Below are 57,671 nucleotides of genomic sequence, written 5' to 3' on the forward strand. Positions count from 1 at the left end.
GCCGCCACGGCAGTATCGGCCCAGCCCAGGCTGTTGGCCATATAGAACACCAGGCCTATCGCCCCCAACATCATGATATTCGACCAATTCACCGCACTGAGATGGAAGGTGTCGGCACGAATAATATGATAACGATAATCTTCGGCATCCGGCTGGTAGGCTTGGCGATAGAGCGCTTTGGCACGATCGCGGTTCAACGCCAGCTCCTTGCAGCCGTCAATCGCAGACTGATAGTGCTCATAAAGGCGTTCTTCGGACTCGCGCACGTGGGTCAGGTGACGATAGACTCGCGCAACCAGGCAGCCACTGCCAAACACCGTCACGGCCACCCAGATGGCGGTCACCGCCAGCATTTGCGGCGACAGCCAGCCCAGATAGGCCGCAGACCCCAGCGTCAAGATCACTCCCTGCACCAGCTCAGGCAGGCGCACAAAAGCCACGGTAATATTGCGAATATCACTGGCCAGGCTCGCCAACAGCGCAGCACTGCCGAGCTGTTCGACGCGCTCAATATGGGTATCCAGGATCCGCTTCACCAGTTGGCCGCGCAGCCGGAACACAAAGTGGTGGCCCAACGTGGTCAGTGCCAACTGCGATCCCAGCGTCACCGCCATCAGCAATGCCAACAGCCCGAGAAATTCCGGCAATACGGTCAGTGGGTTGCCCGCCGCCGTCATCAACCGCAGATTTATAAAGGCGATGATGCCAATACCCAGCGCGGCGCTGGCCAGGGTCAACGCCATTACTGCCAGAAACGGCCAGCGATATTGGCGGTAAACCACCCGTAGCAACTCCATGAAAAACCCTTACCCTGAAATCTTGAGATGGCAGGCATTGTAAGCGGCCAAAAAGTGATATCAATAACAATTCCCATTTTGTCGCCGGCGATTGATTCCTGCCCGAGAGGATTTACACTGGCGAGAACTCCGGGACGAGGGAAACCAAGACTGATGCTGCCCACACATGAATATGCCAACGACCTGATCCTGTTTGCCTTAATTGTTGATTGCGGTTCTTTCAGCAAAGCCGCCGAGACCGCCGGCATCACCAGTTCGGTCGTCAGCAAGCGTATTGGACGCCTGGAGAAATCCCTCGGCGCACGTCTGCTTTACCGCACCACTCGCAGCCTGACGCTGACGGAGAACGGCCAAAGCCTGTATCGCCAGGCCAAAGAGATTAGCGCAAAAATCCAGGATGCTCTGAACGTCGTCAGTGAAAAAAGCGACGAATTGACCGGGGTGATCCGCATGTCGGTGCCGACAATTTCAGGCGAACTGCTGCTGAGCGAGCGCGTGGCGGAATTCTGTGCCCGTCACCCGCACCTGAAGGTGGAGATGCGGCTGGAAAATCGCTTCGCAGACCTGGTCAACGAGGGCATCGATCTGGCTATCCGCACCGGCACCCTGCCGGATTCAAGCCTCATCGCACGCCACATTCTCGACTCCCGTTGGGTGATAGTCTGCTCGCCCGGCTATCTGCAACAGCACGCCGAACCCCGCTCGGCCGATGACCTGCTCCAGCATAACTGCCTGACCTACACCTATCAGGAGAGCGGCACCGACAACTGGCTGATGAAGCCACCGGGCGGCAGTGAAATTTATGAATTACAGGTCAACGGCAATTTGTCCGCCAATAACGCCCGGGCGATCCGCAAGGCGGCAATCGGCGGTTATGGTGTCGCGATGGTGCCGCGCTGTATGGTGTACGAGGATTTACAGGACGGAAAGCTGGTAGAGATTTTGACCGGTCACTGCGGCAAGGTATTAGGCGTTTACGCGGTTTACCCTTATACCCGCAATTTACCGTTAAAAACCCGGTTGCTGATCGAACATATCATCGGGGCCTATCAAAATATCAGCCATTATTTTTGAAGCCGATCACAATATTATTCCCCTCAGCGCCATGGCATTGACGGGGGATTACACCACTTTTGGATATAATCTATGGCGAATTAAGGCCTAATTAATGTGATCCGGCACAGTTTCCGTCCTCAATAAAAAATCAACATATTGATTTTTAAATAAATAATATCAACCCCCCTGCCTACCCATAATCCCATCACCTAATCATCACGCCTGCATTTCTCGATGTTAAATAATTGCCGTATAGCACCGCGCCCCATGTTGTGATTAGAATAAAAATGTTGCGGTAATTAACTATTTAGCTACATCTCCGTGAAAATAAAAATAATAACCCTGAGGCTCTTATGTCCCTTTTTTTCAGCGTTGCGCCCATCGTCCTGCTGATTTGGATGATGACCAAAAGGAATGGCGTTCCCTCTTATCTCGCTCTGCCACTGACGGCCGCCGTCGTCTATGCCGTGCAACTGCTGTGGTTCGGCAGTGCGCCGCTGTTGCTGCATGCCAATATCGTTACTGCACTGGTGGCGGTACTAACCCCTATCACCATCATCGCCGGGGCGATTTTGCTGAACAAACTGATGCAGATCAGCGGCGCAGAAAACGTGGTGCGTCGCTGGCTGGAAAATATCAGCCCCAATCCCGTCGCCCAGTTGATGATCATCGGTTGGGCATTCGCGTTTATGATCGAAGGAGCCAGTGGCTTCGGCACGCCGGCCGCCATCGCCGCCCCCATCCTGGTCGGGCTGGGCTTTAATCCGTTACGTGTCGCCCTGCTGACGCTGGTGATGAACTCGGTGCCCGTCTCCTTTGGTGCCGTGGGCACCCCCACCTGGTTTGGCTTTGCCAATCTGGGCCTGTCGGACACCAGCCTGCTGGAGATCGGGCGGCAGACTGCGCTGATCCACTTTGTCGCCGGGTTTGTGATCCCGCTGCTGGCACTGCGCTTTATCGTTTCCTGGCAGGACATTCGCCGCAATCTGCCTTTTATTTTACTCAGCGTGCTGAGCTGTACCCTCCCTTACCTGCTGCTGGCACAGGTGAATTATGAATTTCCGGCATTGGTCGGCGGCGCTATTGGCCTGACGCTGTCGGTATTGCTGGCGCGCAGCGGGATCGGTCTGGTGCGTGCTGACAAAAGCGAGGCAAGCTGCCAACCGGTACCTTTTATCCAGGTGATCAAAGCCATGACGCCGACCCTGCTGCTGATTGCTATCCTGATAGTGACCCGCATCCACCAATTGGGCATCAAAGCGCTGCTCAACAGCACCGCGCCGCTGTGGCAAGGGAGCCTTGGCTGGCTGGGTGAGCTGCGCGTCAGCGACGCCTTGATTATCGAGCTGCAACAAGTGCTCGGCACATCGGCAGCCGCCAGCTACAAAACGCTGTATGTCCCGGCGCTGATCCCGTTTCTGCTGGTGGTGATGCTGTGCATTCCGCTGTTTCGGCTTAACCGCCATCAGGTCAAACAGATGTTCAGCGAAACCGGTCAACGGATAGCCAAACCCTTTATCGCTCTGTTTGGCGCCCTGGTGATGGTTAACCTGATGATGCAGGGGGAAAACGACGCGCCGGTGATCCTCATCGGCAAAGCGCTTGCGGCACTGACGGGGGAAGGCTGGCTGCTGTTCTCTTCTTTCCTGGGCGCGCTGGGGTCGTTTTTCTCCGGCTCCAATACCGTTTCCAACCTGACGTTCGGCGGCATCCAGCAGTCGATCGCCCTGAGCAGCGGGCTAAACGTCAACCTGACGCTGGCGCTGCAATCCGTCGGGGGCGCCATGGGTAACATGGTGTGCCTGAACAATATTATCGCCGTCTGTTCGATCCTCGGGATCGGCAACGCCGAGGGAAAAATCATCAGAAAGACCGTGCTGCCCATGCTGGCGTACGGAGGGATCGCCGCCGTCATGGCCCAGATCCTGGCTCTCTGACCCAAAGTACGTTATCGAAAGAAGGTAAAAAAACATGATCATCTCCGCCTCAACCGACTATCGGGCCGCCGCGCAAGCCAAGCTTCCGCCCTTTCTGTTCCACTATATTGACGGCGGGGCCTACGCGGAACATACGCTGAAGCGCAATACCGAGGACCTGGCCGATATCGCCCTGCGTCAGCGCGTGCTGCGCAATATGTCGGATCTCAGCCTGGAAACCCGCCTGTTCGACGAAAAGCTGGCAATGCCGGTGATACTCGGCCCGGTTGGGTTGACCGGCATGTATGCCCGCCGGGGCGAGGTGCAGGCAGCCCGGGCCGCAGCGCAGAAGGGCATTCCCTTTACGCTGTCTACGGTTTCGGTTTGCCCGATTGAGGAGGTTGCACCGGCTATCGATCGGCCGATGTGGTTCCAGCTGTACGTCCTGAAAGACCGTGGCTTTATGCGTAACGCGCTAGAACGAGCCAAAGCCGCGGGGGTCAAAACACTGGTGTTCACCGTTGATATGCCGGTACCCGGTGCGCGTTACCGTGACGCCCACTCCGGCATGAGTGGCCCCAATGCTTCCCTGCGCCGCATGCTGCAAGCGTTTACTCACCCGCAATGGGCCTGGGACGTGGGCCTGCTCGGCAAACCGCACGATCTGGGTAATGTTTCAGCCTATCGCGGCAAGCCGACCAGCCTCGAAGACTATATCGGTTGGCTGGGGGCGAATTTCGATCCTTCTATCTCCTGGAAAGATCTGGAGTGGATCCGCGAATTCTGGGAAGGGCCGATGATCATTAAAGGCATTTTGGATCCCGAAGACGCCAAAGATGCGGTGCGATTCGGTGCCGACGGCATCATAGTATCCAACCACGGTGGCCGCCAGTTGGATGGCGTGCTATCGACCGCGCGTGCCCTGCCGGCGATCGCCGAGGCGGTAAAAGGCGAGATTACGCTGCTTGCCGACTCCGGTATCCGCAGCGGGCTGGACGTGGTGCGCATGATTGCCCTGGGGGCCGACAGCGTGCTGCTGGGGCGTGCCTTCGTTTACGCGCTGGCCGCCGCCGGTCAGGCCGGTGTCGCTAACCTGCTGGAGCTGTTGGACAAAGAGATGCGTGTCGCCATGACACTCACCGGTGCCAAAACCATCGCCGAGATCGGTGCCGGCTCCCTGGTTCACGGCCGCGGCTGACCGACTCCCTCCTGGCGGCAGCGGATGCCGCCAGGGGTCAGCGGATGAAAAAACCTTCGGCAAAGGCGCCGCGCAAATAACGGCTGAACTCCGTCACCGCTCGCGACACCTGCGGTGCGTAAGGGCGCACCACATAGAGGCTGTCGGCAAAAGCGCCGATCGGCCTCCAGGCCGGTAACACCTCGATCAACCGGCCGTCCGCCAATGCCTGCTGCGCACTGAAATCCGGCAGCAAGGCAATGCCCAACCCTTCTGCCGCCGCATCACGTATCGACTCGCTGTTGTTGGTGGCAAAAGGACCGCTGACCGGCACGCGGATCTTTTCGGCGTTTCCCTGCGTCCCGTGTTTAGCGACAAAGTTCCAAGCCGGCTGTTCGGTGCCACGCGGATAGTAAAGGCAGTGGTGCCGTTGCAGATCCGCCGGCGACATCGGCATGCCGTGCCGCTTCAGGTACTCTGCCGACGCCACTGCCAAGGTTTCGGTCGGGCACAGCCGCCAGGCCACATGGGTATCGGGTAGGCTGTCACTGTGGCGGATCGCCAAATCAAAACCTTCAGTGGCCAGCGATACCAGCCGGTCAGAAACCTCAAGCTGCACCCTCACCTCCGGATTGTCGCGCAAGAAACCGGTAATGCGCGGCACCAACTGCTGGCGGGCAAAAGCCACCGGCGCCGTGACCCGTACCGAGCCGCGCAACGGCCCGGTCGAATCGCAAATACCGGAGAAACTCTGCTTAATCTGCGCGAAAGGCTGGCGCAACTCTTCGACCAGCCTCAGCCCGGCATCGGTCAGCCTGACGCTGCGGGTGGTACGCTGCACCAGCGGCACCCCAGCCAGCATTTCAATCTCTTTGATTTTTTGGCTCATGGCCGCTTTGCTGACATCCAGCCGCTCCGCCGCCCGGGTATAACTGCCCTGTTCGGCCAACACGGTAAGCCAGTGCAAATGGGTCCACAGGGTTTCTATCTTGGGATTTTTCATCGTCGACTGTTCATTTATATAAACAATGAGTTCAAGTATAGCGCTTCTTCCCACGCCCGTGCCTGGCTAAGATGGGTCCTCAAAGGCGATATCAACACGCGGCCCTGCACTCAGAAATAACCATTAATTAACCCACTGACAGGATTATGAAAATGCCATTACTTATCTTTGAAGTCATCGAAGGCCGCAGCGACGCCGAACTGAAAACGCTGCTCGACGCTGCCCACCGTGCCGTGCTCTGCGCCTTTGAGGTGCCCACGCGCGATCGCTACCAGATTGTTCATGAAAACAAAGCCAAGCATATGGTGATCGAAGATACCGGCCTAAACCTGACCCGCACTCGCGATCTGGTGGTGGTTCGGGTGATTACCAGCCCACGCGCCGAGGAGCAGAAACAACGGTTTTATGCAGAGCTCTGCCGTGAGTTGAAGGAAAACTGCGGCATTGAAGGCAGTGATCTGATGGTATCCATCACCACCAACAGCAAGGGTGACTGGAGTTTCGGCAACGGCGTGGCGCAATACCTGACCGGCGATCTTTAACCCGCCATCCCCCAGGCCGGGCTGCCGTCTGGGGGCAAAACTTTTAGGGCTGCTGTTCTTCGCTGTATTGGTTTTGCCACATCGCAGCATACCGGCCATTGGCGGCCAGCAAGGCGTCATGCCGTCCACGCTCGACAATTTCACCGGCCTCCAGCACGATGATTTCATCGGCATCCACGACCGTCGACAGGCGGTGCGCAATCACCAGCGTGGTATGGTCGCGGCTCACTTCACGCAGATGCGCCTGGATCTCGCGCTCGGTCTGGGTATCCAGTGCACTGGTCGCCTCGTCGAATACCAGGATCGCCGGATTTTTCAGGATGGTGCGAGCAATCGCCACCCGCTGCTTTTCGCCGCCCGACAGCTTGAGCCCACGCTCACCCACCCGGGTTTCATAGCCGTCGGGCAGACTGACGATAAACTCGTGAATATGCGCCAGCCGAGCGGCCCGTTCGATCTCTTCCTGGCTCGAGCCGGTTTTACCGTAGCCGATGTTGTAGCCCAGCGTGTCGTTGAACAACACGGTGTCCTGCGGCACGATGCCGATCGCCGCACGCAGGCTGGCCTGCTTCAGGTTGCGAATATCCTGGCCGTCAATCGAGACGGCACCGCCGCTCACGTCATAAAAACGAAACAGCAACCGGGATAGCGTGGATTTACCGGCCCCAGAAGCGCCAACGACCGCCACCGTATTGCCGGCCGGGATGGTGAAGCTGACGTTTTTCAGGATCGGCCGACGCTCATCATAACCAAAGCTGACCGAGTCAAAACGCACCTCACCCGCCGTCAGTTGCAGTGCCGTCGCATCCGGCCTATCGACAATTTCCTGCTCTTCCTGCAGCAAATCGAACATGTTTTCCATGTCGATCAGCGCCTGCCTGACCTCCGCATAAATGAAGCCAAAGAAATTCAGCGGCTGATAAAGCTGCAGCAAATAAGCATTCACCAACACAAAGTCGCCGACCGTCATTCGCCCCTGCACAATGCCCTGTGCCGCCATCGCCATCATCACGATCAATCCGATGGAAATAATGGCAGTTTGTCCAAGGTTGATGGCGGTAAAACTGAACTGGTTCTTGATGGCGGCATATTCATACAGTCGGCGCGACATATTGAAACGATCGGCCTCAAAATCCTCGTTACCGAAGTATTTGACCGTCTCGTAATTCAACAGGCTGTCGAGCGATTTGCTATTGGTATCAGCGTTGGCTCGGTTGAGTTCACGTCGGAAGCGGGTTCGCCAACTGACGGCCATCACGGTGAACAGAATATAACAGCCGACCGTCACCAAAATCGCCAGGGCAAACCAACCGTTCAACAGGTGCCACATAATCACCGAGACCAGGGTGATTTCGAACAGGATAGGGAAAATGGAGAACAGCAGCCGCGAAAGCACCGTCGCCACCGCCTGAGTACCGCGTTCGATCGATAACGATAGCCCGCCGGTCTGTCGCTCCAGATGAAAGCGCAGACTCAACGCATGCAGTTGTCTGAATACGCGCAGCCCCAGCAGCCGGGTAGCATTCTGGCTAACATGCACGAACATCACGTTGCGCAATTCTTCAAATAACGCGCCCCCGACGCGCGCCACGCCATAGGCCAGGATCAAGCCAATAGGAATGGCCAGCATTTGGGCCGTTTCGCCGCTCAAGGCATCGACCATCGCCTTATACGCCAGCGGCACCAAGGTGATGCTGACTTTGGAGACCACCATAAAAACAAAGGCAATCACCAGGTAATAACGCAGTTTGGGGTTCTCTTTTGGCCACAGGTAAGGCAGCAGAAACTTCAATAAGCGGGAACGGTCCATATCAGGTATCTATTATCTCAGTCAGCAGAGCGGCATTGTTCTTTATATTCTGGCACGTATGCGATGAAAAACCTTCTGTAATCCGCCGGTACTGCTCTTTTTGAACCGGGGCAACGCACCGCAGCAATGCATCATCCTCAAGAGGGTGTGTTCCACTATAATAGTCAGTGGGACAGTACAGGACATTCAAAATAAGGGAGTTACATCATGCTAAATATGAATCATCTTCACTCGTTGAATATCGATGAGCAAAGCTTAAAGAAACAACGTACCCCGCTGTTAATCATCTCTATATTACTGTTGTTGGGCGGTCTTTTTTGCCTGTTCAGCCCCTTATCCTCCGGTGCGGCACTCAGTATGGTGGTAGGTATTTTCCTGCTGCTGAGCGGGTTCGGCCTGATTTTCGGCATGATTGCCAACCGCGTGCAAAATACCTGGCCGATGATCGGCGGTATTCTGCTGGGGATTGCTTACCTTATTATTGGCTATGTGTTTATCACTACCCCGGCGGTAGGCATTTTCGCCATGGCGGTTTATCTCGCCGTATTGTTCGCTCTGGGCGGCATCATTCGACTGATTGCCGGTTACAAGCTGCGTGAAGTCAGCGGCAGTTGGCTGCAGTATGTAATTGGTATTTTGGACCTGATCATTGCCTGGATGCTGTTCAGCGCCGATCCGATGACCTCCGTCGTGTTGGTCACCACCATTGTCGGCATTGAAATGCTGTTCAGCTCATTTGGCCTATTCCAGGTTGCCCGGCAGCTGAAACGCTCGTGATCTCCAGCGGAGCCACCCGGCTCCGCTTTTCCGCTGCTCGGTCGACAATTAGCCAGATACATCGGCGGCCAAGTGCCCTAATATTAGTAAGGTTTCACACAAAGCAGGTTCAGCAACTTCCCCTGACGAAAGATTGAAATGAGATGATAACGCTATGGAATTCAAGGACTATTATACCATTTTAGGGGTTAAACCATCAGATGACATCAAGGCGATAAAAACCGCCTACCGCCGGCTGGCGCGAAAGTATCATCCTGATGTCAGTACGGAAAAAGATGCCGAGGCACAGTTTAAAGAGGTGGCCGAAGCCTACGAGGTGCTGAAAGACGACGAGCGCCGCGCTGAATATGATCAACTGCGCCAGCATCGCAATGACCCGAACTTTGGCCGCCAAAGCCGGCACGCTCATGCCAATGCCAATAATGCCGAAGATTTCTCCGACATTTTTTCCTCCATGTTCGGCGAACATGCCCGCGGGCAGCGCCAGCGCCAAAGCCGTGCAATGCGTGGACAAGATATTGAAATGGAAGTGGCCGTCTTCCTGGAAGAAACGGTGGCTGAGCAAGCCCGTACCATTCGCTATAGCCTGCCGGTGTATAACGCCTTCGGCATGGTGGAGCAGGAAATCCCCAAAACCCTTAATGTGAAGATCCCCGCCGGTGTGGGCGATGGCGAACGTATTCGTCTGAAGGGTCAGGGCGGGCCAGGTATCGACGGCGGCGCAAATGGCGATCTCTACCTCATCATTCGCATTGCCCCGCACCCATTGTTCGACGTCGTGGGCCACGATCTGGAGATTGTGTTGCCGGTTGCCCCCTGGGAAGCGGCACTCGGTGCCAAGGTGCCGGTACCTACTCTGAAAGACAGCATTTTGTTGACCATTCCTGCCGGCAGCCAAACCGGACAACGTCTACGCGTTAAAGGAAAAGGTCTGGTTGGCAAAAAAGAAACCGGCGATTTGTATGCCGTGATCAAGGTTGTGATGCCGCCGAAACCGGACGAAAAAAGTGCTGCGTTGTGGCAACAGCTGGCAGAAACCCAGCCGGGCTTTGATCCGCGCAAAGAGTGGAGTAAGCAAAATGGCTAACGTAAAAGTCACTTTCACCATTACCGAGTTTTGCCTGCATACCGGCGTGACTGAAGATGAGTTGACAGAGATTGTGGGGTTGGGCGTCATAGAGCCGCGCAACCCGACGACGGAAGAGTGGATCTTTGACGATCGTGCACTGATCACCTTCCACCGTGCTCAGCAGTTGCATCATGAACTGGCGCTGGACTGGCCAGGCATTGCCGTCACTCTGACCTTGCTCGAAGAGATTGAGCAGTTACGTAAAGAAAACAGCCAATTGCACCAGCGGCTGGCGCGCTTTGTCACCAAGCCCTGATAGAGTGAAAACAGCCCGCAGCTCCGTTTCCGCTCAGAAACAGAATTTCGCTGTAATAAATCTTCTGGGCGGATCGGGATCGGCGACAATAGGCTTTCAATACTGGTTAATGGATATTTTCTACAAACACTGTCAATAAAGACATGTCATTAAAAACAGTATTGACACTCTTTTATAAACCCGTAGATTGGTAATCAACAGCAGCGTAATGATAGCCGGCTGTTAATAGTAAAAGTGTTAAGTAAGTTGTTATTAACTTATTTTGCGATAAAGGCCACGAAGTGTTTTTTTATGGGCCATCGAGTCTCGCTCGATGACGCTTTAAGGCCACGTCACAAGTACCGACAATCGCAGGGTGTGGACTAAAACGCGATGATGTAAGGCCATGAATTATCTGTTTTTTGTTTGCGATTAAGGTTTAAGCAAGTGCAACGAGATCGCAACGGAAGTGAGGCTACGCATCAAAGAGTATATATCGCGAGGGGAGATGTACGAGTTCGATGCCATACCTTTGATGACTTATTTAGGTAGGCGATGAGTTTAAACCGGTAAATATAGGGGAGGTTTAAGTTAACCCAATATTATCTGTGATTAACCTGTACATTTAATGTGGAACTTTAGCAGTAAAACTATTAAGTTTATTAATGTTAAATCTGAAGTCACTAGTACCATAAAAGCCCTGGCTGCAACGGTCAGGGCTTTTATCATTTATGTCCCTCCTCCCTCTCCTTACCCATCGCAAAAAACAAAATTGGGCGCCGACTCGGCGTCGATGATCTAATCCACTAGGCTCTGTGGTTCCTTCACTCGTTCTCCCGGCAGTTCCAGTAGGATTTTTACCCAAAAAAGCACATTAATTACAATGGTATTGGGGATTGTCTTAAAATACAGGCTGGGATGTTTAGGGATATTGGCTGTCAGGGATTGCAATGAGCAAAAAACAGCGTAAATCAGGTTATCAGGTGGAGTATGGGGAGCAATGGAAACCTGAAAAAACCTCTAAGTGGTTTTGGATCATTTTGATCGCCATTGTCGCTATTTTGGTTGCCATTTCATAAAGGGTAGTAGGAAAAAACCGGGTGCATCTGGTGAAATGTCTCAGCGGTTTACACCGCTGAGCTGAGTCAAACTGCGCGCTGGAACGCATGGAAATTTAACGCTGATTCCTGGAGTTCAGCATATTCCCAAGCTTATCTGATTTATATTGAGAATAATTACGCTGGGTTTCTGGATATTCCAATTGGGACAGAATATCATTATAAACCTGGTAACAAGGTTGTTCCCGGTTGGCGCTGCTGCCATTGAGCACTTCTTCTGGCATAGCACCTTCTTTCACTATACGGTTAAGGAACATTCGAATACCTTCAGAAACGGTCATTCCCATCTCTTTGAATACCGCTTCCGCGCGTTCTTTTAAGTTCGTATCAATCCGCGCCTGAACAATGCTGTCGCGTGTCATAAAACCTCCTGGTGACATTTATCTCATCCTGATAAAGGCATTATTACGCTGGTAGCGGCGGATAAAAATAAGAATTCCGCTCTGCACCTTGGCGCTATTGACGGTTTTGATGAAAGCAATAACCACATTTTATGTAAGGAAAGGATGACAGGAACGTAAAGCGGCGCGGGATGATCTGCCGCCATACCTTCACCACGTCTGAACTAGCGTAAGTCGCTGAGACACTCGTTCAACGATGATATTAATAATTCTATTTTTTTCAATCCGCTATGGATTTCTTCGTCGCTCATTTTCCCCCACTGCCGGCTCTCAAGCGCCAGACAAGCCGCAGCGATCTCTTTTGCGCAGATAGTTTGCGCGGAGCCCTTCAAGCGATGCACAGTTCTGGCCAACGCAATCCGATCCCCTTCCCTTGCCTGAGCCTGCGCGATAACAATTTCCTTTATATTTTCCACATTGGCTTTGTAAAGTAAGTTCTTAATAAAAGAAAGATCGTTACCGGCAACCTGAAACAAGCGATTGATATCCACATGCACAGCAAGTGACGACGGGTAATCACCAGCCCAATTATTTTTTACGCCGTTTTTATGCATTTTTTTACTCAAGCCATTTAATCCAGGTTGTTTTTCACGCAGAATTCATACGTTTCCATCATACTATTAAGTTCCAACTTGGTCATGACTCTCCTTTTATAAGTCCCTACCGTTTTATCACTTATATTCATCTGCAAGCCAATATCAACTAACCTCATGCCCTTTGCCAAATAACGCAGTACCTGTAACTCTTTCGCTGAAAGATTGGCAATAGCATGCTTATCGTTATCTTCAGTCGGTTGCAAAGCGTGCTGTCGTGCTTGTTTTAAGGGAAAATAACCATAACCGGCACTGATTGCCGCCACGGCGCTGTGCAGATCGAATAAGTTATTCGCTTTACTGATAAAGCCATCTGCTCCGGCACTGACACAATTTTTAATATAATAAGGCTCATCCTTTCCCGAAAGCATCAGGATACTGCCGCTGAACTTGCGCTTGCGTAAGCGCTGTACCAGCTCAATTCCGCTGATAGAGTGAATGTCAATATCAACGATAACCAGATCGGGTTTTTGCTTTTCAATTAATGATAACGCCTCCAAACCATCGCCGGTTTCACCCATTATTTTTAGGCCTTCCTTTTCCAACAACACTTTAATGGCAAAACGCGTGACGGGATGGTCATCGACAACCAAAACGCTTTTCATCTGTAAATACCTCTTTATTTTCTTCGATTCGTTACGGCTATGAATTACAAAAAAATAATAATAAAATATTAAATTTCAGATCAACGAAATGCGATTTTCAATGAAAAAAATTACATCGATTATCTTATATTAAACTCCTAAAATCATTCACTATAACAATGAATCATACTATAGCCATGCACTTACCACCATAGGATATATCCACTTACCCTATGTTTTTATTGAATTTTTAAGAATCAACCGACGTTTGCCGCCCATGCTTATTTTATGGCGAAGATCATATCATTATTGCTTAACCCTCCCCCTATCTCCCCTGCAAAATGCCAGTCGACCACAACGCCGACAGTGTAAGGGAAACATTACACAAGAAAACGAAAAAGATGACAAAACATTAAGGCATCCCTTACATAATTGAAAGGGTGTTCCGATGGGCTCAATCAGGGTTCAGTTATAATCTATCGGGACAATATCTCAACCTTTCTTGTTCCCCTAAAGTCCATGACCTTATTTGACGCCCTACTCTATTACGCTATTGCACAATGGATGAGCAACAGATGCCTCGTTTACCCTATATAGCATCTGCGTATAGCTTTATAGTTACCAATTAATATCTGTAACCACCGAATACGCCTGTAAAAATCAAAACTAACGTATTCCTGGCGTCCTGTTGAACAGGAGGTTTTTTTGTTAGTAAACAAGTACCTAGCCATTATGTTTTTCCTGGGACGCAAAAATATCTCAGTTAGCCTTATTTTTTTTCTGGCATTAACCCTTTTTACGCTGGCGATGCCCGCTATTCACGCAGCAGAATTGACTCCTGACGAAAAAGAGTGGCTTAGGTCACATCAGGAACTGCGCGTCGGCAGTTATGACGGCGGGCTACCTCCGCTGGAAGACAGGGTCAAAAACCAATTAACCGGGTTTGCGCCGGATGTCCTCAACGAAGTGACCAGTCGGCTGAAATTAACCGTAAAGGTTAAAGAGTATCAAAATCGTCTGGACATGATGCAGGCGCTGCAACGGGGCGAGATCGACCTGGTCATGAACATGTCCCCGACGTTCTCCGGCGCCAAATACCTGCGCTACAGCCAACCCTATGGTGATAATGATCTGATCATTATCAGCGCCCGCGACAACCGCCATATCCTGGATCATTCAGATCTGGTCAAAGCCTCGGTAGCTGTCGTTGCCGGTTCACCGGAGGCGGCACTGATCCCGGATATTTACCCGGCAATCCGGTTGCACGAGTTTGCCAACCAGACGGCCGCGATGATCAGTGTCGAAAAAGGCGATTCGGATGTCTTTATCGGTAATCGCTACACTATTCGCTACTATATCGCACTCAACAAAAGCGAAACCTTCCGAACCGTGGGCAATGCTTATTTGCCGTTGCAAACCCTGAGATTTGCCTTCCCCCGTGACAGCCAATTGCTGGCCAACGCGTTCGATATCGCGATTACAGACATGGGATGGCGCGAGCAGCAAACACTGTTTGAAAAATGGGTCGCCCCCTACTCCGCCCGCTTGCTAAGGTCGGAACGTATCAATCTCTCCCCCGATCAAATTACATTGCTAAATCAGTTGCCTCATTTGCAGGTCAGCAACCTGGAATCCTACCCGCCGTTTTCCTTTCGTAATCAGCACGGTGAACCCAGCGGACTGGTAGAAGATTATTTCGATCTCATTCGTCGCCAACTGCAGCTTAAAACCGAGCGCGTCAGGGTTCGTTCTCTAAACGAATTGATGAAAATGATAAAAGAGGGCGAGATCGATATGGTTCCCGGTTTGCCGCCAACCGAGGAACGCATGCAGTTTTTGGCATTCAGCCAACCCTATGCACGCTTCCCGCTGATGATCGCCACCCGTAAAGAAACCAGTAATATCGAAGGTATCGAGAGCCTCGGCAAAGCGCGAGTAGCCTTGTCCGAAGATGCGGAGCCTATTCCAACCCTGTTACGCAAAAACCCCGAATTGACCCTGGTTCATACCGATACCGCCGAGCAAGGGCTCCAATTGTTGGCCGATCGCCAGGTGGACGCCTACATCGGTAATCTGGTGGTCACCGATCGGATCATTACCGAGCAATATCCTGATATTTTAAAGGTTGCGGCACCGACCGGCTACTATGCCGAGCTGGCGGTTGCGGTCACGAAAAAGTACGCCTATGTCATTCCTTTGATCAACCAGGCTTTAGCCAATATCACTACCGCACGCAAAGAGCAGATCCGCAGCGCCTGGTTCCCTATCACATTCCACGAAAACGCCGATCTTCTGGTGATCGTCAGGAAAATCCTGCCCGCAATATTAGCCGTCGGTTTTATCATGGCATTGCTTATCATTGCCTATTGGCGGTTGCGTAAAGAGACTCACCAAAGGGTGCGCGCACAGATTACCCTAGCCGACCAACTCAGCTTTCAGCACGCGCTGTTGGAAACCATCCCGTTTCCGGTATTAGGCAAAGACCACAACGATCGTTATATCGCGGTAAATAGCGCTTTTGAAAAGCTGACCGGCCACGCGCCTGCACACATGCTGGGCAAGACGCCGGAAGAATGTGGCTATATAGACGCTATCGTCTCGCTGGAGCGTGAGCCGGAAAACCGTGCGGCTCTATCGGCTGAAGAAGGCATTCACCGCTCGTTACGCTATGCCGATGCCAAAGGAGAATTACGGGAAGGATTATTCTGGCTTAAACCCTTCTTCAGTACCGATGGGGGACTCGGCGGCAGCGTTACCGTATTGGTTGACGTCACCGATATCCGCCGCTCTGAAGAGCGAGCGTTGGTTTCGGAAGCCTTGCTGACCGACATTACCGAATCGCTGCCGGTGACCGTGTTTCAAGTCTGCCTTTCGGTGAATGGCGATATGCGATTTACCTACGTGGCCGGTGCCGCAGAAGCCACCTTCGGATTATCTGCCGAAACCATGATGGCGGACCACGAGAGTTTTCATCAGCGGGTCAACGCCGAAGATCTGCCAATGCTACAGGAGAGTTTAATTCGCATGCAGGGCACACTGGCCCCTTTCCAGTGCGAATTCCGCATGCAGGTAAAAAATAACTCGTGCTGGATCCGCGTCAATTCAGGCAGGGGCAAACGCGAAAACAACGGCGATGTACTGTGGGGCGGTTACTTTGAAGACATTACCCAATCCCGCCACCAGGAACGGGCGCTGTTCGAGGCGAAAACCAAGGCTGAAGCCGCAGCCCGAGCCAAAGCCACCTTCCTGGCCACCATGAGCCACGAAATCCGCACCCCGGTACACGGCATTCTAGGCTGGCTGGAGCTGCTGGAAAGAACACGGTTGGATGACGAGCAAAACAGAATGCTGGCTACTGTGCAAAGCTCCGCACAGCATTTAACCCAAGTGATTGATGATATTCTTGATTTTTCCAAGTTAGAGGCGGGCCAGGTATCACTGGAAAATCTGGCGATGGATATCCGGGGATTTCTGTCAGAACTGATGCAAACCCTCAGCTTACAAGCGTTGAAAAAAAATCTGACATTGCACCTGTATCTCGACAGCCAGATCGCGCAAAAACTGATGTTCGATCCGGTCCGGTTGCGCCAAATTTTAATGAATTTTCTCAGTAACTCACTGAAGTTTACCCGCGCGGGCCACATTACGTTGCAGCTGGTTCTCCTCAGCAATCAGAAGAGCCGGCAGAAGTTGCGCTTCAGCGTGGTCGATACCGGTATCGGCATTCCTGCGGATATGCAGCAACAGCTGTTCCAGTCTTTTCAGCAGGCCGAGGCTTCCACCACCCGTCGTTTTGGTGGCACCGGCTTAGGGCTGGCAATCTCCAAAGGCCTGGCGCAGCAGATGAACGGTGATCTCACCATGCTCAGCCAGCCTGGCGAAGGCACGACCCTCAGTTTAGATGTCTGCTTCGACGTCTATGCCCCTTCACCGGCGTTACCAGGGTTGTTGGGCACACGCGCCACTCTCTGGTGTGATGACACCGTTATCAGCCAGAATCTGCGGGAAATGCTGTTGGCGTTAGGCATCACCGTCACCTGTATATCCGGCACGCAGTCGCCTGCGCTTGTCATCGCCGGCTGCGACCTGCTGTTTATCGAGGAGGCCACGCTGGAAAATCTTGCAATACCGGCCACCGCCCGGGAAAACGTGATCGCACTGAGTCAAAAACCGCGGCCGGACAATGCCGCAAATTTACATATTCTTGGCGTCACGCCCTTATCGTGGGAAAGACTTAAAAACCTTTGCGCCACCTTATTAATCAAGCAAAAAAAACACGCGGTGAACGTCAGTGCGCCAACAGAAGTGGCTACCGCAGATATCACCCTGAGCCGTGAACATGCTCTGGCGAACGGAAGCCTGATTTTGGTCGCCGAAGATCACCCGATTAGCCGGGAACTGATCAAACACCAGCTGCAAATACTGGGTTATTGTTTTGACATTGTTGAGGATGGACAACAGGCTTTACAGGCCATAGAAAACACAAATTATGGCCTGGCGATTATTGACTGCCATATGCCCTATATTGATGGCCTGGAATTAAGTCGCCTGATCCGCAAGAAAGAGGCGGCGAATAAGGGGCCAAGGCTGAAGATTGTCGCGCTGACGGCCGGCGTACTGGAAGAACAGGAAGATCAGTGTATTGCCGCCGGTATGGATGCCTACCTGACAAAACCCATTGATATTAAAGGATTGAAGGAGATCCTAACCCGCCTCCTTACGCCCAAAACGGTAACCACAGCGGCATTCACGTCTACCGCCCCGGCTCCCCTGCTCAACTTAGATATGGTTTCTTTGAATCAACGTTATGGTTCAGAAGAAAAAACCAGAGTGGTCATAGGTATGATGCTAGGCAATCTGGACCATGGATTGCACCAGCTAGTCAGCAGCCACTCCGCAGTGCAGCAGGCGTTGATCGTGCGCCATTTGGCATTGGATCTGGCTGCGCTTGATTGCCATATGTTGGTCGAACTGGCCACAGAATTGGAAACCAGGCTACACCAGGGGGATATTAACCTTGCCGACGCTGTGCAAGATTTTAAACAGATTATTGAGCAGTTGATCCTGCAATTACATATGTTATAGCGGCAAAAAAGGCGATGGCCAAGGCATAGCCAAACGAATACATAAAGATATTATGACCGGTAATATGGGGTTGCGGGCTTTCTACCAACAGTCTGCTGACTGTGACATCCATGATCCACTCAGAAGACTACCTGCTTTAAACAACATGATTATTGATAACATCAATAAAATAAATAAAAAAAACCAAAGAACAAACAACACCTTAAACATATACCAACAAATAAAACTCTACTCTTGTATTACAAATAAATACTTTTCCAGTTCAACCATCGAAAGAAATAAAAAAACAAACGTAAAACTCCGTTTTATTGGTTAACTGAAAAATCATATCCATATATATCATAATTCACGATATGATCATCCAACAAAAGCATGGATCAGGCTTATCATTCATAACTCTCTTCAATCGTGTTAACTGATGATAAGTCAGCATTAATACTGGCATTTACAATGCCATTTTATGGGAAGGAACCGATTATGATCAGAGAATCGATAACCGTATTTTTATCGGATAAAAATCGCTATTTTGTAAATGGCATTCAGTCAGCACTGGAGATCTACTTCCGTTCAAAAAATGTGAATGTACATTTCACTGAGAATACCTTCGAATACAGAACGGCTGACATCATCTTCCTGGCAGCGAATCCAAGCGAAAGCACCCTACCTTATTACTTGTATTCACAAGCAAAAATCCATTGTCCATTGGTTTTCTTGATCGATGATGTACGGGTAACGTCCTCCCCTGTCAGTACGGCCAGCAGAAAAAAATTCACTCATATCTCTCGCAAAAAAAGCGTAGAGGCGTTATTTGAAACTATCGACCGCGTTATTTTCACCAAGGTAATTCAAAATAAACGAAATCGTTATAATGTTGATAACGCGTCCCGATTCGCCCAATTCTCTAGCAGGGAATATGAAGTTATTCATTATCTTTCCTTAGGCTTACCCAATATTTCGATTTCGCGAAAACTGAAAATCAGCGAAAAGACCATTAGCCAACACAAACGTAACGCAATGAGAAAGCTTAACTTTAAGCGCAATGCCGAACTGCATTTTTGGCTGCTGTGCGGTGGGTTAAAAGACGTTGGTAAACATGTACCGATGTAACCCCGTCAGGGGAAACTTTCATTACTCTCAATCGTCCTTCCCCCCACAACCAGGCTAACTATGAAAAGAAAGACGCTGTTCTCTATTCGGTTAAAAACGCCATGTATCGGGTTCTCTGGCTACCCGAACAAAGGCCAATTGAGGGTCATGGATGACTCAACGCCAGAACAGCGAAAAGCCGGCCAAAGTGAGCGGAAAGGTACAGATAAGTGATCCCAAACCGCGCGACTGTGCTTGGTTTGACCAGCATGCTGCTGTTGGTACTGGCGTTGCTGCCCTCATTCTCAAAAGCAATTAACGCTGCCCTTCCCGCGCTTTTACACTCGGTACCAGACTCTCAGGATGAGTCGGCAGACGGAGGGAATCAAAAACGATTGAGCGACAGCAGCGGCATGGCACAGCTAGATGAGCCCAACAACCTGAGCCGGGGAAATGTTAAGTATCAGCAGGCGTCCAAGCTGCGCATGCGGACCATTGCGGGAGATGACAACGCACTGAAGAACAATCGGAAGGAGTTGCAAAAAAGCGATTCCGATTTACCGGATGAAAGCACCTCGGCCAAATTTAATTTTCAAAGCATTTTGCTGGAAGTGAAAAGGTTTGTCAGGAGAAAGATACTGTCACACAGATAGTTGGCGAGGGTTGAACTTGGAGCGGGTGAAGGGAATCGAACCCTCGTATGCAGCTTGGGAAGCTGCCGTTCTACCATTGAACTACACCCGCATCGGTGTGCGGCAGTCATTATAACCGGTTATCCTCGCCGGGCAAGCGGAGATAGCGCGTAACTGCTGATGTTTTAAGCAGTTAGCAGTAATGGCCTTAACATCCTGCCCCGCGGGCAAAAAAAACCGGCGCAGTTACCTGCACCGGTTGATATCCACTCTGCGAAACGTTATTTCTGCGGGCGCATGGCCGGGAACAGGATCACGTCACGAATGGTGTGGCTGTTGGTGAACAGCATCACCATACGGTCGATACCGATACCCAAACCCGCCGTCGGCGGCAGGCCATGTTCCAGCGCGGTGACATAGTCTTCGTCATAGAACATCGCTTCGTCATCGCCGGCGTCTTTCGCATTCGCCTGGTCAGCAAAACGCTGCGCCTGGTCTTCTGCGTCATTCAGCTCGGAGAAGCCGTTACCGATTTCACGGCCGCCGATGAAGAACTCGAAGCGGTCGGTGATTTCCGGGTTGTTATCATTACGGCGCGCCAGCGGCGACACTTCCGCCGGGTACTCGGTGATGAAGGTCGGCTGAATCAGATGGCTTTCCGCCACTTCTTCGAAGATCTCGGTCACAACGCGACCTAGGCCCCAGCTCTTCTCAATCTTGATGCCGATGGATTCAGCGATGGCCACCGCTTTGCCCATGTCAGCCAGATCGGCCAGATCGGTTTCCGGACGGTATTTTTTGATCGCTTCGGTCATGGTCAGCTTTTCAAATGGCTTGCCGAAGTCGAACACTTCATCGCCGTACTGCACCTGAGTATTGCCCAGTACGTTCTGGGTCAGGGTACGGAACAGAGATTCAGTCAGTTCGATCAGATCTTTGTAATCCGCGTAAGCCATATAGAGTTCCATCATGGTGAACTCTGGGTTATGACGCGGAGAAACGCCTTCGTTACGGAAGTTACGGTTGATCTCGAACACGCGCTCGAAACCACCTACTACCAGACGCTTCAGGTACAGCTCTGGCGCGATACGCAGGTACATATCGATATCCAGCGCATTGTGGTGCGTCACGAACGGGCGTGCAGAAGCTCCGCCGGGGATCACCTGCATCATAGGGGTTTCGACTTCCATGAAGCCACGTTCCACCATGAAGTTACGCATCGCTGCCATGATCTGAGAACGCACCTTGAAGGTCTTGCGCGATTCGTCGTTGGCGATCAGGTCCAGATAACGCTGGCGGTAACGGGTTTCCTGATCCGCCAGGCCGTGGAACTTGTCCGGCAGCGGGCGCAGGGCTTTGGTCAGCAGACGCAGTTCGGTGCAGTGGATGGACAGCTCACCGGTCTTGGTCTTGAACAACTTGCCGCGTGCGCCAACGATGTCGCCCAGGTCCCACTTCTTGAATTGCTCGTTGTAAATGCCTTCCGCCAGATCGTCGCGCGCAACGTACAGCTGGATACGACCGCCAACGTCCTGCAGCGTGACAAATGACGCTTTACCCATGATACGACGTGTCATCATGCGGCCGGCCACGGTGACTTCTACACCCAGCGCTTCCAGCTCTTCGTTGTCTTTTTCGCCGTACGCTGCATGCAGCTTGTCTGACGTGGTGTCGCGACGAAAATCATTCGGGAACGCAATGCCGTTCTCGCGCAGCGCAGCCAGTTTCTCACGGCGTGACTGCAACTCGTTATTGAGATCCAGCGCCTGATCGGCGCCTTGTGGTTGTTGCTCAGACATTTCTGTTCCTTATAACCCGGCTTTCAAACTTGCCTCAATGAATTTATCCAGGTCGCCATCTAATACGGCCTGCGTGTTGCGCGTTTCAACGTTAGTGCGCAAATCCTTGATGCGGGAATCATCCAGCACGTATGAACGGATTTGGCTGCCCCAACCGATGTCAGACTTGTTGTCTTCCATCATCTGTTTATCAGCATTTTTCTTTTGCATCTCAAACTCGTACAGCTTGGCTCGCAGCTGTTTAAACGCTTGATCCTTGTTCTTATGCTGAGAACGGTCGTTCTGGCACTGCACTACGATGTTGGTCGGCAAGTGGGTAATACGCACCGCCGACTCGGTTTTGTTTACGTGCTGACCACCCGCACCGGAAGCGCGATACACGTCGATACGCAGATCCGCCGGATTGATGTCGATATCAATATCGTCTTCCACTTCCGGGTAGATAAACACCGAACTGAAGGAGGTATGACGACGGCCACCGGAGTCGAACGGGCTCTTGCGCACCAGGCGATGCACGCCGGTTTCAGTACGCAACCAGCCAAACGCATAGTCGCCGATAATCTTGATGGTGGCGGATTTCAGCCCCGCGACGTCGCCGTCGGACTCTTCAATCACTTCCGTTTTAAAGCCCTTGGCTTCGGCCCAGCGCAGGTACATGCGCAGCAGCATGCTGGCCCAGTCTTGCGCTTCGGTACCGCCGGAGCCTGCCTGGATATCCAGGTAGCAATCAGCACTGTCGTATTCACCTGAGAACATACGACGAAATTCTAATTGCTCCAGCTTGGCGGACAGTTGATCAAGCTCAATGACGGCTTCGTTAAAGGTTTCTTCATCTTCAGCTTCAACCGCCAGTTCCAACAGGCCGGTGACGTCTTCGCCGCCTTGCTCCAGTTGGTCGATGGTTTCAACGATGGCTTCGAGCGCCGCACGCTCTTTACCCAGCGCCTGTGCGCGATCGGGTTCGTTCCAGACGTCAGGCTGTTCCAGCTCCGCGTTGACTTCTTCTAGGCGTTCTTTCTTGGCATCATAGTCAAAGATACCCCCTAAGAACGGCAGTCCGCTCGGACAGGTCCTGAATACGGTTTTTTACCGGATTAATTTCAAACATGGTTTTTAGCGTTCTTTTACGTTAGATGTCGTCGATGGCGAAATGCCATTGGAACCGGTAATTCTATCGGATCCAGGCTTCAGTTTATAGCGAGTTGCTCAGTTTTTGTGGGCAAGAAATGTGGCCGGGGCAAGACATGCCAACCCCGGCTTCATAGCGGTGCGAATCAACGCGGCCAGAGATGCTGAATCAACAACTGCACGTTGCGGTTGCCGCGGAACTCATTGACGTCGAGCTTGTAGGCCAGTTCAACCTCACGCACGCTGCTGTCAGGCCACAGCGTGGTGTCCACATTGAAGGCGATACCGTCAAGCAGCGGGCCGCCGCCAAGCGGTTCGACCATCAGCTTCAGGTGCTTCTCTCCCACCAGCCGCTGCTGCAAAATACGAAACGTGCCGTCGAAGGTCGGCTCCGGGAATGCCTGCCCCCAAGGGCCGCCCTCGCGCAACAGCTCCGCGGTTTCCAGCGAAAGCTCCTGCACCGCCAGCTCTCCGTCAGACCAAATCACCCCTTCCAGCATCGCCGGATCGAGCCATTCCCCCACCAGATCGCCAAAGCGCTGGCGGAACTCGTCGAATTTGGCCTCTTCCAGCGACAATCCGGCCGCCATCGCATGGCCGCCGAACTTCATCATCAGCCCCGGATTCAGCGTATCGAGCCGCTCCAGCGCATCGCGCATGTGCAGACCGGCTATCGAACGGCCTGAACCTTTCAAAATGCCCTCGCCCGCCGGAGCGAACGCGATCACCGGGCGGTGGAAGCGTTCCTTGATGCGAGAGGCCAGAATGCCCACCACGCCCTGATGCCATTCAGGATGATACATCGCCAGCCCGTACGGCAAGGCGGTGCTACTGCGTTCCAGTTGGTCACACAGCTGCAGGGCTTCGACCTGCATGCCCTGTTCAATCTCGCGCCGTGTCAGGTTGAGCGCATCCAGATCGTTGGCCAGCATGCGCGCCTGCGCAATGTCGTCGCTCAACAGCAGCGCCACACCAATCGACATGTCGTCCAACCGCCCGGCAGCATTGAGCCGCGGGCCCAATGCAAAACCGAGGTCGTTGGCTGCCAACTGGCGCGCGTCGCGATTCGCCACTTCCAGCAACGCCCGAATACCCGGCCGACACTTGCCGGCGCGAATGCGATTCAGGCCCTGATACACCAGAATACGGTTGTTGGCGTCAAGCGGCACCACGTCGGCAACCGTGCCGAGCGCCACCAAATCCAGCAGCTCCGCCAAATTTGGCATCGTAAGCGCACGCTGTTCAAACCAGCCACTGTCACGCAACCGGGCACGCAGCGCCAGCATCAGGTAGAAAGCCACCCCGACACCGGCCAGGGATTTGGAGGGAAACTCGCAGCCGCGCAGGTTAGGGTTAACGATCGCTTCCGCCGCCGGCAGGGTTTCACCCGGCAGGTGGTGATCGGTCACCAGCACCTGCATACCTTTGGCATGTGCCACATCAACGCCCGCGTGGGAGGAAATGCCGTTATCCACGGTAAGGATCAATTCTGCGCCGCGCGTCGCCGCCTGCTCCACCACTTCGGGGCTAAGGCCGTAGCCATCCTCAAAGCGATTCGGCACCAGATAATCGACAGCGCTGCCCCCCATACTGCGCAGCGCCAGCACCGTCAGTGCGGTACTGGTGGCGCCGTCGGCGTCGAAGTCGCCCACCACAATGATGCGGCGACTCGCGGCCAACGCCTGTTGCAGAATGCTCACGGCGGCGTCAATGCCGTCCAACTGCTGCCAGGGCAGCATGCCTTTGACACTGCGCTCCAGCTCCTGCTCAGCCTTCACGCCGCGCAGCGCGTATAAACGGCGCAGTAGCGGATGCAGGCTGGCGGGCAGGTGACTGTCGTCCGTCGCCGCACGGCGGCGTAGTTGTGTTTTGATGCTCACCGGCGATTAACCACCGGTTTTGGTTGCGGTCTGATGCGCGTCCAGCATGGCGGCCATCTCTTTCGGCCCCTGATAACCTGGGATCATCATGCCGTTTTCCAGAATGATCGCCGGGGTGCCCTGAATACCGAACTGCACGCCGAGCGCGTAGTGTTTGCTGATGTCGGTTTTACAGGTCGCCGGGGAAACCGCATCGCCTTTCATCGCAAGGTCAAAAGCCTTGGCTTTATCGGCGGTACACCAAATGGACTGCATGTCTTTCTCGGCCTGGGAGTTCAGCCCCTGACGCGGGAACGCCAGATAGCGGACGGTAATGCCCAGATCGTTATACTCTTTCATCTGCTCATGCAGTTTGTGGCAATAGCCGCAGGTGATGTCGGTAAACACGGTAATCACGTGCTTTTGCTTTGGCGCTTTGTAGACGATCATCTGATCTTTCAGCGCTTCCAATTTGCCGGTCAGCAGTTGGTTGGTGACGTTAACCGGCTCTTTGCCACTGACGTCGTACAGTGGGCCTTGCAGAATGTGTTTGCCGTCTTCGGTCACGTAAAGCACGCCGTTATCGGTCAGCACGGTTTTCAGGCCATTCACCGGTGAAGGCTGTACGTCCGCCTGCTGGATGCCCAGGCTGCCAAGCGCTTTTTGAATTGCCGCATCGTCGGCATGGGCCGCGCCGGTCACAGAAGCCACCAGCAGAGAGAGCAGCATTAAACCTTTCTTCATTCTTCCAATCCTTTTGAACCCGGCGCGTCAGGCACGCGGGTGGTGCTGTTGATGTAGCTGTTTAAGTCTTTCGGTCGCTACATGCGTATAAATTTGTGTAGTCGAGAGGTCGCTATGCCCCAATAACATCTGTACGACACGGAGATCGGCCCCATGGTTCAGCAAATGGGTGGCAAACGCGTGGCGCAACACATGCGGCGACAGCCGCTCGCTGTCAATGCCCGCTAGGATCGCATAGTGTTTGATACGATGCCAGAATGTCTGTCGGGTCATTTGCTGGCAACGGTTGCTGGGGAACAAGACGTCCAGCGCCTGGCCGTTGACCATCCACGGGCGGCCGTGCTCCAGATAATTTTCAATCCAGTACACCGCCTCTTCACCCAGCGGCACCAGCCGTTCCTTGTTGCCTTTGCCGATCACCCGTACCACGCCCTGGCGCAGGCTGACGTCGCTGATGGTCAACCCAACCAGTTCGGAGACCCGCAATCCGGTGGCGTACAACACTTCCAGCATCGCCTTGTCGCGCAGCTCCAGCGGTTGATCGACGCACGGCGCCTGCAGCAGCGCATCAACCTGCGCTTCACTGAGATCTTTCGGCAGCCGCTGCGGCAACTTCGGCGAAGCGAGCAACGCGGTCGGATCGTCGGTGCGCCTATTTTCGCGGTACAGGTATTGGAACAGGCGGCGCATGGCGCTCAGTAAACGCGCGGAGCTGGTGGCCTTGTAACCGCCCTCCACACGCTCGGCAAGAAACGCCTGCAGATCCAGCGCCTGCGCCTGTAACAGCGGGATATTTTGATGGTTCAGCCAGGCGACCAGCGCCTGCAGATCCAGCCGATAAGAGGCCAGCGTATTTTCTGCCAGATTGCGTTCGAGCCACAGCGCATCCAGGAATTGCTCAATCAACGCATGATCTTGCTGTTGCACGTGGTCCTCTCTTTGTTACGTTTATGCCACAGGCATTATGCCTTAAACCGGGACAAATCGGGTATACTCGGCGCAATTCTACCTACGGCAATATAAACGGTTTACACATGAAGATTGGTCTGTTTTACGGCTCCAGCACCTGCTACACCGAGATGGCGGCAGAAAAAATCCGTGAGATTCTGGGTGAAGACCTGGTCGACCTGCACAACCTGAAAGACGTCTCCCCCAAGCTGATGGAAGAGTACTCCATCCTGATCCTCGGCATGCCAACCTGGGACTTCGGTGAGTTGCAGGAAGACTGGGAGGCGATTTGGCCACAGCTGACCACGCTGGATTTGAAAGGAAAAATCGTCGCCATGTATGGCATGGGCGATCAGCTCGGTTACGGTGAATGGTTCCTGGATGCGCTCGGCATGCTGCACGATCATATCGCTCCGCTCGGCGTGCAATTTATCGGTTTTTGGCCGACCGAGGGCTTCGAATTCACCAGCCCCAAACCACTGAGCGCCGACGGCAAACACTTTGTCGGCCTGGCGCTGGACGATGTAAACCAATACGACATGAGCGAAGACCGCCTGCAACAGTGGTGTGAACAGATCCTGCTGGAGATGGAACCCCTGCTGTAATGCCTTTGGGCGCGGTTTATCATGACCGCGCCCAATCCCCCGCTTATTTCCACAACCGGAAGCGGCTTTCCTCTTCTCCGACAGGCGCTTCGCCGCTCAGACGGGCCGGATCGGCCACCTGATACCAGTCCAGCTTACGTGTCAACAGCATAATCCCCGCCAGAATCGCAAACAGCAGCCCCGCGCCCAGCACCAACGCGTTATCTTCCGATTGCAGCAGCAGGTACAACACGCCATACAGCATGAGCAGGCTGGCGGCGAACAATGCACCACGCAACCGGCCGCGCAGTACCGCGCTGAGGTAAAAGGCAATCAGCCCACTGCAGGCGATACTGGCCAGCAGATAAGCGGTGGCAAAGCCGAAATGCTCGGAGAACGCCAGCAGGATCAGGTAGAACAGCACCAACGCCGCCCCCACCAGCAAGTATTGGATCGGATGCACCCGCAGGCCGGTCAGGGTTTCGAACAGGAAGAACGCCATAAACGTCAGGCCGATAAACAGCACCGCATATTTCACCGCGCGTTCAGTCAGTTGGTAATGGTCTACGGGTTCAATCAGGCTGGTGCTGAAAGTCGGCAATTTGTCCTCATCGAGGATCCCGTCGTCGTAATGGAAGGCACTGTTGATATTGTTGGCGAACCAGGTACTGCGCCAACGCGCGCTAAAGCCTTTCTCCGTCACTTTACGCTCGTCCGGCAAGAAGGTACCGAGGAAGTTCGGGTGCGGCCAGTTGCTCTGCAACGTCAATTCGCTGCTACGCCCAAGCGGCACCAACGACAGGCTGCTGGTGCCTGCCAACGTGAGGGTGAAATCGGCATCCAATCCGGTTTTCTGCAGCGCGGCCAGCGTCAGCGGGGCATGAATACCCTGCGGCAAAACGTTGACCTGGGTGCCCGGTTCAAAGGTCGTCTGCGACTGCGCACTGGTAAGCGGCGAAATGCTCTTGATACCACGAGAGTCGCTCAGCGACACCAGCAGGAAAGGTTGCCCAATAACGACATTGCTGCGTTGCAGATCGCTCAGATCCGGCTGGCCGAATTTCACCTGAAACTTCAGCGGCCCCTGATACACCTGGGTCTGGTAAATCCCCAACTTGCGCACTTCCACGTTCGGCTTACCGTTAACCTGCAGATTCTCCGGCAACAGATAGCGATGATGCCGGACCATTTGCACCACTTTCTGTCCCTTGTCGTCAGTCTTCTCCTCCCGCTCGGTGTAAGGAATGACAATCAGTGGCCCCAAAATGCGCTGCGCCCGGCTGGTGCTTTCGCTCACCTGCCCCACCACGCTCTGGCGGTAGCCGCTGCGTTCTTCAATCACATTCATTAACTGCGTCACTGGGATGATCATCAAAATCATCAATCCCAGCAGGGTGGCTATTTTCCAAAACAGTACCGATTTCATCATCGCTGCGCGCTCCTTGTAGGTAATGGCGCCACGATAACGGCCTCAGGTGAAAGCAGGATGTGGTTATGTGAAGGGAAGGTGAAGTCAGAGAGATAAGGTGAAAATTGCCACCACGCCGTGCGGCTGGCGGTTGTCCAACCGGATAGCGCCACGGTGCAATCGCGCCACTTCCTGCACAAAGCTTAGCCCCAGACCGCTGCTTTTCGGCTTGTCGGCCCGGGCCAGCGAATAGAAACGTTCGAACACTTTGTCCAGCGCATAATCCGGAATGCCGCTGCCGTCGTCGCTGACGGTGATCCGGTAGTGGCTCTCATGGCGTTCGCCGCGCACGCCGATGCTGCCGCCCGCGGGGGTGAAATCCAGCGCATTGTCGAGCAGATTGGTCAACGCCTGACTGATCAGCAGCGCGTCACCGGTCAGGGTGATCTCTTCCGTCCCTTCTATCTGCAATACAATGCCACGCCGTGCTGCCTGTGCCTCTTTGCCGGCAACCGCCTGGCGCACCAGTGCCGCTATCGCCAATGGCGCCGTCTCCAGCCCGGGACGACTTTCCAGCCGTGCCTGAACCAGCAACTTATCCACCAACTGCTGAATACGCGTGCTCTGCTGTTCGATATTGGTCAGAAAACGCTGAGCGGTGGCCGGAGGTGGCAACTCCTGCAACAGTTCCGCTGCGCCACGGATCGCCGCCAACGGGCTTTTCAACTCGTGGGTCAGGGTATGCACATACTGTTCGATGTAGGCTTTGCCCTCCAGCTTCATCCGCATGCTTTCCAACGCCTGCGCCAATTGCGTCAGTTCATGGCCGCCCATTTTCGGCAACGGGATGCTTTCCCCCTGCGCCACGCCGTCTGCGTAGCGCACCAGCCTGCCAATCGAGCGGTTGATCCACCAAACGAAACCCAGGCCAATCAGCAATGCAATACCCAGCAGCAGCGCCCCCGCCCACAGAATGCGCCGTTCGCTGCGCTTGATCACCGGGGCCATGGTGCTGTTGGGTTTTCCGACGCTGAGTACGCCGATGACTTTGCCCTGCTCCAGCACCGGCGCGGCTACGTACATCACCGAACTGTTTTCATCCTGCGGGTTGCTGCGCGTACTGCGTGCACCGTACTGGCCGCGCAGCGTCAGATAGACGTCATTCCAGCGAGAGTAATCCTGGCCCAGGGCCTTGCCGCTGGAATCAAAGATGACTTTGCCGTCTTGATCGGTGAGATAAACGTGATATTCGCTGCGATCCTTGCGGATGCCGGCAATATTGGCGCCGATTGGCCGTTGATTGAGTTGAGCGAATGCCTGCGCCAGCTGGCCGTGTGCCACATCGGCACGTTGCATATCCAGACGCGCAATTTGCGCCAGCAGGTTGGCGGTATCCACCAACGTGCCTTCGGTTGCACGCCGCACACCGGGCTTCACTTCCTGCACGAAAATGCTCAGCACGAAATACCCTGCCACCGCCACAATCAGGAAATACCCCAGCAGCAGGCGCAGACCTATTCTCATGGTTGGCGGCTCACGCTGTAGCCCAGGCCACGATGAGTATGGATTGGCGGTTCGCCCGGATCGATCGTGCGCAGCTTGGCGCGCAGTGTTTTGATATGGGTGTCGACAGTACGGTCCAGGCTCTCTTCCGCCTGCGCCCAAACGCTGTCCATCAGTTGCTGACGTGAAAACACCCTGCCGGGGGCCAGTAGCAAAGTTTTTAACAGCAGAAATTCATAGCGAGTCAGTGGCAACGGCTGCTGATGGTAATAAATGGTCGCCGCCGGTTCATCCAGCTCAAAAGCGCCGAAGCTATACAGCGCAGGCTGTTGCAGGCGCTGTTGCTTTTGCAGACGACGCAGAATGGTTCGCACGCGGGCGCTGACCTCACGTGGAGAAAAAGGTTTAGCGACGTAATCATCGGCACCGATTTCCAGGCCGATCAGGCGATCTAGCTCGTCACTGCGGGCGGTGAGAAAAAGAATCGGCAAGTCCGCCGCCTGCGCCAGCAGACGACGACACAGTTCAAAACCGTTGATATCCGGCAAACCGACATCGAGGATCGCCAGCGCGGGCGCCCCTTGCGCCAACGCCTGCAATGCCGGTTCGCCGCGCTCGAACCAGCGCACCTGAAAGCCTTCGCTCTCCAGGGTATAAATCAGCGTATCGGCAATGCTGGGCTCATCCTCCACCAGCCACAACGTCGGCTTCATCAGGGTTCCTCGTCGTCACTGGCCGGCGGGTACAACAGCTGTTGGCGCAAGTGCCGCCAGTCGGCTTTGGCCATGCTGTCGGAGGCCAACCACAAACGACGGCGTTTTTTACCCTGTACCGGCTGCAACGTCAGCAGAATGCCGTAACACGGCATCCAGGGCTGCTTGGCGAGCTGCCATTCTTGCCCGTGCCAACCCACCCGTTGGTTCTCCAACAGGCGTAATTCTCCCTGCCGCGACGCAATGCGTTTTTGGCTACGAATGCATTCAAACACCACCAACGTCAGCAACACCAGCCAGATTGGCCCGTAGCCTTCCGGCCAGGGTGAAATCAGGATCAGCAGGATCAGAACGCCGTGCGCCAGCAGCGAGAGTAACTGGGTGCGCCAGGAAATACGAACATCACATCGCCACTGGGCCACGGTCTTTATTTCGCGTCTGGATCAGTGTCACCATTCTCTGCAGTTCACTGTCCTGCGGAGCGCCATGATTCATCAGCCAGTTGAACAAATCGGGATCGTCGCTCTCAAGCAGGCGGATAAACAGCGCTTTATCTGTGTCATTCAACTGGTCGTACTCATATTCGAAGAACGGCATGATTGAGATGTCCAGCTCACGCATGCCACGGCGACAAGCCCAGTGAATACGTGCTTTGTTATTAATATCCATGTTGTTATGACTAACCTCTTTTCAGCGTGGCTACGCCATCGCAGGGTTCAACCGACACACAGTATGGCAACACCGGCGCGATATAATTCCATCAGCCAAAGATCTGTCTGCAAGGGTAACCCTTGACCGTAAGCCTATAGAGTAACAATTTGACATACTCGCCGGGAAGGACGTTCTCTGCGTAAAGCGTAATTAAGCGCTAAATGTCAAAAAAAGCGCTGCCGGAACGACAAGCGTTAATAACAGTTTGCAAAGCCCGCCGCCTCTTTTACCATGGGGCCAACATACCTTCAGGTAAGCTAACGTTAAGCAGGATCTTACTATGGCGTATAAAATTCCATTTCCACCCCGTCAGCCTTCCGCTTCTTCCCATCTGCCCCTGACCTTGATCTCGCTGGAAGATTGGGCATTGGTGACGCTGAACGGGCCAGACACGGTGAAATACCTTCAGGGCCAGGTGACCGCCGACATCGACGCACTGCCGGCTGACCAGCACGTGCTGTGCGGCCACTGCGACGCCAAAGGCAAAATGTGGAGCAATCTGCGTCTGTTCCACCGCGGTGAAGGCTTTGCCTATCTGGAACGCCGTGGCGTACTGGACAGCCAATTGGCCGAGATCAAAAAGTATGCCGTGTTTTCCAAACTCACCATCGCCGCCGATAACGAAGCGGTGCTGCTGGGCGTAGCCGGTTTTCAGGCACGCGCAGCGCTGGCGGGCATTTTCAATAACCTGCCGGATGCTGAACACCAGGTAGTGCAGGACGGTGAAACCACCCTGCTGCACTTCTCTTTGCCGGCGGAACGTTTTCTGTTGGTCACCACCGCCGCCGTTGCCGAGAAATTGGTCGACAAACTGCGCGAGCAGGCGGAACTGAACGACAGCCAACAGTGGCTGACGCTGGATATCGAAGCGGGTTATCCGGTCATCGACGCCGCCAACAGCGGGCAATTGATCCCGCAGGCCACCAATCTGCAGGCGCTGGAAGGCATCAGCTTCAGCAAAGGTTGCTACACCGGTCAGGAGATGGTGGCACGTGCCAAATTCCGCGGTGCCAACAAGCGTGCGTTGTACTGGCTGGAAGGCAAGGCCGGGCGAGTGCCGCAGCCGGCGGAGGATCTGGAACTGCAACTGGGAGAAAACTGGCGCCGTACCGGTACGGTATTGAGCGCGGCCAAACTGGCCGACGGCACGCTGTGGGTTCAGGTGGTGCTGAATAACGATCTGGACGCCGACAGTAAACTGCGGGTGCGCGATGATGCCGCCAGCCAGCTGGCTATCAAACCGCTGCCGTATTCACTGGTAGAAGAAAAATAAGAATGGGAGCGGTCAGGGCTTCTTAGTCTATCCGCAATAGATTTCGCACTGCAGCCAGGCGGCAAGCGGGCAGATCCCAGAAGCTTACTCAGTAAGTGACTGGGGTATGCACGCACAGCCAACAACGCTGCAGTGTGAAAGATATCTGCGAATATCAGACGTACAGATAAATCGCCATAAAATGGCACAGGCTGCCGCCAAGCACGAAACCATGCCAGATAGCGTGACCAAAACGGAATCGCTTCGAAGCGTAGAAAATCACCCCCAGGGTATAAACCACCCCGCCAACGGCCAACAGCGTCACACCGCCTAACTCCAGACGGGTCGCCAACTGATAAATCACGATCAACGACAGCCAGCCCATGGTCAGGTAGGTCACCAGCGACAGCGCTTCAAAACGGTGGGCAAACGCCAGTTTAAACAGCACGCCCAGCAGCGCCAATCCCCAGATTACCGCCATCAGCCCCTTGGCCAAAGGTGAGTTCAACCCCACCAACAGAAACGGCGTGTAGGTACCGGCAATTAAAAGGTAAATGGCGCAGTGATCAAACTTTTTCAGCCAATGTTTGGCCTTTTGATGGGGAATCGCATGGTAAAGCGTGGAGGCGAGAAACAGCAGGATCATGCTGCCGCCATAAAGACTGTAACTGGCGATAGCCGTGACATCGGCACCGCTATTAACCGCCTGCACCAGCAGCAATACCAGGCCGACAATGCCGAAAACCAGCCCGATGCCGTGGCTGATGCTGTTGGCTATTTCTTCCGCCCACGGATAGGCCGCAGCGGTAATTTTTTCGGTACCGGCTTTCACTACGCCCGTTTTTCCCATAACGCACAACCCCTCAAAACGCCCAACATTGTTCGAAATTACCGCAAAGCAGCTTAACTGAGAATAATTTCAGTGTACACGTGTACGCTAAAATAAAACTGTGTACGCGTGTAACCATCGAAATCCCTCGCCCGCTGGTCTACAATCGATCCGCTTCAACCCATCTACCTTGAGGTTTACACCATGTCATCCGCTGTACCCGCGTTAGATTTCGGCTCCATGACTCAGGTCATCCAGTTCCTGATGGAAATCGACAAGTTGAAAAGCGTGCAACGTCGCACCAAAGTACTGGGCACCCAACGCCAGGAAAACTCCGCCGAACATAGCTGGCACTTCGCCGTTGGCGCCATGAGCCTGGCCCCTTACGCCGGCGAGGGCGTGGATATCCAGCGGGTCATTCAGATGGCACTGCTGCATGACATCGTTGAGATCGATGCCGGCGACGTGCTGGTGTACGATCTGGCGGCGCGCGCGGCGATCCACGATCAAGAGGTTGCGGCGGCACAGCGTCTGTTCGGCATGCTGCCGGACACTCAGCGCGAGTATTTCACCGCTTTATGGCAGGAATATGAAGATGGCGAGAGCGCCGACGCACGCTTTGCCCTGGTGCTGGATCGCACCATGCCGATGCTGATGAACCTGCACAACGAAGGCCAAAGCTGGGTCGAAAACGGCATCAGCCTGAAACAGGTATTGTCGCGTAATACGATGATTGAAGAAGTTTACCCTGAGCTGTGGAAACACCTGCTGCACCACCTGCAGGACGCCCAGCGCAAAGGCTGGCTGAAGTAACTCAGCAGCAAGCCGGGTGAACACCTCACCCGGCACACCCTTCACAACGGCTTATGCGCCGTTTCTTTTGCGGCAATCACCGCCCACAGCGTGATCAGTAACGCCACCACCACATAGGCCGAGATCGCCAACGTGCTTTCGTAAGACTTGAACAACGAAGCGATGATCAAGGGCGCAAACCCGCCGCCGATAATCCCCGCCAGCGTGTAGGCCAATGAAGATCCGGCATAACGCACCCGGGTCGGGAACTGTTCGGTGATAAATGCCGCCTGCGGGCCGTACATCGCCGCATGGATCAGCAGGCCGACCACCACCGCCAGGCAGATCAGCACCGGCTGGCTGCTGTCGAGCAGCACAAAGAACACGAACGCCCAAACCATCGCCGCCAGCGCGCCGCCGATATACACCGGCCGACGACCAAAACGGTCCGACAGGGCACCGAACATAGGTACGGTAATCGCGTTGCCGATCGCCCCCAGCATGGTGGCGGCCAGTGCCACCGGGCGCGGCAGGTTCAGCACCGTAGTGACGTAGGTCAGGGTAAAGACCACCACCAGCGCATACAACACGTCGGACCCGATACGCGAACCGCCGGCAATCAGCAGCGGACGCCTGTATTGGGTGAACACCTCACGGATCGGTGCATGAGTGACGTCCTTCGAGGCTTCCAGTTTGAGAAACGCCGGCGTTTCCCCCACCCCACGACGCAGCCACAGGCCGAACACCACCAGCACCAGGCTCAGCAGGAAAGGAATGCGCCAGCCCCACTGTTGGAAATCATCCGCCGACATTGCCACCGTCACCAATGTGATCAAGCCGGTTCCGATCAACGTGCCGCAGGAAGGGCCGACCTGAGCAAAGGAGGCATTGCGCCCACGCTGATGCGGTTTGCCGTGCTCCATCGACAACAGTACCGCCCCGGCCCATTCGCCTCCCAGTGCAATCCCCTGAATAAAGCGCAATGTCACCAACAGCAGCGGGCTCCAGATGCCCCAACTGGCGTAACCGGGCAACAACCCCATCAGCGCGGTAGTCACCCCCATGATCACCAGCGTCGTCACCAGCACAAAGCGCCGTCCCAGCACGTCGCCGAGGTGGCCAAATACGATGCCGCCAATCGGCCGGGAAACATAACCGACCGCGTAGGTGGAAAACGCCAGAATAGTGCCCACCAGCGGATCGAAAGACGGGAAAAACACGTGATTGAAAATCAGCGCCGCCATGATGTTGTAAACGGTGAAGTCATACCATTCCAACGCGGTGCCGATAGAACTGGCCGCCGCCAGCCTGCCGGTTTTCGGTGGATGGGTGGCAGGATCGGCAGCGGACAAATTCGCGGTCGGCGTTTCGGTGGTTGAAGTGCTCATGATGACAGCTCCTGAGTGGTCAGTTGCCAGCCAAGGGCATAATGCAGGGCTTCGGCGGCAGGGATTTTCAGTTGGCGACAGGCCAGTTCACTCAGCCGTTGGCCGGCCTCGGCGCTGCTGCTTTCGATCAGCAGCATCGGCAACAAATGGCGGTTTTCCCGCGACTCTTTCGGCAACGGCGAGCTGAGCGCTGCGTCCGGCGACAGCAGGCTACTGCGCACAAAACCGGGCTGTTCGGCCAGCATGGTCCCAAGCTGGTTGATGCAGGCTTTCACTTTATCTGGCTCTGCCGGTGCAAGGGTAACGATAGCCAGATGACTGCCGCAGCCCTGCCCGGTCACCGCCTCCACCGCACACACCCGACGCATGGGATCACGCATTTTGTCGAGGCTGGCCACCGACCAGGGGGTTTGCTGGGTAAATGCGGCGCGGTAAGCCGCTGAGGTAAAACTGGCCAGTGATTCGGTTTTGTACAATCCGAGATATTTGCGCCCGCCGTGCAGCGCCTGATAACGGGTGCCTGACAAAAAGCCGGGCACCCGTACCCGCTCTTCCACGTGCTCACGGTCGTACCACTGATTGAAATCCGCCTCATCCTGTGCGGCGACATCTGTTGCGACAAACAGCATTCCGTTCGGGGAACCGGTCATGGGTACTCTCCTGTTAGCTCAAAGTAAGGCGGGGTTATTCCCCACCGAAAAATCACGCGCCGGCGAGGCAGCGTTCGATCGCCAGCGCCCAGCCCAGCAGCGCCTCGTCATGCAGGGACAACCCGGCGACCATCAGACCAACCGGTGCCTTGTCGGCACGTTGGCATGGCAGTGACAACGCACAACCGTCGAGGAAATTGATCACCGAAGGATTGCGCAGCGCGGCGCCATTGATCCGGAAATAGGCTTCTTCATCCGCTTCCAACTCGGCCAGGATCGGGGCAACGAACGGCACCGTCGGCATCAGCAATGCATCAAATTCCTGCACTGCGGCAGTCACTCGTCGTTGCCAATCGGCACGCAGCGCCCGTAATTGCTGCAGATTCTTCTCATCCAGCTCCTGACCACGGCGAATGCGCGACAGCACCCTTGGGTCATAGTCATCGGCATGTTCGGCAATCAGCGTCTGGTGCCAGCGCCAGGACTCCAGCGCAGTAAATCCCCCCTCGGCATTGATCGCCGCCAGTTCGGCGAACTCCTGGCAGGGAATAAATTCAATCTGCGCCCCAGCCTGCGTCAGACGCTGCAAACTGAGCTGGAATGCGGCGTTAACCTCATCGTCCAGTCCCTCCAGCACCAGCGTTTGCGGCACGGCGAAACGTGCCTGACTCAAACTTTTCTGCTGCGGTTGCAGCGGGCGATCGGCGATTGCCGCATCCAGCGCCAGGCAACCGGCAACGTCATGGGCTATCACGCCTATTGAATCCAATGAAGGGGAGAGCGGTAGCAGGCCGCCGCTGTTGATGCGACTGGCGGTGGGCTTATAACCGGTCAGGCCGCAAAAGGCCGCCGGGATCCGCACCGAGCCGCCGGTATCGCTGCCGATCGAACCGAAACACATGCCGTCGCTCACCGCCACCGCCGCCCCCGAAGATGAACCGCCGGGAATGCGGCGCGCGCGGCGATCCCATGGGTTGGCGGGCGTGCCGTAGTGCGGGTTGATCCCCAAGCCCGAATAGGCGAACTCGGTCATATTGGTTTTGCCCATCACCACCGCGCCTGCCTGCAACAAGCGCGCCACCACGGCAGCATGGGCGTTAGCCACTGGCGCATCGGCCAGCACGCGCGACCCTGCGGCGGTGGCCTCCCCCGCTATATCAAACAGGTCTTTGACCGATACCGGTACGCCGTCCAGCGCCGAAAGAGGATGACCCTCAGCACGGCGCCGATCGGCGGCCAATGCCTGTTGCCGTGCCCATTCGGCATACACGTGAGTGAAGGTGCGCCGCCCCTCTCCTTGTTCATCGACGATTTGCGCCAGGGCGTCCGCAGTCAGTTGTGTGGCGGTGAATGCCCCCTTGGCCAACCCGGAGGCGGCCTGGGCTAAAGTCAGCTTTTTCATCAGGCCACCACCGGCAGTTCGATACTGCGATAGCTGTGACTGATGGTTCGCCCCAGCACCTCATCCACCAGTTCCATGCGGAACTCGGTCGCCGGCCGGATACCGCCAATCGCCGCCACCGTCCCGCAAGCCATCGCCAGCCCGTCACGGGGTTGCGGCACCGTCAGCCCGCCTTCCGGCAGTTGTTGACCGCTCAGGTACCGATCCAGCAGATCGCCAGGGGTGCGCAGACTGGCAAGACGGCCCTGCTGATAAAGCTGGAACTCACCGTTTTCCTTGACCCACGAGCGCAGGATCAACGAATCCCAGTGTGCGATCACTTCGCGCAGCGGCCAGGCGGCGCGGGCAACCGGCTTGACGCAGAGTTGCTTGGACAGCGCTACGCTGTGCGCCTCCAGTTGACGATCGGTATGATCCGAGGCCAGCGAAACATACAGCTCACCCTGATGCGTGAAGATCAACGGCTCCGCTTCGCCGGAGCTGGCATTGCCGATCACTTCGATACGTTCGTTCTGGCTTAGCTGGTTAACCGCCACTCGATAAAACAGCGGGATTGCACTGGGTTGGGGCACGCCCAGCTCGGCCAATTCCCTGATATGGTGCAGGATCGCCTCGCGATCCCGGCCGGTCCAACCGGCGATAACCAGGTGATCAATCTCGACATCCAGCACCCCAGCGCCGCTGGATTCGGGTAAAGTAAAGGTCAGTCTCATGGCGTTTGTGCCTCTTTGGTTAAAATACTGTGAAATTTCACTATATCTTTAGTTACCAAATAAGCGATTTCCGTGCCATGTTTTTGTGTACTATGTCTAAAAACTTTCGTCTTGCAGGAGCAGAACGTGATGACCCTTGACGCAGAGAGCCCGGAACTCCCGACGGCAGAGGAAGCCGGGCTGTCACTGAATGAACTGGCCTACCGACGCTTTAAGCAGGCGCTGGTGACGTTAAGCTATAAACCTGGTGAATATCTCAACACCGCTCAGGTGATGAGTGAGCTGGAGATGGGCAGAACACCGATCAATCAGGCGATCCACCGGCTGGCCAATGAAGGATTACTGCAGGTGATCCCGCGCAAAGGGGTGATGGTTTCGCCGCTGTCGATGGACGATGCGCTGGAGCTGATCGAGGTGAGGCTGGCCAATGAAATGCTGTGTATGCGACTGGCCAGCAAGAGAATTACCGAACCACAGATCGCCGCGTTGACGGCGCTCAATCAACAAATCGAAGCCGCCAGCCAACAGCGAGATCGGGTGCGGATGATGATGCTGGATCATCAGTTCCACCAGCAACTGGCGTTGATCGCCGGTAATAATATGTTGGCGGATATTCTGAGCGTACTGCACGCCAGAGCGCAGCGCTTCTGGGCCAGCACGCTGTCACGTGAAGGCCATATGCGGGAGGTCATCGAGGAACACCGGGCGATTATCGCCGCGCTGGCCGCGCAGGACGATGACGCAGCCGCCAATGCGGCGCAGGCGCACATACTGTCATTCCGCAGTGCGCTGCTGCATGAGGGTTAATCGGCCATCAGCGGCCGCCGGCGGCCTCAATAAAGCTGCCGGTGACGTAAGACGCGGCATCGGACAGTAGCCAGACAATGATTTCCGCCACCTCTTCCGGGGTGCCGCCGCGCTGCATCGGCAGGCTGCTTTTTACCCGATCAACGCGCCCCGGCTCGCCGCCGCTGGCATGCATTTCGGTGTAAATAAGCCCCGGCCTTACCGCGTTGACGCGAATGCCCTGCGCCGCCACCTCCAACGCCAGTCCGGTGGTAAGCGTGTCTACCGCCCCTTTAGAAGCGGCATAATCGATGTATTCCCCCGGTGCGCCGATGCGCGCGGCAGCGGAAGAGACATTGACGATCGCCCCGCCCTGCCCACCATGACGATGCGCCATGCGCTTCACCGTCTCGCGGCAACAGAGAAAATAACCGGTAACGTTAGTGCTCAATACCTTGTTGATGCGCTCGGCAGTCAGTTGCTCAATCCCCGTCTGCTGAAACAAAATGCCGGCGTTGTTGACCAGTGCGCTGATCGGGCCAAGGCCAGCATCCAGCGCGTCGAACATTGCCACCACCTGATTTTCATCGGCGACATCCGCTCTCAGCGCCAGCGCCCGGCAGCCCAAAGCTTCGATTTCCGCCACCACCTGCGCCGCCGCCGTTTCATCTTTCAGATAGTTAACGCCCACCGCATAACCCTGGCGAGCTAACAGCAGCGCCGTGGCGCGACCAATGCCACGGCTGGCGCCGGTGACCAATGCAACTTTCGTCATGTCGTTCCTTTCTCTGGTTGGGAAGTCAGAAACTGTAGCCGGCGCTCAGGAAAGCGATCCCAGCCGTTTTTTTCTCGACGATCGGGCTTTTCGCCGCATCGCCCAGCAGAGTATATAGACTCACTCCGCCCTGAAAGGCAATTTCCGGCGTCAATTGATAGTTCAGCATGCCGGTGAACGTTGCCTTGCAGAACGTTCGTCCACTAGCCGGAGGATATCCACCAGGCGTGCTTTGTCTGCATGTGTCCCCCGATAATACATGTTGCCGAAAGTGTTATTGATATTCGCTCACCGGCAAGCTGATTTAAAAAATCAGAAGCGCCAGGTCACGGCAACATTGCCCTCTAATGAATGACTGCCTTTGCGCAACAGCTCGCTGGAAACACCGGCGCCCAATGAAACCGCCTGATTAATCTGATACTGGACTCCAGCCTGCGCGGCCAGCGTATCGCGCCCAGCCAGGGTGCTTTCGCTATCAAAAGCAGAGGCGTTATAGCCCACAAACCGCGCACGCTGCGTCACCTTGCTGCTCAGCAACTCATGCTGCCAGCCAAGGCGCAGGGTGGCGGACAGCGCCTGCGCTCCCTGCAACGGCTGTTGGTACAGCGCCTCGACTCCCAGCGTGCTTTGCAGCGAGTCCGCATAATGCCCCTTAATCTGCAGCGACGGCGCGCCGAAACCGGATTCTTTAATCGTACGATGGGTGGTCGCGGTATAATCAAGCGCCGCCACCGGGCCGAGGCTGAACCTATCCGTTAACGCAAAATGATATCCGCCGCCCAAGGTTAATGAGCCGTTCCAGGCCGTCCAGTCGCTTTTGCTGGTGCCGCTTACGCCGGCAACCTCAAACTGACGCTTCATCTGATTATCCTCCGCCCCCACACGGCCCAGACCATAAGCAAACGGCCCAACCATCGCATTCTGTGCGTAGTTGAACTGCAAGCCAACATCAAACGAAGTGCTGTGCGTTCGCGCACGATCGGCGCTTTTGGCATTGACGGTTTGTCCACCGACTGCCGCGTGGAAGCCGGTTGTCAGGCCCGGCAGCAGTGCGTTACGTTTTTCAGCCCCGAACAACACGCCATAACCTGATGCGTTGTAACCGGCGATATTGCCCGTCGTGTTCTGCCAGTTGCCACCGCCGTAAGGCAAGGCAAAGCTGATCCAATCTTGCTCGTCGCCCGTAGGAGCCAGCGTCAAATTGCGCTCCGGCGCCGTCAATGCGCGGGTTAACTGGCGTTGGCGATCGAATGAGGTTTGAATCAGACTGTTATAGGCCGACGGATCCAGTTGCGCCAAGGCGCTGTTAACCTGCCTGCCTTCAGGATCGGAGAAATCCAGCGCAGTCAGTAACGGACGCAGCTCATTCCCCGCCGTTGCCGCTGCGCGGGCTAATGCCAGCCCGACGTTCCGCTCATTTGCACTCTGCGCATACTGGCTGTAGGCCGATGCGCCACGGGTCGCACTGATTTGATATTGCCCGGCTTCCAGCGGAGCCACATGGAAGCTCAACGTCGGCGATGGTGTCTGAATATTGAGCTGATCGAACTCACCGCTGACCTGACCCAATTGCAGCAGGGAGGCGCTGTTCATCTGCCAGTCTGATGCATACCAGTCTTTTCGCGGCACCAGCGCCAGAGTGCCGTCCAAGCTGGATTTACCGCTGATTTGCACCTGATCGCCATGCCCCTGGCCGTCAAACACCAGTTGCAAACGCCCCTGTGGCCCTTGACGATAATCGCCGTCGATCGACAGCTTGCCAAAAGGAGAACCGGTGGTAAGTAAGCCGTTATTGGTAAACAGCCCGGCATCCGACAATGCATAGCGGCTATTGCCCGCCAGTTGTGCATCCGGCTCGATATCCACGCTATAAACCTGGTGGTTACCGTTCAGTGTGGTTTTCCCCCCTTCGACCACCAGCGCCAGGTTGTCCTTGCCGCGAATATTGCCGTTATAGGTGAAATCAAAGTCGTTATCCGCCACTGCAGTCACCTGCCCCAGCGCATCCGGCTGCAGGCCGAAGGTTAAACGAGTGAGGCGCGCCTGGTGATTTTCGTCCCATTGCGCATAGTCAGAAATAATATCGCCCTGAATGTCAGCGCCGCGCATCACGTTAATCGCGCCGGCCAATGCATTCACTGACTGGTAGATGGCCGCTTTGGCCCCTTTTAACGAGCCGGTGATATCGAAGTTAGATACCAACGGCGCAGCCCGGTATTGGGACAAATCGACCCCGCCCCACTGCCAGATATACGAACCCCGGTATTCGGTTTCATTACCCAGCAGGTTGTTGCCGAAATCCAGGCGGGCGGCTACGCCTTCTTTGCCCGTCGCCTCCAGGCTGCCGCGTTGGACAATCTGGTGGTTATCCCCGTACGCCACCAATAAACCGGTGCCGTAGTCGCCATTGGCCTGCACCCGAACGCCAGGTGCGATGCTGAGCGTATTCCCCGCGCCGTCCACCCGGATCCCTGCGGCGGCAACGCCATCAGCCAATATATCGCCGCGTTGCTCGACCCGATTGTTGCTGCCGTAAATGTGCAGCCCAACGCCCCGGGCGGCGGTATTGGCCATACCGTCGATATACGCGGTGCCGGCAGCATTACGCGCGAAATATCCTTGCGGGTTAACCACGTTCAGACCGCTGCCATAAACAGAGCGACCAAAGAAGTTACGACGATCGATGTCGTACCCCATGTCCTGCAGCAACGCCAGTTCGGCTTCCATCATGATGGTGTAATTGCGGTAGTTTTGATGGCTCATCAGGCTGCGATCCAGCTCGATGTGGGACATGTAGTCATCATCCAGCTCGCCCATCACATCGAGAATACGCACCGGAACACCCGGCATGGCACCGTCCAGCACCTCTTTGACATGGCTACCGGCGAAATACCCCTGGTCTTTGCGCACGTCAAAGGCGGATTTATCGTCCGGCCCCTCACAGCCTTTGCATAAAATAGCCTGCCCCGGCTGCGCCGGATTGCCGTTGTCGTCTAACAGGTGTGAAGTCCAGTTCCCGATCGTCGGGCCAAATTGGGTTACCCCATCCTCCACGCCGGCATCGACGCTGATCCCCAGCGCGTGACCAATTTCATGAAAAATGGTGACTTCCAAATCGGTACGGTCATCGGTAGGAAGCAGTGATGGCGAAGCCTGTGTGGGGGTAAAATCCATTTTTCCGATGCGAACAACGGCGTGGGCGCCATTGTCCAGTTCGCCTGCATCCTGCCCCTGCAACACCGCCTGAAGTTGGGTCAGACTAAATGCGGCATCACTGGCATTTTGGCTGACCGCCCCGGCATTTTTGTCGTCAAAGGTGCCGACGTTGATCACCCCCGGCAATTGCCCCGGCTTGGGCTTGATAATATCGGCCCAACGTTGCGCCGCGCTGATGACCTGAGCCTTTTTCGCCTCATCCAGCACCCAGGTGGAATGCTGGGGGATCCCATCTTGATGAAAAAAGCTGTCATCGTTCGGGGCGTAAAAATTCAGTTTAAATACCGTTTGACCGCTGCTGTTGCGAACCTCGTAACTTTCCACCGCCTGTGCGGAACAGAAGGGTAAAGCCGCAATGATTGCGATAGCCAACCTTTTCATAGTGCACTCCCTTGTGAGTCAATCTTCCCTGCAAAATAGTTTGCTGTTCACAATTTAGTCGCATGGGTATAAACGGAAATTAAACGGGAGAGGCTTAGATAATAAGGAGTACAAACAGCACGAAAATAAAATGATCGGCAACGGATCAACCAGATTAATAAGCAAATAATCAAGAAATTATCGCAAAAAAAAGCAGCGCATTTGCGCTGCCTTTTCATTATCTTCCGGCCGACAAACTTATTCGTATTCGCTCATCGGTACGCAGGAACAGAACAGGTTACGGTCGCCGTAGACGTCATCCAGACGCTTCACGCTCGGCCAGTATTTGTTCTCAAGCACCCCGGCGATAGGGAACACCGCCTCTTCACGGCTGTAGGCGTGCTGCCAGTCGCTGACCAGCTCGGCCTGGACGTGCGGCGCGTTCACCAGCGGGTTATCTTCCAGCGGCCATTCGCCTTTCGCCACCCGGTCAATCTCACCGCGGATCGCCAGCATCGCATCGATAAAGCGATCCAGTTCTACCTTGCTTTCCGATTCGGTAGGTTCAACCATCAGCGTGCCTGCTACCGGGAAGGACATGGTCGGCGCATGGAAGCCGTAGTCGATCAGGCGTTTGGCAATATCCATTTCGCTGATACCGGTCTCTTCCTTCAGCGGACGAATGTCGAGAATACATTCATGCGCCACGCGGTGATCGCGGCCGGTATACAGCACCGGGTAAGCATCTTTCAAACGGGTCGCAATGTAGTTGGCATTCAGAATCGCCACCTGGCTGGCCTGTTTCAAGCCTTCCGCACCCATCATGCGGATATACATCCAGCTGATTGGCAGGATCGAGGCGCTGCCGAAGGGGGCTGCGGAGACGGCGCCCTGTTGGGTGGTCACACCGTCGATCTGCACCACGCTGTGGCCCGGAACGAACGGTGCCAAATGCGCTTTCACGCCGATAGGGCCCATGCCTGGACCACCGCCGCCGTGCGGGATACAGAAGGTTTTATGCAGGTTAAGGTGTGAAACGTCCGCCCCGATATAACCCGGGGTGGTGATACCCACCTGAGCATTCATGTTGGCGCCGTCGAGGTACACCTGGCCACCGAACTGATGAACGATCTGGCACACTTCGCGGATAGTTTCTTCGTACACGCCATGGGTCGACGGGTAAGTCACCATGATGCAAGACAGCTCTTCACCCGCCTGTTCTGCCTTGACGCGCAGATCGTGCAGATCGATGTTGCCGTTTTTGTCGCAGGCTACCACCACCACGCTCATGCCCGCCATTTGGGCAGAAGCCGGGTTGGTGCCGTGCGCAGAACTTGGGATCAGGCAAATATGGCGACCCGTTTCATTGCGGCTTTCATGGTAATGGCGGATCGCCAGCAAACCGGCATATTCGCCCTGTGCGCCGGAGTTCGGCTGCATGCAGACCGCGTCATAACCGGTCAGTTGCACCAGCCACTGCGACAGTTGGCCGATCATCTGCTGGTAGCCGGCTGCCTGCTCTGGCGGGCAGAACGGATGCAGTTCAGAGAATTCAGGCCAGGTAATCGGGATCATTTCCGCGGCGGCGTTCAGCTTCATGGTGCAAGAACCCAGCGGGATCATTGCCTGGTTGAGCGCCAGATCCTTGCGTTCCAGACGGTGCATATAACGCATCATCTCGGTTTCGCTGTGATAACGATTGAAGACCGGGTGAGTCAGGATCGGATCCTGACGCAGCATGGCGGCCGGGATCGACTGACTGTTTTTGCTCACCGCCGCGTCCAGCGCGTCGATGTCCAGACCATGGTCGTCACCCGCCAGCAAGGCGAACAGCGTCTGCACGTCTTCACGTGAAGTGGTTTCGTCCAGCGTAATGCCCACTGCGCCGTGAATGTCGGTACGCAAGTTGATGCCGAAGCTCAACGCGCGTTCCAGCACCGCGGCCTTGTCTTTCACTTCCACCGTCAGGGTATCGAACCAGGTTTTGTGGCGCAGCGCCAGGCCCGCCTGTTGCAGCCCGGCGGCCAGAATGTCGGTCAGGCGATGGATCCGCCCGGCGATGCGCTGCAGGCCTTGTGGGCCATGGTACACCGCGTACAGGCTGGCGATATTGGCCAGCAGTACCTGCGAGGTACAAATATTCGAGTTGGCTTTCTCGCGGCGGATATGTTGCTCACGGGTTTGCATCGCCATTCGCAGCGCAGTGTTACCGGCCGCATCGCGGGAAACGCCGATAATACGGCCCGGCATAGAACGTTTGAATTCGTCGCGGCAGGCGAAGAAGGCCGCGTGTGGGCCGCCGTAACCCATCGGCACGCCAAAGCGTTGCGCGGAGCCGAATACCACGTCTGCGCCCTGCTTGCCCGGCGCCGTCAGCAACACCAGCGCCATGATGTCGGCCGCCACGCTGGTACCGATTTTACGGTTTTTCAGCTCGGCCAGCAGTGCGCTGTAGTCATGCAGTTCACCGGTGGTGCCAACCTGTTGCAACAGCACGCCGAACACGCCCTGCAGCTCCAACACTTTCTCGGCTTTATCCACGATCACTTCGAAACCGAAGGTTTCGGCACGGGTACGCACCACGTCCAACGTCTGAGGATGGACGTCATCAGCCACGAAGAAACGGTTGGCGTCTTTCAGCTTGCTGGCGCGCTTGGCCAGCGCCATCGCTTCGGCCGCCGCAGTGGCTTCGTCCAGCAGCGAAGCGGATGCCAGATCCAAACCGGTCAAATCGAGGGTCAGGGTTTGGAAGTTCAGCAGCGCCTCAAGACGGCCCTGCGACACTTCCGGCTGATAAGGGGTATATGCGGTGTACCAGCCCGGATTTTCCAGCATATTGCGCAGGATCACCGGCGGCGTCAGCACCGCGCTGTAGCCCATACCGATATAGGATTTGTAGCGCTGATTCTGCGAGGCAATCGCCTTCAGTTCGGCCAGCGCCTGATGTTCAGTTGCCGCATCACCCACCGGCGGCGGCGCAGGCAGTTGAATGTCTGCCGGCACAATCTGTTGGATCAGCGCGTTGAGCGAGCGTGCACCCACCGCTTCCAGCAACTGCTGCTGTTGTTCTGCAGAAGAGCCGATGTGACGTTCGATGAACGCTTCGCTGTGTTCAAGTTGGCTGAGTGTCTGAGTCATTGCTACAAATTCCTGAATGCTTACGGGGTACGGGATATAGCCTGAACTAAAACGCCCCGGCAGAAAGGCCTGGGGCGTTGCATCGATTACTCGTCGATAGACTTTTGATAAGTATCAGCATCAAGCAGGTTAGCTAACTCGCTTTCGTCTGACGCTTTAATCTGGAACAGGAAACCTTCACCGTAAGGCTCGCTGTTCACCAACTCCGGAGAACCTTCCAGTTCAGCGTTTACCGCAACGATTTCACCGCTGATTGGCGCATAGATATCGGAAGCCGCTTTTACCGATTCCGCGACGGCGCAATCTTCGCCTGCGGCAACGACACGGCCCACTTCCGGCAAATCAACAAACACCATATCGCCCAGCAGTTCCTGTGCGTGTTCGGTGATGCCTACGGTGTAAACACCGTTCCCTTCTGAACGTACCCACTCGTGTGAGGACGCGTATTTCAATTCTGTTGGCACATTGCTCATCGCCAGCTACTCCTTCGAAGAAATAAAGAATCAATAAACAAAAAATTAATTAATCAGTGACTTACCGGCACGCACAAATCCAGGTTTGGTGACCTTGACCGGCATTTCACGGTTGCGGATCTGTACGATGGCCTGTTCGCCGATACCGGCAGGGACGCGCGCCAGGGCAATGCTGAAACCCAGAGTCGGTGAGAATGAACCGCTGGTGATCACCCCTTCATGCGTCTGACCTGCCGCATCGGTGAAACGCACCGGCAGCTCATTACGTAATACGCCTTTTTCCGTCATGATCAAGCCGACCAGTTGTTCGGTGCCCTGTTCACGCTGTTTTTCCAGCGCTTCGCGGCCGATGAACTGACGATCTTCCGGCTGCCAGGCGATAGTCCAGCCCATGTTGGCGGCCAATGGTGAAATGCCTTCGTCCATCTCCTGGCCATACAGGTTCATGCCCGCTTCCAGACGCAGGGTGTCACGCGCGCCCAGACCGGCCGGCTTGACGCCCGCCGCCAGCAGTTGCTGCCAGAAATCCGCCGCCTGCTCTTTCGGCAGGGCAATTTCATACCCTGCTTCGCCGGTATAACCGGTGGTGGCAATAAACAGATCCCCGGCCTGCACGCCGAAGAACGGCTTCATGCCCTCAACCGCACTTTTTTGTTCCGGGGTAAATAAGGTGGCGGCGCGCTCTTTGGCCTGTGGGCCCTGCACCGCAATCAGCGCCAGATCGTCACGCACCGTCAGCGCTACGCCGTACGGAGCTGCATGTTCTTCGATCCAGGCCAGGTCTTTGTCGCGCGTGGCGGAGTTCACCACCAGGCGGAAATAGTCTTCGGTAAAGAAGTAAACGATCAGGTCGTCGATCACGCCGCCGGACGCATTCAGCATGCCGGTGTACAGCGCTTTGCCAGGTTGGGTGAGTTTGGCGACGTCGTTCGCCAGCAGGTAACGCAGGAACTCGCGGGTACGGGCGCCGCGCAGATCCACAATGGTCATATGGGAAACGTCGAACATACCGGCATCCTGACGCACGGCGTGGTGCTCATCGATCTGGGAGCCATAATGCAGCGGCATCATCCAGCCATGAAAATCTACCATGCGCGCACCGCACGCCACGTGCTGGTCGTACAGTGGGGTTTGCTTTGCCATCTTATCCCTCATTCCACTCAGAAGCTGAAGATAGGGTGCTGCTACGCAATACGTCAGATTATGGCTTGTGGCCGGATTGCGTGGCGCACTGACTGCCCAACAGAAACGCTGCGCCGAAATCGACAAAAACTGCGGCTAATCGCCGCGACGCAAACGATACCTTTGCTCTGACGTTATCACCGAACGACCGCATTAACCATAAGTTAAAATAGGCTTGGCGGCGTTCTGCGCCAGTAAAAAGCCGGGCTAGTGTGCAGAGTTTTAAACTGGAAAACTGCGCTTTAAGGCACAAAACCAACAATTAAAGCACCAAAAATCCGAAGTTATATAACAAACCCACGGCCAGATACGGAATTTCGACTTTTGATAACCGGTTATGGAATTAGAAAAAGTAATGGGAAAAACAACCTGAAATTAGATTATTTCAAATGAAGGGTTATATAAGGAAAAGCTATGGCGATAAGGCGCAGATCTGCGCCTTTAGGGAACGATAACGCTACGGGGAAACAAGACAGAGGGACCGGCAGACGGGTCCCTCTCAGGCAGTCATCAGGCCAGCCATTCCGGCAGATCGTTCAGGCCCATAGCCTGACGCACCAGCTTTGGCTTCACGCCCGGCAGGCTGTCAGCCAGCCGCAGCCCGACATCACGCAGCAGCTTCTTCGCCGGGTGGTTGCCGTCAAACAGTTCGCGGAACCCTTGCATACTGGCCAGCATGACCGCGGCACCGTGCTTGCGGCGGCGTTCGTAGCGGCGCAGATACAGATGCTGACCAATATCCTTGCCCTGACGTTGCAGGCGGCGCAACTCGGCAATCAGCTCGGCGGCGTCCATAAAGCCCAGGTTCACCCCCTGCCCGGCCAACGGATGCACGGTATGGGCCGCATCGCCCACCAACGCCAGACGGTGTGCAGCAAAGCTGCGTGCATAACGCCCGGTCAACGGGAAAGTCTGGCGTTCGCTTTCCACCTGACAAGCACCGAGGCGCAGATCGAAGGCCATCGCCAGTTCACGGTTAAACTGTTCAGGCTCCAGCTGCTTGAGGCGTTCGGCCTCTTCGGGAGCAACCGACCAGACGATGGAGCTTAAATGCGGATCGCTGAACGGCAGAAACGCCAGAATGCCATCGCCGTGGAATACCTGCCGCGCCGTCGCCAAATGCGGCTCTTCGGTGCGAATGGTGGCCACCAGCGCGTGGTGGCGATAGTCCCAGAAGGTCAACGGAATATCGGCATGCTGACGCAGCCAGGAGTGAGCGCCGTCGGCACCGATCACCAACCGGGCAGTCAGCATACGGCCGTCCTCCAGGGTGATGAACGCGTCGTTCTCGCCCCAGGCCACCTGTTTGAGCGCCGCCGGGGTGATCAGCGTGACATCACTCAGGCTTTCCGCCCGCTTCCACAACGCCTGCTGGATCACCGAATTTTCAATGATGTGACCGAGATGGCTGAAGCCGCACTCGTCACCGCGAAAAGCGATCTTGCCGAAGCTGTCGCGATCCCACACTTCCATGGCGTTATAGGCGCTGGCACGCAGATTGAGGATCTCGTCCCATACGCCAATGTGCTGCAGCAGGCGCTCGCTGGCGGCGTTGATGGCGGATACGCGCAGTGCCGGTTGCGGCAGCGGCGGCGTCATATCCGGCTGCTGGTGCTCCAGCACCGCAACGCGCAGGCCGCTGCCCTGCAAACCGCAAGCCAGTGCCAGCCCCACCATACCGCCACCGGCGATAACCACGTCAAATGATTGCATGCTGCTTAATTTCCTTAAATGACTCGCTGCGCAGTAATTGCCCAGCGCTTTGGGCGCAGCAGGCTGCGCCTTTAATGATATTCGCTTAGCGATCTACCCAGCCCAGAGTGCGCTTGGCAAAGGCATCGCGCATCGCCGGCAATTGGGCCATCGCCATCAGGCCCAGATTGCGCCCGACCACCAAGGGACCGTACCGGTTGGCGAACAGCCGGATCAAGCCGTCGGTAACGCCAATCGTCGCTTGCTGATCCTGCTGCCGCCGTTGTTGATAGCGACTCAACAACGCATAGCCACCGGGATCTTCCCCGGCCTGCTGTGCCTGGGCCAGCGTTTCCGCCAGCGACATCACGTCGCGCAGGCCAAGATTGAACCCCTGCCCAGCGATAGGATGCAGCGTCTGGGCGGCATTGCCAACCAACGCCAACCGATGGCTGACATGCTGATTGGCGGTCAGCAAGCTGAGCGGATAGCTGTGACGCTTGCCGGCACGCAGGATCCGCCCCAATCGCCAGCCAAACGCCTGCTGCAATTCACTGATAAAGCGCGTATCGTCCCACGCATCAATCTGTTCGCGATCCTCCCGCGCATGGCACCAGACCAATGAGCTGCGCCCCTGGGACATCGGCAGCAACGCCAAAGGCCCGTAACGGGTGAAACGCTCAAAGGCTCGCCCTTGCGGATGCACCGCGGTGGTCACGTTGGCGATGGTGGCAAACTGCGGATAGTCACTTTGCTGCCACTGCAGGTTGCAAGCCTGCGCCAGCGCTGAACGCGAACCGTCCGCTGCCACCAGCAGTTTCCCGCTGATGCGCCGACCGTTATCCAGCAGCACTTCGGCCTGTTCCGCCGTGCGTACCACATCGACCACTCTGGCCGGGCAGTGCAGCGTGACGCCAGGTGCCTTGGCCAGCAGCGCGAACAGTCGTTGCCCGGCGTCGTGCAGCTCAATCACCTGCCCCAGCGCATCAACCTGATAATCTTGCGCGTGCAGATTAACGAACCCGGCATGACCACGATCGCTGACGTGCACATGAGTGATGGCTGTCGCGCAATCGCGCAGTGCCGGCCAAACCCCGATACGCGTCAACTGCTGGCAGGTGCCCTGCGCCAAAGCAATGGCGCGGGCGTCAAATCCCGGATGGCTGCGATCGTCCGGTCGGGTGGCTTCGACCAGATCAACCGCCAATCTTCCCTGAGTGAGCGATGAAATGGCCAGCGCCAGAGTCGCGCCCGCCATGCCGCCGCCAACGATAATTACGCTCATGCCGTTACCTTGCCGCCGCCATCAGCGCTTCGATGGCGTCAGCGTCTTTCACTACGCTGGCGGTCAGGTTTTCATTGCCGTTGGCGGTGATCAGGATGTCGTCCTCGATGCGAATGCCCATGCCGCGATACTCCTCCGGCACGTCGGCATCCGGCGCAATATACAGCCCAGGCTCGACGGTAAACACCATGCCCGGCTCCAGAATACGGTCGCGGTTAGGCGTGCCATAGTGGCCTACATCGTGCACATCCAGCCCCAGCCAGTGGCCAAGCCCATGCATGTAGAACTGACGATGCGCCTGTTCGGCTATCAACTGCTCCACTTCGCCTTTCAGGATCCCCAGCTCCACCAGCCCGGTGATCATGATGCGTACCACCTCATCGTTGACTTCACGGATGCTGGTGCCCGGTTTGAACAATTCCAATGCCCGCGTCAGCGACGCCAGCACAATGTCATACACCGCGCGTTGTGGCCGACTGAACTTGCCGTTGACCGGGAAGGTACGGGTGATGTCGCCCGCGTAGCCTTTATATTCACAACCGGCGTCAATCAGCACCAAATCGCCATCGCGCAATTCACTTTCGTTCTCGGTGTAGTGCAGGATGCAGGCGTTTTCACCCCCGCCGACGATGGTGTTGTAAGACGGGTAGCGGGCGCCAAAGCGGGTAAATTCGTGATGAATTTCCGCTTCAAGCTGATATTCGAACATCCCGGGACGGCATTTTTGCATCGCGCGAGTATGGGCCAGCGCGCTGATCTCACCGGCCCGACGCATAACCGCCAGCTCTTCGGACGATTTGAACAGGCGCATTTCATGCAGCCATGGACGCCAGTCGGTCACGGTCGCCGGTGCCTGAAGGTTCTGGCGGAAGCCCTTGCGCAGCTTGTCCAGCGCGTCGAACAGGATTTTATCGGCGTAGTCGTATTGGCCCTGCCCGTGGTAAACCACGTCCAGGCCATTGAGCAGCAGGGGCAATTGATCGTTGATTTCATCGAACGGCAGCGCGCGGTCCACACCCAGCTTCGCCGGAGCGGCTTCTTGCCCCAGGCGGCGGCCAAACCAAATTTCCGCCGTCAGGTCGCGTACCCGGTTGAACAACACGCTGTGATTGTGCGTCTCGTCGCTCTTCACCAGAATCAACACCGAACCCGGCTCGTTGAAACCGGTCAGGTACCAGAAATCGCTGTTTTGACGGTAAGGATATTCGGTATCTGCACTGCGCGTAGCTTCCGGCGCAGAGAAAATAATTGCCGCGCTGGCCGGAGCCATTTTAGCCAACAGCGCCTGACGGCGACCGTTGAATTCCTGCTGAGTCATCACCTTCTCCTGAAATCAATCTGCCTGTGCTCACGGCCGCTAAGGACGTGAAATCGGGTGTTTAGTGCAAGGTCGGTTTGGCATTTTCCGGCGCCGTCGGCTTATGGCGAGTAAATTCGGTGTGGCACAAAATGGCCGCCACTCGCACATACTCCACCACTTCTTCCAGAGAGTGCTCAAGCTCTTCCTGGTCTTCGTCTTCGTCATAACCGAGCTGAGCGATGTTACGCAGATCGTCGATCGCCTCGCCCACCTCGTCTTTCACCTGCGCCAGCTTCGGCTGCATCATGCCGAGCCCGAGCAGGAAATGATTCACCCAACCGGCCAGCGCATCGGCGCGGTCGAACACGCTGACGGTTTCGCCTTCCGGCATCATCAATTGGAACATGAAATCGTCGTCTTCCAGCGTTTCACGCGTAATTTCATGAAGTTGCTGCAACGGCAGGCTCAGCGCCTGCGGGAAGGCCACGCCTTCATTCGTCAGATCATAGACCAGCGATTGCCAGCCGGCGTCGCGGCTGCCACCGCACAACAGGCCGCTGATCAGGCCGTGCATTTCTGCTGCGGTTAATGCTACCGCTTGCTGGTTAAGAGCAACGGTCAAAGATTGGTAACTTGGAAATGTATTCTGTATAGACATGCGCATTCGTCATCGTTGGCAGGATAAGTTCGTGTTATGCTACCACCAAGGTCCGTCGCTGTACCAGATAAGCGCGACACCTCAGTGGCTAGTTATAATCGTGATGTGTCAGAATTAACACACTGCCGGCAGGGAACAAAATGAGGCTAAATACGCATTTTGAAACCCTTTTTTGACTGGTAATGTCTGACGCAGTAGATTACAACCAGGTACTGAAAAAGGGGTTGTATCTTGGTACCGAGGTATATATAGTGGCGCCCGCTTTGGTGGCCCGGTAAGGGTAAGCTGGGGCTGGCGCGAAATTTAGGCAGGAAGGTGGCATGTCTGCACAACCGGTAGATATTCAAATTTTTGGTCGCTCTTTAAGAGTCAATTGCCCGCCAGAACAACAAGATGCGTTGAACATGGCCGCAGTCGATCTTAACGAACGGTTGCAAGATCTTAAAGTTCGCACTAGAGTCACAAATACTGAGCAGCTCGTTTTCATTGCAGCATTGAACGTTTGTCACGAACTTGCTCAAGAACGGTTGAAAACCCGTGATTATGCGTCCAATATGGAACAACGCATTCGCATGCTGCAACAGACCATTGAACAGGCTTTGCTTGAACAGGGTCGCATCTCTGAACGTCAGGATGCACAATTCGAATAACTTAAGTTGCTGAAACCCAAGGTTTTGGCAATGAGTAAAAAATTTCTCTGAGATGTTCGCCAGCGGGCCAGTCCCCTGAGCCGATATTTAGTACCAACAGAATGTGATGATCCGCGATCGGTGTGCATGCTCGGCCCGCCGAGAAGCCTTAAGATTGCGACAGCACGTTCACCTTGAACCATGGGTTCAAGGGTTACAGCCTGCGACGGCATCTCGGAGATTCCCCCTTCCTCAGCGGTATGTGTGCTGATTATGTCTTTTCAAACCCGGTATGCCCAGCAGCGGCAAAACATCCGAAATCAAATCCGTCAGCGTAGACGCGCCTTAACGCCCGAACAACAACATCATTTTGCCCTGCAGATAGCTGAACGCATCGCGGCACATCCGCGCATCCTGGCGGCGCAGAGCATAGCGGTATTTTTGTCGTTCGATGGCGAGCTGAATACCCGTCCGCTGATTGAACGCCTGTGGCAGTCAGGCAAGCAGGTTTATCTGCCGGTACTGCACCCGTTCAGCCCCGGTAATCTGTTGTTCCTGCACTACACTCCCGAAACGCCACTGGTTAACAACCGCTTCAATATTCTTGAACCGCAACTCGACGTGCGCCATGTGCTGCCATTGAGTTCGCTCGACGTGGTATTGACGCCGTTGGTGGCATTTGACAGCACAGGCCAGCGTTTGGGGATGGGGGGAGGTTTCTACGATCGCACCCTGCAAAACTGGCAACATACCGGCCCCTACCCCATCGGGTTGGCGCATGACTGTCAGCAGGTAGAACGGGTGCCGGTGGAGCATTGGGATATTCCGCTGCCGGAAATCGTGACCCCTGCGCAGAATTGGGCATGGCAAATCGTTAAATAGCAAAAGGCCGGATAAATCCGGCCTCAGATTGCTGACAAAGTCCTTTGCGGTTAAAAGTCCCGATCTGAGGGTTAATAAAAACAAAGGATTATATCTTCTGATTTACCCCAAACATCCGAAAACCACGTTTTTCGGGTGTTTGTCATCAGACTAAGGCCGGACAAATCCGGCCTTTTGGTTACAGCACGTTCAATCAGAACAACAAGCGGGCACGGATGGTACCGGCAATCGCCTTCATGCGTTGCAATGCGGCATCGGCACGTTCGGTTTCCGCTTCGATATCAATAACCACGTAGCCGATTTCCGGACCGGTTTGCAGATACTGCGCGGCGATGTTCACCCCTTCTTCCGCGAAGATCTGGTTAATCTGCGTCAGTACGCCCGGACGGTTTTCATGGATGTGCAGCAGGCGGCTGGAGTTAGGCCCGTGTGCCGGCAAGGACACTTCCGGGAAGTTGACCGCCGACAGGGTCGAGCCGTTGTCGGAGTATTTCGCCAGCTTACCGGCCACTTCGTCACCGATGTTTTCCTGCGCTTCCTGAGTAGAGCCGCCAATGTGCGGGGTCAGGATCACGTTGTCAAACTCGCACAGCGGTGAGTTAAACGGCTCGCTGTTGGTCGCCGGCTCTTCCGGGAACACATCGATCGCCGCACCGGCCAAATGCTTGCTGGCCAGCACCTTGCACAGTTCGGGAATATCCACCACCGTGCCGCGCGAAGCATTGATCAGGATCGAGCCCGGCTTCATCAGCGCCAGTTCCTCTGCACCCATCATGTTTTTGGTCGACGGGGTTTCCGGCACGTGCAGCGTCACCACGTCGCTCATATTGAGCAAATCGGACAGGTGGCGTACCTGCTGGGCATTGCCCAACGGCAGCTTGTTCTCGATATCGTAGAAGTACACTTTCATGCCCAGGCCTTCGGCCAGGATGCCCAGTTGGGTGCCGATATGGCCGTAGCCGATAATCCCCAGCTTTTTGCCACGCGCTTCAAACGAGCCCACGGCCAGCTTCTGCCATTCGCCGCGGTGTGCCTTGGCATTGGCGGACGGAATGCCGCGCAGCATCAGCAGCAGTTCGCCCAGCACCATTTCTGCCACGGATCGGGTATTAGAGAAAGGTGCGTTAAACACCGGAACGCCGCGTTTGGTCGCCGCCTTCAGATCAACCTGGTTAGTGCCGATACAAAAACACCCTACCGCCACCAGCTTTTCTGCAGCAGCGAAAACTTCTTCACTCAGATGCGTACGCGATCGGATGCCGACGAAGTGAGCATCGCGGATGGATGCCTTAAGCGCTTCGGTGTCTAACGCACCTTTGTGATATTCAATGTTGGTATATCCGGCTGCCAGCAGATTATCTACCGTGCTCTGATGCACCCCTTCCACCAACAGGAATTTAATCCTGTCTTTCTCCAATGATACTTTTGCCATTTACCCGACCCTATGTTCAGACTTCAGAAGCGGCTGTTGTTAACAGCACGCATCCAACATAACAAAAATAACGCGGGCGGCAATACAAACGATTGCCCGCCCGTTAGTACAAGGCTCAGCGATGTTGGCGGTTTCTGGCAGAAAATGCCAAAGGGAAAGAAATAGACAGAAGCTTTGTGGAGCTAACGCTGACAATGTGACATATGTCACCAAATTTGGCGTTTTAAAGAAAAGATATTTTAACCAGTGAATTATGCGGCCCGCTGGGATCCAAGATCGTATTCCAGAGGGCGCCATGGCGACGCCCCCACCAACACAGCCGGTTATTCGACGACCTTCACGCCCTCAGGCGTGCCAACCAACGCCACATCGGCACCGCGGTTGGCGAATAAACCGACGGTCACCACACCGGCGATACCGTTGATTTTGTTTTCCAGCGCAATGGCGTCGACGATGCTCAGGTTATGCACATCAAGGATCACGTTACCGTTATCGGTCAGTACATTCTGGCGATACTCCGGCAGACCGCCCAGTTTCACCAATTCACGCGCCACGTAGGAGCGTGCCATCGGGATCACTTCGACCGGCAACGGGAATTTGCCCAGCACGTCGACCTGTTTGCTGGAATCGACGATGCAGATAAACTTGCGCGCGATGGCGGCAATGATTTTTTCACGTGTCAGCGCAGCGCCGCCGCCTTTGATCATTTGCATCTGGCGGTTGATTTCATCCGCACCATCGACATAAATATCCAGCGAATCGACTTCATTGCTGTCGAACACGTGAATACCGAGGCTTTTCAGCTTGGCGGTGGAGGCGTCGGAGCTGGACACCGCCCCTTCGATCTGGTGCTTGATCGAGCCGAGCGCGTCAATAAAGTGGGCGGCGGTGGAGCCGGTGCCAACCCCGACGATGGTGCCTGGGGTAACGTAATCCAGCGCTGCCCAGCCAACCGCTTTTTTCAGTTCATCCTGCGTCATAATATGTCCATTGCCTCTGTACGAAAACGTGTGCGTATTATAGGGTAAATCGCTATTTTTCACTCAGGCAGGATCACACTTCTTCACCCTAAGCCGCATTTTTAGGCGCGTCGCGGTAAAGCCGCACGGTGATTTTCCACCTGTAAAACCCCAGAGATGTGGCATAGTGCCTGTATCAATTTACTGTAAGGGATATCTTTCCGATGAAACGCCCAGACTATCGAACGCTGCAAGCGCTGGACGCGGTGATCCGTGAGCGCGGCTTTGAGCGCGCCGCGCAAAAACTTTGTATCACCCAATCGGCAGTATCCCAGCGCATTAAGCAGTTGGAAAACCTGTTCGGCCAACCGCTGCTAGTGCGTACCGTGCCGCCACGTCCGACTGAACAAGGTCAAAAATTGCTGGCACTGCTGCACCAAGTGGAGCTACTGGAAGAAGAGTGGCTGGGTAACGACACCGGCATCGATACGCCGTTGCTGCTGTCGCTGGCGGTCAACGCCGACAGTCTGGCCACCTGGC

The 57,671-nt window shown here is 55.4% G+C and carries 50 protein-coding genes, 1 tRNA gene, 1 other RNA gene and 1 pseudogene (2 of these 53 running past the window's edge); 19 read left to right on the plus strand and 34 right to left on the minus strand.

Annotation, left to right across the window (positions count from 1 at the left end; translation table 11 throughout):
- A protein-coding gene (locus tag ACGS9J_RS20525; RefSeq protein ID WP_442232611.1) for a multidrug ABC transporter permease/ATP-binding protein crosses the window boundary here: on the minus strand, window positions 1-797 show its beginning. 856 nt of this gene lie to the left of the window's left edge; 797 of the gene's 1,653 nt are visible here — the first part of the coding sequence; it begins with the start codon at window positions 795-797; the stop codon falls past the left edge of the window.
- A gap of 153 nt (window positions 798-950) precedes the next feature.
- On the opposite strand from ACGS9J_RS20525, the gene ACGS9J_RS20530 reads away from it, so the two are divergent.
- The 3 genes from ACGS9J_RS20530 to lldD all read left to right on the plus strand — a co-directional run bounded on the left by ACGS9J_RS20530 (window position 951) and on the right by lldD (window position 4,967).
- Window positions 951-1,871, plus strand: a complete 921-nt coding sequence (locus tag ACGS9J_RS20530; protein ID WP_442232612.1) for a LysR family transcriptional regulator — start codon at window positions 951-953, stop codon at window positions 1,869-1,871.
- A gap of 335 nt (window positions 1,872-2,206) precedes the next feature.
- The gene (locus ACGS9J_RS20535; protein WP_442232613.1) at window positions 2,207-3,790 is read left to right on the plus strand and encodes an L-lactate permease; all 1,584 of its coding nucleotides are present in this window, start codon (window positions 2,207-2,209) and stop codon (window positions 3,788-3,790) included.
- A 34-nt stretch (window positions 3,791-3,824) separates the two neighbouring features.
- Window positions 3,825-4,967, plus strand: coding sequence for an FMN-dependent L-lactate dehydrogenase LldD (gene lldD / locus ACGS9J_RS20540; protein ID WP_442232614.1), 1,143 nt, complete (start codon window positions 3,825-3,827; stop codon window positions 4,965-4,967).
- A gap of 37 nt (window positions 4,968-5,004) precedes the next feature.
- On the opposite strand, the gene ACGS9J_RS20545 is transcribed toward lldD, so the two are convergent.
- Complete coding sequence (locus tag ACGS9J_RS20545; protein ID WP_442232615.1) at window positions 5,005-5,949, minus strand: LysR family transcriptional regulator; 945 nt, start codon at window positions 5,947-5,949, stop codon at window positions 5,005-5,007.
- 152 nt (window positions 5,950-6,101) lie between these two features.
- On the opposite strand from ACGS9J_RS20545, the gene ACGS9J_RS20550 reads away from it, so the two are divergent.
- Complete coding sequence (locus ACGS9J_RS20550; protein WP_442232616.1) at window positions 6,102-6,491, plus strand: tautomerase family protein; 390 nt, start codon at window positions 6,102-6,104, stop codon at window positions 6,489-6,491.
- A 43-nt stretch (window positions 6,492-6,534) separates the two neighbouring features.
- Here the strand turns inward: ACGS9J_RS20550 and ACGS9J_RS20555 are convergent, their stop codons facing one another.
- Window positions 6,535-8,301 (minus strand): ABCB family ABC transporter ATP-binding protein/permease, encoded by a 1,767-nt coding sequence (locus ACGS9J_RS20555; protein WP_442232617.1) that lies wholly within the window; start codon window positions 8,299-8,301, stop codon window positions 6,535-6,537.
- 207 nt (window positions 8,302-8,508) lie between these two features.
- Between ACGS9J_RS20555 and ACGS9J_RS20560 the strand changes: the two genes are divergently transcribed.
- From ACGS9J_RS20560 to ACGS9J_RS20575, 4 genes are all read left to right on the plus strand, one after another.
- Window positions 8,509-9,078: an HdeD family acid-resistance protein gene (locus ACGS9J_RS20560; protein WP_442232618.1), complete on the plus strand. Its 570-nt coding sequence runs from the start codon at window positions 8,509-8,511 to the stop codon at window positions 9,076-9,078.
- A gap of 154 nt (window positions 9,079-9,232) precedes the next feature.
- Complete coding sequence (cbpA, locus tag ACGS9J_RS20565; RefSeq protein ID WP_442232619.1) at window positions 9,233-10,165, plus strand: curved DNA-binding protein; 933 nt, start codon at window positions 9,233-9,235, stop codon at window positions 10,163-10,165.
- Window positions 10,158-10,463, plus strand: coding sequence for a chaperone modulator CbpM (cbpM, locus tag ACGS9J_RS20570; protein ID WP_442232620.1), 306 nt, complete (start codon window positions 10,158-10,160; stop codon window positions 10,461-10,463). The genes cbpA and cbpM overlap by 8 nt, the downstream gene beginning before the upstream one ends.
- A gap of 929 nt (window positions 10,464-11,392) precedes the next feature.
- Window positions 11,393-11,521 (plus strand): hypothetical protein, encoded by a 129-nt coding sequence (locus tag ACGS9J_RS20575; protein ID WP_442232621.1) that lies wholly within the window; start codon window positions 11,393-11,395, stop codon window positions 11,519-11,521.
- A gap of 95 nt (window positions 11,522-11,616) precedes the next feature.
- Here the strand turns inward: ACGS9J_RS20575 and ACGS9J_RS20580 are convergent, their stop codons facing one another.
- The 3 genes from ACGS9J_RS20580 to ACGS9J_RS20590 form a co-directional block, all read right to left on the minus strand.
- The gene (locus tag ACGS9J_RS20580) at window positions 11,617-11,922 is read right to left on the minus strand and encodes a type II toxin-antitoxin system RelB/DinJ family antitoxin (RefSeq protein ID WP_442232622.1); all 306 of its coding nucleotides are present in this window, start codon (window positions 11,920-11,922) and stop codon (window positions 11,617-11,619) included.
- A 203-nt stretch (window positions 11,923-12,125) separates the two neighbouring features.
- Window positions 12,126-12,527, minus strand: coding sequence for an Hpt domain-containing protein (locus ACGS9J_RS20585; protein WP_442232623.1), 402 nt, complete (start codon window positions 12,525-12,527; stop codon window positions 12,126-12,128).
- A gap of 5 nt (window positions 12,528-12,532) precedes the next feature.
- Complete coding sequence (locus ACGS9J_RS20590; protein ID WP_442232624.1) at window positions 12,533-13,159, minus strand: response regulator; 627 nt, start codon at window positions 13,157-13,159, stop codon at window positions 12,533-12,535.
- 810 nt (window positions 13,160-13,969) lie between these two features.
- On the opposite strand from ACGS9J_RS20590, the gene ACGS9J_RS20595 reads away from it, so the two are divergent.
- The 3 genes from ACGS9J_RS20595 to ACGS9J_RS20605 all read left to right on the plus strand — a co-directional run bounded on the left by ACGS9J_RS20595 (window position 13,970) and on the right by ACGS9J_RS20605 (window position 19,962).
- Window positions 13,970-18,223: a transporter substrate-binding domain-containing protein gene (locus tag ACGS9J_RS20595; protein WP_442232625.1), complete on the plus strand. Its 4,254-nt coding sequence runs from the start codon at window positions 13,970-13,972 to the stop codon at window positions 18,221-18,223.
- A gap of 477 nt (window positions 18,224-18,700) precedes the next feature.
- A complete protein-coding gene (locus ACGS9J_RS20600; protein ID WP_442232626.1) occupies window positions 18,701-19,330 on the plus strand; it encodes a helix-turn-helix domain-containing protein in 630 nt (209 codons plus the stop codon).
- 209 nt (window positions 19,331-19,539) lie between these two features.
- Window positions 19,540-19,962: a hypothetical protein gene (locus tag ACGS9J_RS20605; protein WP_442232627.1), complete on the plus strand. Its 423-nt coding sequence runs from the start codon at window positions 19,540-19,542 to the stop codon at window positions 19,960-19,962.
- Window positions 19,963-19,979: 17 nt separating this feature from the next.
- On the opposite strand, the gene ACGS9J_RS20610 is transcribed toward ACGS9J_RS20605, so the two are convergent.
- The 6 genes from ACGS9J_RS20610 to xerD form a co-directional block, all read right to left on the minus strand.
- Window positions 19,980-20,053, minus strand: a tRNA-Gly gene (locus tag ACGS9J_RS20610).
- A 169-nt stretch (window positions 20,054-20,222) separates the two neighbouring features.
- On the minus strand, window positions 20,223-21,740 hold the full coding sequence (lysS, locus tag ACGS9J_RS20615; RefSeq protein ID WP_442232628.1) for a lysine--tRNA ligase: 1,518 nt from the start codon (window positions 21,738-21,740) through the stop codon (window positions 20,223-20,225).
- A gap of 9 nt (window positions 21,741-21,749) precedes the next feature.
- A protein-coding gene (gene prfB / locus ACGS9J_RS20620) for a peptide chain release factor 2 (RefSeq protein WP_442232629.1) occupies window positions 21,750-22,848 on the minus strand; the annotation gives its coding sequence in 2 pieces (ribosomal slippage) (window positions 21,750-22,772 and window positions 22,774-22,848; 1,098 coding nt in all).
- Between the two features lie 166 nt (window positions 22,849-23,014).
- Complete coding sequence (gene recJ, locus ACGS9J_RS20625) at window positions 23,015-24,748, minus strand: single-stranded-DNA-specific exonuclease RecJ (protein WP_442232630.1); 1,734 nt, start codon at window positions 24,746-24,748, stop codon at window positions 23,015-23,017.
- Between the two features lie 6 nt (window positions 24,749-24,754).
- The gene (gene dsbC / locus ACGS9J_RS20630) at window positions 24,755-25,471 is read right to left on the minus strand and encodes a bifunctional protein-disulfide isomerase/oxidoreductase DsbC (protein ID WP_442232631.1); all 717 of its coding nucleotides are present in this window, start codon (window positions 25,469-25,471) and stop codon (window positions 24,755-24,757) included.
- Window positions 25,472-25,498: 27 nt separating this feature from the next.
- Complete coding sequence (gene xerD / locus ACGS9J_RS20635; protein WP_442232632.1) at window positions 25,499-26,398, minus strand: site-specific tyrosine recombinase XerD; 900 nt, start codon at window positions 26,396-26,398, stop codon at window positions 25,499-25,501.
- A gap of 107 nt (window positions 26,399-26,505) precedes the next feature.
- Here xerD and fldB point away from each other — a divergent pair, with 107 nt between their 5' ends.
- Entirely contained in the window at window positions 26,506-27,024 is a 519-nt protein-coding gene (gene fldB / locus ACGS9J_RS20640) for a flavodoxin FldB (RefSeq protein WP_442232633.1), read from the plus strand.
- Window positions 27,025-27,067: 43 nt separating this feature from the next.
- Here the strand turns inward: fldB and creD are convergent, their stop codons facing one another.
- The 5 genes from creD to sdhE all read right to left on the minus strand — a co-directional run bounded on the left by creD (window position 27,068) and on the right by sdhE (window position 31,296).
- Window positions 27,068-28,432 carry a cell envelope integrity protein CreD gene (creD, locus tag ACGS9J_RS20645; protein WP_442232634.1) on the minus strand — a complete coding sequence of 455 codons (1,365 nt, stop codon included), beginning with the start codon at window positions 28,430-28,432 and terminating at the stop codon, window positions 27,068-27,070.
- Between the two features lie 84 nt (window positions 28,433-28,516).
- Window positions 28,517-29,935 carry a two-component system sensor histidine kinase CreC gene (gene creC, locus ACGS9J_RS20650; RefSeq protein ID WP_442232635.1) on the minus strand — a complete coding sequence of 473 codons (1,419 nt, stop codon included), beginning with the start codon at window positions 29,933-29,935 and terminating at the stop codon, window positions 28,517-28,519.
- Complete coding sequence (gene creB, locus ACGS9J_RS20655; protein ID WP_442232636.1) at window positions 29,932-30,627, minus strand: two-component system response regulator CreB; 696 nt, start codon at window positions 30,625-30,627, stop codon at window positions 29,932-29,934. The genes creC and creB overlap by 4 nt, the downstream gene beginning before the upstream one ends.
- Window positions 30,627-31,049 carry a protein YgfX gene (locus ACGS9J_RS20660; RefSeq protein ID WP_442232637.1) on the minus strand — a complete coding sequence of 141 codons (423 nt, stop codon included), beginning with the start codon at window positions 31,047-31,049 and terminating at the stop codon, window positions 30,627-30,629. The genes creB and ACGS9J_RS20660 overlap by 1 nt, the downstream gene beginning before the upstream one ends.
- Entirely contained in the window at window positions 31,030-31,296 is a 267-nt protein-coding gene (gene sdhE / locus ACGS9J_RS20665; protein WP_037418284.1) for an FAD assembly factor SdhE, read from the minus strand. Before sdhE ends, ACGS9J_RS20660 begins: the two co-directional genes overlap by 20 nt.
- 322 nt (window positions 31,297-31,618) lie before the next feature.
- On the opposite strand from sdhE, the gene ygfZ reads away from it, so the two are divergent.
- Complete coding sequence (gene ygfZ, locus ACGS9J_RS20670) at window positions 31,619-32,611, plus strand: tRNA-modifying protein YgfZ (protein ID WP_442232638.1); 993 nt, start codon at window positions 31,619-31,621, stop codon at window positions 32,609-32,611.
- 154 nt (window positions 32,612-32,765) lie between these two features.
- On the opposite strand, the gene trhA is transcribed toward ygfZ, so the two are convergent.
- Window positions 32,766-33,440 (minus strand): PAQR family membrane homeostasis protein TrhA, encoded by a 675-nt coding sequence (trhA, locus tag ACGS9J_RS20675; protein WP_442232639.1) that lies wholly within the window; start codon window positions 33,438-33,440, stop codon window positions 32,766-32,768.
- Window positions 33,441-33,623: 183 nt separating this feature from the next.
- Between trhA and ACGS9J_RS20680 the strand changes: the two genes are divergently transcribed.
- Window positions 33,624-34,232, plus strand: a complete 609-nt coding sequence (locus ACGS9J_RS20680; RefSeq protein ID WP_442232640.1) for an HD domain-containing protein — start codon at window positions 33,624-33,626, stop codon at window positions 34,230-34,232.
- A gap of 41 nt (window positions 34,233-34,273) precedes the next feature.
- Here ACGS9J_RS20680 and ACGS9J_RS20685 read toward each other — a convergent pair whose 3' ends face one another.
- From ACGS9J_RS20685 to ACGS9J_RS20700, 4 genes are read right to left on the minus strand one after another with little or no spacing between them, the layout of a single operon-like run.
- Window positions 34,274-35,599: an MFS transporter gene (locus tag ACGS9J_RS20685; protein ID WP_442232641.1), complete on the minus strand. Its 1,326-nt coding sequence runs from the start codon at window positions 35,597-35,599 to the stop codon at window positions 34,274-34,276.
- Entirely contained in the window at window positions 35,596-36,249 is a 654-nt protein-coding gene (locus ACGS9J_RS20690; protein WP_442232642.1) for an antibiotic biosynthesis monooxygenase family protein, read from the minus strand. Before ACGS9J_RS20690 ends, ACGS9J_RS20685 begins: the two co-directional genes overlap by 4 nt.
- A gap of 52 nt (window positions 36,250-36,301) precedes the next feature.
- The gene (locus ACGS9J_RS20695; RefSeq protein WP_442232643.1) at window positions 36,302-37,651 is read right to left on the minus strand and encodes an amidase; all 1,350 of its coding nucleotides are present in this window, start codon (window positions 37,649-37,651) and stop codon (window positions 36,302-36,304) included.
- Entirely contained in the window at window positions 37,651-38,364 is a 714-nt protein-coding gene (locus tag ACGS9J_RS20700) for a DUF2848 domain-containing protein (RefSeq protein ID WP_442232644.1), read from the minus strand. Before ACGS9J_RS20700 ends, ACGS9J_RS20695 begins: the two co-directional genes overlap by 1 nt.
- A 129-nt stretch (window positions 38,365-38,493) precedes the next feature.
- On the opposite strand from ACGS9J_RS20700, the gene ACGS9J_RS20705 reads away from it, so the two are divergent.
- Window positions 38,494-39,171, plus strand: a complete 678-nt coding sequence (locus ACGS9J_RS20705) for a GntR family transcriptional regulator (RefSeq protein WP_442232689.1) — start codon at window positions 38,494-38,496, stop codon at window positions 39,169-39,171.
- A gap of 7 nt (window positions 39,172-39,178) precedes the next feature.
- Here ACGS9J_RS20705 and ACGS9J_RS20710 read toward each other — a convergent pair whose 3' ends face one another.
- From ACGS9J_RS20710 to ACGS9J_RS20755, 10 genes and pseudogenes are all read right to left on the minus strand, one after another.
- Window positions 39,179-39,925: an SDR family oxidoreductase gene (locus tag ACGS9J_RS20710; RefSeq protein WP_442232645.1), complete on the minus strand. Its 747-nt coding sequence runs from the start codon at window positions 39,923-39,925 to the stop codon at window positions 39,179-39,181.
- A gap of 25 nt (window positions 39,926-39,950) precedes the next feature.
- A pseudogene (locus ACGS9J_RS20715) lies at window positions 39,951-40,100 on the minus strand (MipA/OmpV family protein); the annotation flags it as partial.
- Between the two features lie 137 nt (window positions 40,101-40,237).
- Window positions 40,238-43,522, minus strand: coding sequence for an autotransporter outer membrane beta-barrel domain-containing protein (locus ACGS9J_RS20720; protein ID WP_442232646.1), 3,285 nt, complete (start codon window positions 43,520-43,522; stop codon window positions 40,238-40,240).
- A 237-nt stretch (window positions 43,523-43,759) separates the two neighbouring features.
- Window positions 43,760-46,639, minus strand: a complete 2,880-nt coding sequence (gcvP, locus tag ACGS9J_RS20725; protein WP_442232647.1) for an aminomethyl-transferring glycine dehydrogenase — start codon at window positions 46,637-46,639, stop codon at window positions 43,760-43,762.
- 86 nt (window positions 46,640-46,725) lie between these two features.
- The gene (gene gcvH / locus ACGS9J_RS20730; protein WP_442232648.1) at window positions 46,726-47,112 is read right to left on the minus strand and encodes a glycine cleavage system protein GcvH; all 387 of its coding nucleotides are present in this window, start codon (window positions 47,110-47,112) and stop codon (window positions 46,726-46,728) included.
- Window positions 47,113-47,157: 45 nt separating this feature from the next.
- Window positions 47,158-48,255, minus strand: a complete 1,098-nt coding sequence (gene gcvT, locus ACGS9J_RS20735; protein WP_442232649.1) for a glycine cleavage system aminomethyltransferase GcvT — start codon at window positions 48,253-48,255, stop codon at window positions 47,158-47,160.
- 549 nt (window positions 48,256-48,804) lie between these two features.
- Entirely contained in the window at window positions 48,805-50,007 is a 1,203-nt protein-coding gene (gene ubiI / locus ACGS9J_RS20740; RefSeq protein WP_442232650.1) for an FAD-dependent 2-octaprenylphenol hydroxylase, read from the minus strand.
- An 85-nt stretch (window positions 50,008-50,092) separates the two neighbouring features.
- A complete protein-coding gene (gene ubiH, locus ACGS9J_RS20745) occupies window positions 50,093-51,271 on the minus strand; it encodes a 2-octaprenyl-6-methoxyphenyl hydroxylase (protein WP_442232651.1) in 1,179 nt (392 codons plus the stop codon).
- Between the two features lie 4 nt (window positions 51,272-51,275).
- Window positions 51,276-52,589 carry a Xaa-Pro aminopeptidase gene (gene pepP / locus ACGS9J_RS20750; protein WP_442232652.1) on the minus strand — a complete coding sequence of 438 codons (1,314 nt, stop codon included), beginning with the start codon at window positions 52,587-52,589 and terminating at the stop codon, window positions 51,276-51,278.
- A gap of 61 nt (window positions 52,590-52,650) precedes the next feature.
- On the minus strand, window positions 52,651-53,229 hold the full coding sequence (locus ACGS9J_RS20755) for a YecA/YgfB family protein (RefSeq protein WP_041414927.1): 579 nt from the start codon (window positions 53,227-53,229) through the stop codon (window positions 52,651-52,653).
- A 320-nt stretch (window positions 53,230-53,549) separates the two neighbouring features.
- Here ACGS9J_RS20755 and zapA point away from each other — a divergent pair, with 320 nt between their 5' ends.
- The 3 genes from zapA to ACGS9J_RS20770 all read left to right on the plus strand — a co-directional run bounded on the left by zapA (window position 53,550) and on the right by ACGS9J_RS20770 (window position 54,740).
- Window positions 53,550-53,879 (plus strand): cell division protein ZapA, encoded by a 330-nt coding sequence (gene zapA, locus ACGS9J_RS20760; protein WP_012146623.1) that lies wholly within the window; start codon window positions 53,550-53,552, stop codon window positions 53,877-53,879.
- Between the two features lie 41 nt (window positions 53,880-53,920).
- Window positions 53,921-54,103, plus strand: a non-coding RNA gene (ssrS, locus tag ACGS9J_RS20765) — 6S RNA.
- A 28-nt stretch (window positions 54,104-54,131) separates the two neighbouring features.
- Entirely contained in the window at window positions 54,132-54,740 is a 609-nt protein-coding gene (locus ACGS9J_RS20770; RefSeq protein ID WP_442232653.1) for a 5-formyltetrahydrofolate cyclo-ligase, read from the plus strand.
- A 193-nt stretch (window positions 54,741-54,933) separates the two neighbouring features.
- Here the strand turns inward: ACGS9J_RS20770 and serA are convergent, their stop codons facing one another.
- Together serA and rpiA are read right to left on the minus strand one after the other, a co-directional pair.
- Complete coding sequence (gene serA, locus ACGS9J_RS20775; protein ID WP_442232654.1) at window positions 54,934-56,172, minus strand: phosphoglycerate dehydrogenase; 1,239 nt, start codon at window positions 56,170-56,172, stop codon at window positions 54,934-54,936.
- A gap of 323 nt (window positions 56,173-56,495) precedes the next feature.
- Window positions 56,496-57,152 (minus strand): ribose-5-phosphate isomerase RpiA, encoded by a 657-nt coding sequence (gene rpiA / locus ACGS9J_RS20780; RefSeq protein WP_442232655.1) that lies wholly within the window; start codon window positions 57,150-57,152, stop codon window positions 56,496-56,498.
- Between the two features lie 203 nt (window positions 57,153-57,355).
- Between rpiA and ACGS9J_RS20785 the strand changes: the two genes are divergently transcribed.
- Window positions 57,356-57,671 carry the 5' end (the start) of a LysR family transcriptional regulator ArgP gene (locus ACGS9J_RS20785; RefSeq protein WP_012146627.1) on the plus strand. It continues 578 nt past the right edge of the window, so only the first 316 of its 894 coding nucleotides appear in the window; its start codon is at window positions 57,356-57,358; its stop codon lies beyond the right edge, outside the window.

This window comes from Serratia quinivorans (assembly GCF_052113645.1).
Classification (GTDB): Bacteria; Pseudomonadota; Gammaproteobacteria; order Enterobacterales; family Enterobacteriaceae; genus Serratia; species Serratia quinivorans_B.

Excerpts from the sequence above, each read along its gene's own strand:
- ACGS9J_RS20700 (WP_442232644.1), bottom strand. The coding sequence starts at position 38,364 with ATGAGACTGACCTTTACTTTACCCGAATCCAGCGGCGCTGGGGTGCTG.
- ACGS9J_RS20530 (WP_442232612.1), top strand. The coding sequence starts at position 951 with ATGCTGCCCACACATGAATATGCCAACGACCTGATCCTGTTTGCCTTA.
- creD (WP_442232634.1), bottom strand. The coding sequence starts at position 28,432 with ATGATGAAATCGGTACTGTTTTGGAAAATAGCCACCCTGCTGGGATTG.
- cbpM (WP_442232620.1), top strand. The coding sequence starts at position 10,158 with ATGGCTAACGTAAAAGTCACTTTCACCATTACCGAGTTTTGCCTGCAT.
- zapA (WP_012146623.1), top strand. The coding sequence starts at position 53,550 with ATGTCTGCACAACCGGTAGATATTCAAATTTTTGGTCGCTCTTTAAGA.
- ACGS9J_RS20720 (WP_442232646.1), bottom strand. The coding sequence starts at position 43,522 with ATGAAAAGGTTGGCTATCGCAATCATTGCGGCTTTACCCTTCTGTTCC.
- ygfZ (WP_442232638.1), top strand. The coding sequence starts at position 31,619 with ATGGCGTATAAAATTCCATTTCCACCCCGTCAGCCTTCCGCTTCTTCC.
- gcvP (WP_442232647.1), bottom strand. The coding sequence starts at position 46,639 with ATGACTCAGACACTCAGCCAACTTGAACACAGCGAAGCGTTCATCGAA.
- rpiA (WP_442232655.1), bottom strand. The coding sequence starts at position 57,152 with ATGACGCAGGATGAACTGAAAAAAGCGGTTGGCTGGGCAGCGCTGGAT.
- ACGS9J_RS20705 (WP_442232689.1), top strand. The coding sequence starts at position 38,494 with ATGACCCTTGACGCAGAGAGCCCGGAACTCCCGACGGCAGAGGAAGCC.
- creB (WP_442232636.1), bottom strand. The coding sequence starts at position 30,627 with ATGAAGCCGACGTTGTGGCTGGTGGAGGATGAGCCCAGCATTGCCGAT.
- ACGS9J_RS20690 (WP_442232642.1), bottom strand. The coding sequence starts at position 36,249 with ATGACCGGTTCCCCGAACGGAATGCTGTTTGTCGCAACAGATGTCGCC.
- ACGS9J_RS20770 (WP_442232653.1), top strand. The coding sequence starts at position 54,132 with ATGTCTTTTCAAACCCGGTATGCCCAGCAGCGGCAAAACATCCGAAAT.
- ACGS9J_RS20755 (WP_041414927.1), bottom strand. The coding sequence starts at position 53,229 with ATGTCTATACAGAATACATTTCCAAGTTACCAATCTTTGACCGTTGCT.
- ACGS9J_RS20545 (WP_442232615.1), bottom strand. The coding sequence starts at position 5,949 with ATGAAAAATCCCAAGATAGAAACCCTGTGGACCCATTTGCACTGGCTT.
- ACGS9J_RS20560 (WP_442232618.1), top strand. The coding sequence starts at position 8,509 with ATGCTAAATATGAATCATCTTCACTCGTTGAATATCGATGAGCAAAGC.
- ACGS9J_RS20710 (WP_442232645.1), bottom strand. The coding sequence starts at position 39,925 with ATGACGAAAGTTGCATTGGTCACCGGCGCCAGCCGTGGCATTGGTCGC.
- sdhE (WP_037418284.1), bottom strand. The coding sequence starts at position 31,296 with ATGGATATTAATAACAAAGCACGTATTCACTGGGCTTGTCGCCGTGGC.
- cbpA (WP_442232619.1), top strand. The coding sequence starts at position 9,233 with ATGGAATTCAAGGACTATTATACCATTTTAGGGGTTAAACCATCAGAT.
- ACGS9J_RS20685 (WP_442232641.1), bottom strand. The coding sequence starts at position 35,599 with ATGAGCACTTCAACCACCGAAACGCCGACCGCGAATTTGTCCGCTGCC.
- pepP (WP_442232652.1), bottom strand. The coding sequence starts at position 52,589 with ATGACTCAGCAGGAATTCAACGGTCGCCGTCAGGCGCTGTTGGCTAAA.
- trhA (WP_442232639.1), bottom strand. The coding sequence starts at position 33,440 with ATGGGAAAAACGGGCGTAGTGAAAGCCGGTACCGAAAAAATTACCGCT.
- serA (WP_442232654.1), bottom strand. The coding sequence starts at position 56,172 with ATGGCAAAAGTATCATTGGAGAAAGACAGGATTAAATTCCTGTTGGTG.
- gcvH (WP_442232648.1), bottom strand. The coding sequence starts at position 47,112 with ATGAGCAATGTGCCAACAGAATTGAAATACGCGTCCTCACACGAGTGG.
- ACGS9J_RS20695 (WP_442232643.1), bottom strand. The coding sequence starts at position 37,651 with ATGAAAAAGCTGACTTTAGCCCAGGCCGCCTCCGGGTTGGCCAAGGGG.
- ACGS9J_RS20600 (WP_442232626.1), top strand. The coding sequence starts at position 18,701 with ATGATCAGAGAATCGATAACCGTATTTTTATCGGATAAAAATCGCTAT.
- ACGS9J_RS20550 (WP_442232616.1), top strand. The coding sequence starts at position 6,102 with ATGCCATTACTTATCTTTGAAGTCATCGAAGGCCGCAGCGACGCCGAA.
- ACGS9J_RS20555 (WP_442232617.1), bottom strand. The coding sequence starts at position 8,301 with ATGGACCGTTCCCGCTTATTGAAGTTTCTGCTGCCTTACCTGTGGCCA.
- ACGS9J_RS20680 (WP_442232640.1), top strand. The coding sequence starts at position 33,624 with ATGTCATCCGCTGTACCCGCGTTAGATTTCGGCTCCATGACTCAGGTC.
- ubiI (WP_442232650.1), bottom strand. The coding sequence starts at position 50,007 with ATGCAATCATTTGACGTGGTTATCGCCGGTGGCGGTATGGTGGGGCTG.
- lldD (WP_442232614.1), top strand. The coding sequence starts at position 3,825 with ATGATCATCTCCGCCTCAACCGACTATCGGGCCGCCGCGCAAGCCAAG.
- ACGS9J_RS20535 (WP_442232613.1), top strand. The coding sequence starts at position 2,207 with ATGTCCCTTTTTTTCAGCGTTGCGCCCATCGTCCTGCTGATTTGGATG.
- ACGS9J_RS20590 (WP_442232624.1), bottom strand. The coding sequence starts at position 13,159 with ATGAAAAGCGTTTTGGTTGTCGATGACCATCCCGTCACGCGTTTTGCC.
- ACGS9J_RS20575 (WP_442232621.1), top strand. The coding sequence starts at position 11,393 with ATGAGCAAAAAACAGCGTAAATCAGGTTATCAGGTGGAGTATGGGGAG.
- lysS (WP_442232628.1), bottom strand. The coding sequence starts at position 21,740 with ATGTCTGAGCAACAACCACAAGGCGCCGATCAGGCGCTGGATCTCAAT.
- gcvT (WP_442232649.1), bottom strand. The coding sequence starts at position 48,255 with ATGGCAAAGCAAACCCCACTGTACGACCAGCACGTGGCGTGCGGTGCG.
- ubiH (WP_442232651.1), bottom strand. The coding sequence starts at position 51,271 with ATGAGCGTAATTATCGTTGGCGGCGGCATGGCGGGCGCGACTCTGGCG.
- creC (WP_442232635.1), bottom strand. The coding sequence starts at position 29,935 with ATGAGAATAGGTCTGCGCCTGCTGCTGGGGTATTTCCTGATTGTGGCG.
- fldB (WP_442232633.1), top strand. The coding sequence starts at position 26,506 with ATGAAGATTGGTCTGTTTTACGGCTCCAGCACCTGCTACACCGAGATG.
- ACGS9J_RS20580 (WP_442232622.1), bottom strand. The coding sequence starts at position 11,922 with ATGACACGCGACAGCATTGTTCAGGCGCGGATTGATACGAACTTAAAA.
- dsbC (WP_442232631.1), bottom strand. The coding sequence starts at position 25,471 with ATGAAGAAAGGTTTAATGCTGCTCTCTCTGCTGGTGGCTTCTGTGACC.